The organism is Clostridium sp. JN-9, assembly GCF_004103695.1.
In the GTDB taxonomy this organism is placed as follows: Bacteria; Bacillota; Clostridia; order Clostridiales; family Clostridiaceae; genus JN-9.
In genome coordinates, this window is sequence record NZ_CP035280.1 from 1 (window position 1) to 57,671 (window position 57,671).

The following is a 57,671-nucleotide window of genomic DNA, read 5'->3' on the forward strand; positions in this document are numbered from 1 at the left end:
ATGAACACCCAACTTAATGAATTGTGGGAAAAAGCACTAAACATAATAAAAGGTGAACTTACAGAAGTAAGCTTTAATACTTGGATAAAAAGTATTTCTCCATTAGATATGGATAATTCTAATATAAAGCTAGGAGTACCAAATGATTTCACAAAAGATATATTAAGCAATAATTACAAAGATTTAATAATAAACGCCATAAAATTAATTACTTCAAAAAAATATAATATAACTTTTTTTGTTTTATCAGAAGAGTCAATTGACGAATATAAGCAAAGTCCATTAAAAAAGCAAGAATCCAGAAATAACATTATAGTTAATGATGAAATGACAACAATATTAAATCCAAAATATACCTTTGATACTTTTGTAATAGGTAATAGTAACAGATTTGCACATGCAGCTTCACTTGCTGTAGCTGAATCTCCAGCAAAAGCATATAATCCTTTATTTATATACGGTGGTGTTGGACTTGGAAAAACTCACTTAATGCACGCAATTGGACATTACATTATTCAAAATAACCCCAGAGCAAAAGTTGTTTATGTTTCTTCTGAAAAATTTACAAATGAATTAATAAATTCTATTAAAGATGATAAAAATGTTGAATTTAGAAATAAATACAGAAATGTAGATGTACTTTTAATAGATGATATTCAATTTATAGCTGGAAAAGAAAGAACTCAGGAAGAGTTTTTCCATACCTTTAATGCACTGCATGAAGCAAATAAGCAGATAATTATTTCAAGTGATAGTCCTCCAAAGGAAATTCCTACATTAGAAGATAGATTGAGATCCAGGTTTGAATGGGGATTAATTGCTGATATACAGCCACCAGATTTTGAAACAAGAATGGCAATTTTGAAGAAAAAAGCAGATGAAGAACACTTAAACATACGTAATGAAGTTTTTTCTTATATAGCAACGAAAATAAAATCAAATATAAGAGAACTAGAAGGTGCATTAATAAGAATAGTTGCTTATTCTTCATTAACTAATAAGGAAATTACTGTTGATTTAGCATCTGAGGCTTTAAGAGATATTATTTCAAATAGTCAAAATAAACAAGTTACTATAGAACTGATTCAAGATGTAGTTTCAAGCTATTACAACTTAAAAATTGACGATTTTAAATCCGCAAGAAGAACGAGAAATGTAGCCTTTCCAAGACAAATAGCTATGTATTTGAGTAGAAAACTTACTGATATGTCACTGCCGAAAATAGGAGAAGAGTTCGGAGGCAGGGATCATACAACGGTAATTCATGCATATGAAAAAATTTCTGATTGTTTAAAAAACGATGAGGCTTTGCAGAAAGTTATTAATGAACTAACAAAAAGAATTAATCAAAAATAATCAACAGCTGTTGATTATTTTTATAAAGTTTTATGTTGATAACTAAATATTTACCTTACGCAGTCTGATAATGTGGATAAGATTATTCATTTCTCTTTACTTATCCACACTTATTTTGCAAAAAAAACTTAGTTATATGAATGCTTCCAAGCGTTTTGCACAAATCCACAGCACCTACTACTATTACTACTAAAATTTATTATTATCTTATCTATCTATAAAAAACCTATGTTAATAAGGAGGTACTAAAATTATGCAATTTACATGTGAAAAATCAAATTTATTAGATGGAATATCAACTGTTCAAAAAGCAGTTACTGGTAAATCAACTATGCCTGTACTTCAAGGTATTTTAATAAAAGCTGAATCTAAAGGATTAGTTATGACTGGATCTGATATAGATTTAAGTATAGAGACAAAAGTAAAAGCTGATGTTACTACTACAGGAAGTATAGTTGTGGATTCAAGATTATTTGGAGAAATTATTAGAAAACTCCCTAATGATATTATTCAAATTCAAGTTATTGAAGATAAAAGCATTGAAATAATATGTCAGAAATCAAAGTTTTCTCTAATATATATGAATCCAGATGATTTTCCTCTATTGCCAAATATTAATGAAAACATGATTTTTTCAATTCCTCAGAAACAATTAAAAAGTATGATTAGAGGAACTATTTTCGCAACAGCTCAGGATGAAACAAGACCAATACTAACTGGTGTTCTTTTTGAAGTTAAGGATAAAAAAATAAATCTTGTGGCTTTAGATGGTTATAGATTAGCCTTAAGATCTGAATATGTAGACAGTGAAAATACAATAAATGCTGTTATTCCTGCAAAGACATTAAATGAAGTTGGCAAAATACTTGGTGATAATGATGAAAATGTAAACATCACTTTTACTCCAAATCATATTTTATTTAGTATAGGTGAAACTAAAATAATTTCAAGGCTGTTAGAAGGTGAATTTATTAAATATAATTCAATAATTCCAGAAGAATACAACTTAAAAGTAACAGCTAAAAGAAATGAATTGCTTGATTCAATAGAAAGAGCTTCACTTATGGCAAAGGAAGGAAATACTAATTTAATAAAGCTTGATATACAAGAAGAAAGCATGATAATTACATCTAATTCTCAATTGGGAATGGTACGAGAAGAAACAAATATAATTTTGCAAGGACAGACGCTTCAAATTGCATTTAATTCAAAATACCTAATAGATGTATTAAAAATAATGGAAGAGGATGAGGTTGTCTTAGAATTTTCCAGCAGCGTTGCTCCATGTATAATAAAACCAAAAGAAAATGTAAATAACATTTATCTTGTACTTCCTGTAAGACTTCAAAATAATTAAAAACTTTATATAAGTAAAAGGGAGATGTGCTCATTGAAAGAGGTAAAAATAAATACAGATATAATTAAATTAGATTCTTTCTTAAAATGGAGTGGTGCAGTGTCACAAGGATCGGAAGCTAAAATATATATTTTAAATGGTGAAGTAAAAGTTAATGGTGAAACGGAAACAAGGAGATCAAAAAAATTATCCATAGGAGATATAATTGAATTTCAGGGAGAACAATACAAAATAATTTAAATTTCTTATGTAAAGTATCTTATTATGATATAATTATTTATTAAGGTGTTTAAAATGTATATTAAATATTTACAACTTAGAAATTATAGAAACTACCCTGAATTATCTGTGGAGTTTAGCAAAAATACTAATGTATTCATAGGTGATAATGCACAGGGAAAAACAAATATTTTAGAGAGCATATACTATTGCAGCATAGGTAAATCACACAGAACCAATAAAGATAAAGAGTTAATAAGCTGGAACAAAAATGAGGCTTATATTCAGTCTTATATTGCCAGAGAAAGACTGGATAAAAAAATTGAAATTAAAATTTTTAAAGAGGGAAAGAAAGGAATTAATATAAACAAAATTAAAGTAAATAAAATTTCAGAACTCCTGGGAAATTTTAATGTAGTTATGTTTTCACCGGAGGATTTAAAAATAGTTAAAGAATCTCCTTCCTACAGGAGGAAGTTTCTTGATATAGAATTATGCAAATTAAGTAAAATGTATTATTATAATCTGGTTCAGTACAATAAAGTACTTGAGGAAAAAAATATTCTGCTTAAAAGATGGAATGAAAAAAACATTGCTATATTGGAAATTTATAACGAACAGCTTTCTAAATTTGGCAGCGAAGTAATTAAACAAAGAAAAAATTATATCGATAAATTAAACAGCATAGGAAAACACATCCATAAAAAAATTTCTAATGGAACAGAACAGATTGAGTTTAAATATATTACATCTGTCAAGAATATTGATGATGCTGAAAATCAACTTTTATTAAATTTTAAGAAGAATATGAGAAGAGATATAGAAAAAAGGATTTCTTCAGAAGGACCTCACAGGGACGATTTTCAGGTTCTAATTAATAATACAGATGCAAAAAGTTTTGGATCTCAGGGACAGCAGAGAACTGCTGTGTTAACTATTAAATTTGCATCTTTAGAAATTATTAAAGAAATTATAGGAGAGTATCCAGTATTGCTATTGGATGATGTATTGTCTGAATTAGATTCCAAAAGACAGGAATACATATTAAATTCAATAAAGAATATACAAACTATTATAACCTGTACTGGTATAGAAGAAATTAATAATTTATTAAGTAATAATAGTTATGTTTTTAAAGTTACAAAAGGCATTGTAGAAAAAATAGAAAATTGAAAGGAGCCTTTTTATGTTTCTACATTTAGGTGAAAGCATAGTTGTGCCGATAAAGGATATAATTGGAATTTTCGATATGGAAACATCTATGTATAGTTCAGATACCACTCAATTTTTAAGAATGGCTGAAGAAGATGGATTTGTTCAAAGAATTACTAAAGAAAAACCTAAATCATTTATTATTGCAGAAGTAGATAAAAAAAGTAAAATATTTTTTTCGCCGATATCTTCTTCTACACTAACTAAAAGATCTCAGGCTATATATTATGAACCATAAGAGGTAGGAGGATAAACATGTCTGAAGACAAGAATCAAATATATGATGAAAGTCAGATACAAGTACTAGAGGGTTTAGAGGCTGTAAGAAAAAGACCAGGTATGTACATAGGAAGTACTAGTATAAGAGGACTTCATCACTTGGTATATGAAATAGTAGATAATAGCATCGATGAAGCTATGGGGGGATTTTGTAATCATATCGAGATAATTATTCAAAATGATAATTCAGTAATTGTAAAGGATAATGGAAGAGGTATGCCTGTAGGTATGCATCCAAAGATGCATTTACCAACAGTTGAAGTAATAATGACAGTACTTCATGCTGGAGGAAAATTCGGAGGCAGTGGATATAAAGTTTCCGGAGGACTACATGGTGTTGGAGCATCTGTAGTAAATGCTCTATCAGAAACATGTGAAGTAAGAGTAAAAAGAGAAGGACATATATGGAGACAAACATACAAAAGAGGAAAAGCAGTTACAGGTCTTGATATTATTGGAGATACTGATGAACAAGGAACATATACATACTTTAAACCTGACAATGAAATTTTTGAAGATATAAATTTTGATTATGATACATTAGCTCAAAGGCTTAGAGAATTAGCTTTTTTAAATAAAGGAGTAAAAATATCTATGTCTGATGAAAGAAACGGAAAAAAAGAAGTCTTTCATTATGAAGGAGGTATAAAATCATTTGTTGCTTACTTAAACAGAAATAAAGAAGTAATTCAGGCAGAACCAATATATGTTGAAGGCAGGAAAGAGGATTATTCTGTTGAAGTTGCATTGCAGTATAATGATGGATATGTAGAGAACATTTTTTCATTTGCAAATAATATAGATACTGTTGAAGGAGGTACACATTTAGCAGGATTAAAAAGTGCATTAACAAGAGTATTTAATGATTATGCAAGAAAATTTGGTTTTTTAAAAGAAAATGATAAGAACTTTTCAGGAGAAGATATTAGAGAAGGATTAACAGCCGTTATTTCGGTAAAACTTATAGATCCACAATTTGAAGGTCAAACAAAAACTAAATTGGGTAACAGTGAAGTTAGAGGTATTGTTGATAATATTGTTGGGGAGGGAATTAGAAACTTTTTAGAAGAAAACCCTCAGACAGGAAAAACAATAATAGAAAAATCATTAACTGCTTCAAGAGCAAGAGAAGCTGCAAGAAAAGCAAGAGAATTAACCAGAAGAAAATCAGTTTTAGAAAGTACATCTCTCCCAGGAAAGCTTTCAGACTGTTCATCCAGAGATCCAAAAGAATGTGAAATTTATCTTGTAGAAGGAGATTCTGCAGGAGGTTCAGCAAAGCAGGGAAGGGATAGAAGATTTCAGGCAATTTTACCTTTAAGAGGTAAGATTATGAATGTTGAAAAACAGAGGCTGGATAAAATATTAAACTCTGAGGAAATCAGAGCAATGATTACTGCTTTCGGAGCAGGGATTGGTGCAGATTTTGACGTTTCAAAGATAAGGTATGATAGGATAATATTAATGACTGATGCAGATGTTGATGGAGCACATATAAGAACGCTTATTTTAACTTTCTTTTACAGATACATGAAAGAATTAGTTGAAAAAGGTCATGTTTATATAGCACAGCCACCACTTTATAAAGTATCTAAGTCTAAGAAGGAATATTATGCTTATAGCGACAAGGAATTAGATAAAGTGCTTCAATTAGTAGGAGGAAAAGATAATAGTACAAATATTCAAAGATATAAAGGTCTTGGTGAAATGGATGCCACACAACTTTGGGATACAACAATGAATCCAGAAAAAAGAACATTACTTCAGGTTACAGTGGAGGATGCAATAGCAGCTGATGAAATATTCACAATACTTATGGGTGACAAGGTAGAACCAAGAAGAGAATTTATAATGGAAAATGGAAACAAGGTTATAAACTTAGATATTTAGCAATGAAGAGGTGTGATGCATGGAAAATGGAAAGATATTACCAGCGGAGATAAGTCACGAAATAAAAAAATGTTATATAGACTATGCTATGAGTGTTATAGTTGGCCGTGCGCTACCAGATGTAAGAGACGGTTTAAAACCAGTTCATAGAAGAATTTTATATTCTATGCATGAATTGGGCCTAACTCCTGAAAAAGGATATAGAAAATGCGCAAGAATAGTCGGAGATGTTTTAGGAAAATACCATCCACATGGTGATACAGCAGTTTATGAAGCATTAGTCAGAATGGCACAGGATTTTTCACAAAGATATACACTAGTAGATGGTCACGGAAACTTTGGTTCTGTTGATGGCGATAGCGCGGCTGCCATGAGATATACAGAAGCAAAAATGAGTAAAATAGCACTAGAACTTTTAAGAGATATAAATAAAAATACTGTAGATTTTGTTCCTAATTTTGACGGAGAAGAGCAGGAACCTTCTGTTCTTCCTTCCAGATTTCCCAATTTATTAGTAAATGGCTCAGCTGGTATAGCAGTTGGTATGGCAACTAATATACCACCTCATAACTTAAATGAAGTTATAAATGGAATAATAAAGTTAATGGAAAATCCAGATATAACTATACCTGAGCTGATGCTTGAAATTAAGGGACCAGATTTTCCAACAGCAGGTATAATACTTGGAACCTCTGGTATAAGAGAAGCATATGAAACTGGAAGAGGAAAAGTAATTGTCAGATCAAAAACAGAAATAGAAGAGGAAAATGGAAGGCATAGGATAATAGTTACAGAGCTTCCTTATCAGGTTAATAAGGCAAAACTCATAGAAAACATGGCTGAATTAGTTAAAGAAAAGAAAATTGAAGGAATTTCTGATATCAGAGATGAATCTGATAGAGAAGGAATGCGTATTGTTATAGAAATTAAACGTGATGGTAATGCTAATGTAATTTTAAACCAATTATTTAAGCATACAAAAATGCAGGATACATTTGGTATCATAATGCTGGCTCTTGTAAATAATGAGCCAAAAGTGTTGAATTTAAAGGAAATACTGGTTAATTATCTTGATTTCCAGAAGGAAGTTATAAGAAGGAGAACAAGATTTGATTTAGATAAGGCACTGGCAAGAGCTCATATTTTGGAAGGATTAAAGATAGCACTTGATCATATAGATGAGGTTATAAAGCTTATAAGAGCATCTAAAACTGGAGAAGAAGCAAAAAATGGATTAATGGCACAATTTAATCTTTCTGAAAAACAATCTCAAGCTATATTAGACATGAGATTACAGAGATTAACAGGTTTAGAAAGAGAAAAAATAGAAAATGAATATGACGAATTAATGAAAACAATAAATTATTTGAAGGAAGTTCTTGAAAAAGAAGAATTAGTTTTAAAAATAATAAAAGATGAACTAACTGAAATTAAGAACAAATATGGCGATGAGAGAAGAACAAGCATTGAAAGAAATAGTAATGAAATAAATATTGAGGATCTGATTCAGGAGCAAAGTGTTGTTATAACATTAACTCATTCAGGTTATATAAAAAGAGTGAGTGCAGATACTTATTCAGCTCAAAGAAGGGGCGGAAAGGGTATTCAGGCAACGGCCACAAAGGAAGATGACTTTGTGGAGAATATTTTTATTACTTCAACACACAGCAATATTTTATTCTTTACAAATATGGGAAGAGTATATCGTTTAAAGGGTTATGAAGTACCAGAAGCTGGAAGAACAGCTAAGGGAACTAATATTGTTAACTTACTTCCACTATTGACATCTGAAAAAATTCAAGCTGTTATTACACTTAAAGAATTTGAAGATAGAAATTATCTAGTGATGGGTACTAAAAAAGGTTTAATAAAGAAAACTTCTTTAAAACAATTTGCTAATATTAGAAGGAGTGGTTTAATTGCTATTACATTAAGAGAAAATGATGAATTAATAGCTGTGAGAATGACTACTGGAGAAAGTGAAGTTTTAATGTTCACACAGGATGGTTATGCAATTAGATTTAATGAAAAAGATGTTAGACCTATGGGAAGGACAGCAGCAGGTGTTAAGGCAATAACACTTAGAGATAAAGATGTTGCTTTGTCAATGGATATAGCAGCTAAAGAGAATGATGTATTAGTTGTAAGTGAAAATGGATTTGGTAAAAGAACACCAATTGATGAATATACACCTCATAGAAGAGGGGGAAAAGGTATAATCACATATAAAATCACTGAAAAGACAGGTAAAATTGTTGGTGCCAGAGTAGTAAAAGATGATGATGAGCTAATGCTTATTAATACTTCTAATGTAGCCATCAGATTAAATATATCAGGTATTTCAACAACCAGCAGAAATGCAATGGGAGTTACCCTTATGAGGACAGTGGAAGATGAAAAGGTAGTTGCTATTGCTAAAATAGACAGCAGTTATATTGAAGATAGCAAAGAAACTGAAGAAATTGAAGAAACTAAAGAAACTAAAGAAACTGAAGATACTAATGAGAATAAATAAGTTATAAGTTACATTTAAAGCCAGGATGAAATTAAATTATCCTGGCTTTTTTTATATAATAATATATATTTTATTATACATTCATATTAAGTTTAATAACAACCTGACCAAGTGTATCAATATATGTAAACTTAAGATAAAATGAGAAGTACTATGGATAGTAAGTTTAATGGCTGTAAATAAGAAAATATTGAAATACAACTGATATATATTTTGGTACAATACTCTTTGTCGCTGCAAGATAGTAAAGCAGCAGCAAATTAGTTGATTATATGCAGCACTTTAATGAGTTTATATTATTTGAAGTTATTAAGAAAAATAATATTGACAACACATCATTTAAGTGATAACATATAAAAGTATCAAAAATTCATTTTGATCTTTGAAAATTAAACAGAGAAGATAACAGGTAAAAACTTGTTAAATAAACCAGCAATTCTTTTATAGAGTATAAAGTAATGAGCAATCAAACTTTTAAATTGAGAGTTTGATCCTGGCTCAGGACGAACGCTGGCGGCGTGCTTAACACATGCAAGTCGAGCGATGAAGTCCCTTCGGGGACGGATTAGCGGCGGACGGGTGAGTAACACGTGGGCAACCTGCCTCAAAGAGGGGGATAGCCTCCCGAAAGGGAGATTAATACCGCATAACATTAGAGCATCACATGATGTTCTAATCAAAGGAGTAATCCGCTTTGAGATGGGCCCGCGGCGCATTAGCTAGTTGGTGAGGTAACGGCTCACCAAGGCAACGATGCGTAGCCGACCTGAGAGGGTGATCGGCCACATTGGAACTGAGACACGGTCCAGACTCCTACGGGAGGCAGCAGTGGGGAATATTGCACAATGGGGGAAACCCTGATGCAGCAACGCCGCGTGAGTGATGAAGGTCTTCGGATTGTAAAGCTCTGTCTTTTGGGACGATAATGACGGTACCAAAGGAGGAAGCCACGGCTAACTACGTGCCAGCAGCCGCGGTAATACGTAGGTGGCAAGCGTTGTCCGGATTTACTGGGCGTAAAGGGTGCGTAGGCGGATGTTTAAGTGAGATGTGAAATACCCGGGCTTAACTTGGGTACTGCATTTCAAACTGGATATCTAGAGTGCAGGAGAGGAGAATGGAATTCCTAGTGTAGCGGTGAAATGCGTAGAGATTAGGAAGAACACCAGTGGCGAAGGCGATTCTCTGGACTGTAACTGACGCTGAGGCACGAAAGCGTGGGTAGCAAACAGGATTAGATACCCTGGTAGTCCACGCCGTAAACGATGAATACTAGGTGTAGGAGGTATCGACCCCTTCTGTGCCGCAGTTAACACAATAAGTATTCCGCCTGGGGAGTACGATCGCAAGATTAAAACTCAAAGGAATTGACGGGGGCCCGCACAAGCAGCGGAGCATGTGGTTTAATTCGAAGCAACGCGAAGAACCTTACCTGGACTTGACATCCCCTGAATAACCTAGAGATAGGCGAAGCCCTTCGGGGCAGGGAGACAGGTGGTGCATGGTTGTCGTCAGCTCGTGTCGTGAGATGTTAGGTTAAGTCCTGCAACGAGCGCAACCCTTATCATTAGTTGCTACCATTAAGTTGAGCACTCTAGTGAGACTGCCCGGGTTAACCGGGAGGAAGGTGGGGATGACGTCAAATCATCATGCCCCTTATGTCCAGGGCAACACACGTGCTACAATGGTGGGTACAGAGAGATGCAATACCGCGAGGTTGAGCCAAACTCTAAAACCCATCCCAGTTCGGATTGTAGGCTGAAACTCGCCTACATGAAGCTGGAGTTGCTAGTAATCGCGAATCATAATGTCGCGGTGAATACGTTCCCGGGCCTTGTACACACCGCCCGTCACACCATGAGAGCTGGTAACACCCGAAGTCCGTGAGATAACCGTAAGGAGTCAGCGGCCGAAGGTGGGATTAGTAATTGGGGTGAAGTCGTAACAAGGTAGCCGTAGGAGAACCTGCGGCTGGATCACCTCCTTTCTAAGGAGTCGACATGTAAGGATAACTTACGTGAAAGCTTGGTTTATTTCTCTGTTTAATTTTGAGAGATCAAAAAACCTAAACGGTTTTTGATTAATCTCTTTTGTTCTTTGAAAATTGCACAGTATAAAAAAGTTTACATTAAAGTTAAGGTATACAAAAATACCTTTGTATTAAGATTACTTTATTTAAAGGAAAATTGATAGAAGCGAGCAATACAAGGAAGCAACTGAGCGAGGAGCGGAGTTTACTCAAGGTAAATGAGCACCGCAGTGAAGGCAGCTGACGCAGTAGTGCGAAGCTTATAGAGATTTTAAAGGTCAAGCTACAAAGGGCGCATGGTGAATGCCTTGGCACCAGTAGGCGAAGAAGGACGCGATAAGCTGCGATAAGCTTCGGGTAGGCGCAAATAGCCTGTGATCCGGAGATTTCCAAATGGGGAAACCCACATACCTAACGGTATGTACTATAAACTGAATTCATAGGTTTATAGGGCTATACCCGGGGAACTGAAACATCTAAGTACCCGGAGGAAGAGAAAGAAAAATCGATTTTCTGAGTAGCGGCGAGCGAAAGGGAAAGAGCCCAAACCAGGAACTTGTTCCTGGGGTTGTGGATAGATCATTATGTGAGACATCATTTAACTGAAGGTTCTGGAAAGGACCACCGCAGAAGGTAACAGTCCTGTAGGTGAAAAAGGAAGTCTTAAAGATCTATTCCAGAGTACCACGAGACACGTGAAACCTTGTGGGAAGCAGGGAGGACCACCTCCCAAGGCTAAATACTAACTGGTGACCGATAGTGAAGAAGTACCGTGAGGGAAAGGTGAAAAGAACCCCGGAAGGGGAGTGAAATAGAATCTGAAACCGTGTGCCTACAACCGGTCATAGCACTTTAACGTGTGATGACGTGCTTTTTGTAGAACGAGCCAGCGAGTTACGGTATGTAGCAAGGTTAAGTACTTAAGGTACGGAGCCGAAGGGAAACCGAGTCTGAATAGGGCGACTAGTTGCATGCTGTAGACCCGAAACCGGGTGACCTATCCATGGACAGGTTGAAGCGGAAGTAAAATTCCGTGGAGGACCGAACCACATTGGTGTTGAAAAATCATGGGATGAGCTGTGGATAGCGGAGAAATTCCAATCGAACTCGGAGATAGCTGGTTCTCCTCGAAATAGCTTTAGGGCTAGCGTTGAGAATGAGTAGTGGAGGTAGAGCACTGAATGGGCTAGGGGCTGACAACAGTTACTGAACCCTATCAAACTCCGAATGCCATATACTTGAATCTCAGCAGTCAGACTACGAGTGATAAGATCCGTGGTCAAAAGGGAAACAGCCCAGATCATCAGCTAAGGTCCCAAAGTGTAAGTTAAGTGGAAAAGGATGTGGGATTTCTAAGACAACTAGGATGTTGGCTTAGAAGCAGCCACTCATTTAAAGAGTGCGTAATAGCTCACTAGTCGAGAGGTCCTGCGCCGAAGATGTCCGGGGCTAAAACTTACCACCGAAGCTATGGATGTACACTACGTGTACGTGGTAGAGGAGCTTCCTGTATGGGCTGAAGTCGTACCGAAAGGAGCGGTGGACTGTACAGGAGTGAGTATGCTGGCATAAGTAGCGAGAAATAAGTGAGAATCTTATTGGTCGAAAACCTAAGGTTTCCTGAGGAAGGTTCGTCCGCTCAGGGTTAGTCGGGACCTAAGCCGAGGCCGAAAGGCGTAGGTGATGGACAATCGGTTGATATTCCGATACCGCCAACTGACGTTATTACAAATGGGATGACGCAGGAGGATAGGATGTGCGCACTATTGGATGTGCGTCTAAGCACTTAGTCAGGTCAGACAGGCAAATCCGTCTGATCAATGATGAGGTGTCATGGGGAGCGAAATTATCGTCGCGAAGTATCCGATTCCACGCTGCCGAGAAAAGTCTCTATGGAGGAAGTTGGTGCCCGTACCGCAAACCGACACAGGTAGGTGAGGAGAGAATCCTAAGACCATCGGAAGAATTGTTGTCAAGGAACTCGGCAAATTGACCCCGTAACTTCGGGAGAAGGGGTGCCTGCCTCACGGCAGGCCGCAGAGAATAGGCCCAAGCAACTGTTTAGCAAAAACACAGGTCTCTGCTAAAGCGAAAGCTGAAGTATAGGGGCTGACGCCTGCCCGGTGCTGGAAGGTTAAGGGGATCCGTTAACGTAAGTGAAGCGGTGAACTTAAGCCCCAGTAAACGGCGGCCGTAACTATAACGGTCCTAAGGTAGCGAAATTCCTTGTCGGGTAAGTTCCGACCCGCACGAATGGCGTAATGACTTGGGCACTGTCTCGACAACAAATCCGGCGAAATTGTAGTGCAAGTGAAGATGCTTGCTACCCGCGATTGGACGGAAAGACCCCGTAGAGCTTTACTGTAGCTTAGCATTGAGTTTCGGTATTGTCTGTACAGGATAGGTGGGAGACTGCGAAGCAGGGGCGTCAGCTTCTGTGGAGTCACCCTTGGGATACCACCCTGACAGTACTGAGATTCTAACCGGTGGCCATGAAACTGGTCACGGGACATTGTTAGGTGGGCAGTTTGACTGGGGCGGTCGCCTCCTAAAATGTAACGGAGGCGCCCAAAAGTTCCCTCAGTGCGGTTGGAAATCGCGCGAAGAGTGCAAAGGCAGAAGGGAGCTTGACTGCGACACATACAAGTGGAGCAGGGACGAAAGTCGGGCTTAGTGATCCGGTGGTTCCTCGTGGGAGGGCCATCGCTCAACGGATAAAAGCTACCTCGGGGATAACAGGCTGATCTCCCCCAAGAGTCCACATCGACGGGGAGGTTTGGCACCTCGATGTCGGCTCGTCGCATCCTGGGGCTGAAGTAGGTCCCAAGGGTTGGGCTGTTCGCCCATTAAAGCGGCACGCGAGCTGGGTTCAGAACGTCGTGAGACAGTTCGGTCCCTATCCGTCGCGGGCGTAGGAAATTTGAGAGGAGCTGTCCTTAGTACGAGAGGACCGGGATGGACTGACCTCTGGTGTACCAGTTGTTCCGCCAGGAGCATGGCTGGGTAGCTATGTCGGGACGGGATAAACGCTGAAAGCATCTAAGCGTGAAACCCACCTCAAGATTAGATTTCCCATAGCGTAAGCTAGTAAGACCCCTAGAAGAACACTAGGTTGATAGGTTAGAGGTGTAAGCATGGCAACATGTTCAGCTGACTAATACTAATAGGTCGAGGGCTTGACCAAATAATTATACTGTGCAATTTTGAAAGAACAAGATTTTAATTTTTGTTCTTTAATATAGATCTGGTGATAATGGCGTTAAGGTAACACCCGTTCCCATTCCGAACACGAAGGTTAAGCTTCATTGCGCCCATGGTACTGCAGGGGAGGCTCTGTGGGAGAGTAGGTAGTTGCCAGGTGAACAATTGGATCTTTAGCTCAGTTGGTTAGAGCAACCGGCTCATAACCGGTTGGTCCGGGGTTCGAGTCCCTGAAGGTCCACCATATGGGGGATTAGCTCAGCTGGGAGAGCACCTGCCTTGCACGCAGGGGGTCAAGGGTTCGAATCCCTTATTCTCCACCAAAAAAAATCATCTAATAATAGATGATTTTTTTTTATATATAAATATACGGTAAAGCTTATACTAATTCTTTATTTTTTAAATATTTATATCTAAAATAAAATGTAAATGATGATAAAATTCTTAATATGCCTACTATTAGCAAAGCAATATATATGTTAGTAATATTTTTTATCTTCATACCTATAATTGGAGCAAAAATGAGAGTAATATTAGTAAGAACAGTGTATGCAGCAATATAAATGGTTCTGTTTTCATCTGGGGCTGTTTCATATAAGTTATTAGATAACAATAATAATGTACCGGCTGTAGCCGAACCAGTTACTACGGTAAAAGCTGCAACTTGAAACATGCTTTTTGAGATAATATAAAAGAATGGGCAGCATGCCATAAAAAGAGCAGCATAAAAAATGGCTAAATTATTACCCTTTTTTTCAGAGAATTTCTGCCAAAGAACATATGCAATTGCCTGTGCTATATTCTATCTAACTTGTGTTTAGTAAATGAAAATACTTCTAATAATGAAAGAATAAAGGCTATTGCAAAGAAAATTTGATACAAATGAATTCTCTGAGTGTTATTTTTAGGTATATAAAAAAGAAGATTACCTGTGATAAAATTATACTTTATAAATAATCCAGTACCTAAAAATACGGCTAATATGCAAAACACTGCCGGATAAGAGTTTAGTAATGCAATATCAGTATCGTTTGCATTAAGTCTTTTAGCATAAAGTCCAGCAAATGGAACTACTAAATTTATACTAAAGGCTTGTAAAATTCCATTAATATTATTGACAGAAAGATTATATTCTAAATTTGTTTTAGATTTATTAAAGATAAGCATCACCTCTTTAGTAAAAATTATACATATAATTAATATATTAAACTAAAATTATTAAAAAATCAAAGAATATGCACCATAAAAAATTAAGGAATATTTAGTTTACAAAATTTTAATATACTTAATTGCATAAGTATATTAAAATTAAATAATAAAGCATAAGGTGATCATATGAAGTTATATAGATTAAAACAATTTTACTGGGCAGTTACAGCCAGAATCAATAAAAGTGATGAAAATTTTATTCAAGAGAATTTAAATGATACAGAGAAAAAGTTATTTTTAAAACTTTCCAAATCAGATCAAAAACATTGTTTAAGAGTAGCATATAAAGTAAAAGAATTATGTAAAGAAAGTAATTTAAGTGATAAAATATTAGTGAAAGCTGCATTACTTCATGATATTGGTAAAGCACAGTGTAGTTTAGGGGTTATAGATAAATCATTATTGGTAATTGCAGATAAGATATTAAATGGTAACTTGAAAAAATTCAAAAATATTAAAAAAGTAAATACATATTACAATCATGCAGAAATAGGATATGAAATATTAAAAAAATATGACTATGATGAAAAATTCCTTAATTTAATTAGAAATCATCATATGAAACAGGGCAACTTCAAAGATATAGATAAAGAATTAAGTATTTTAATTAAAAGTGATAGCGAAAATTAAAAATAATATCATAGGGGGTAAATATATTAATATGAGTTCAATTGAAAGAAGAAAGCTTATTGAAGATATGATAAAAAATAGTGAAGGCCCTTTAAAAGGTCAAAACATAGCAAAAAAACTTGGAGTTACAAGGCAGGTAATAGTTAAGGATATTGCAATATTAAGGGCAGAAGGAAAAAATATCATAGCAACTCCAGATGGGTACCTTATACCATTTCAGCAAGAGAATGGTGTTAAAAAAGTTATTGCAGTAAATCATAATGAAAAAGATATTGAAGATGAATTAAATATTATTGTGAAATTTGGCGGTGTTGTAGACGATGTCATTGTAGAGCACCCTATATATGGTGAAATTAAAGGTAATCTGATGATAAGAAATTTATATGACATACAAAAGTTTATCAGTAAATTAAGCAATAACCTTCAGCCATTACTTATTTTAACTGATGGTATACATCTGCATACTATTGAAGCTGAAGACGATAAACATCTAAATATGATATTAGATGAATTAAAAAAGGCTGGTTTTTTAATAAATAATGAGGAGTAGAATGGAGAGGAATATGGAAAAGGTAGCTTTATTAAAGTGTAATGAATATAACCTGGAATTAATTGAAAATAATTTAAGACATGGTTTTGATTTACTTGGTGGAGAAGATTTTTTAAAAAAGCTTATACCTTATAACAGCAAGGTTCTTTTAAAACCAAATATGTTAAGCGTTGAGGGACAAGGTTCCCTGGTAATAACCAATTCTGTAATGTTTGAGGCAGTTATAAGGATAATAAAAGATTATAGCAGTAATATTTCTTTTGGGGATTCTCCTGGTTTTGGGGATTCAAAAAGAGCAGCAGAAAAAAGCGGTATGATGGCAGTAGCAGAAAAATATGGAGTTAAGTTTGAAGATTTTAAAGAATCAGTTCATGTTAAATTAGACGACTCAATATTATGTAAAAGCTGGACAGTTGCCAGGGCCCCTTATGAGGCAGATGTTGTTATTACATTACCAAGATTAAAAACACATGCTATGGCTTATTATACAGGTGCCATTAAGAATCAGTTTGGGTGTATACCAGGAACTTTAAAGGCAACATGGCATACTAGGATGCCTGATGCAAATAATTTCTGCAAAATGCTGCTAGATTTAAATAAGCTGGTTAATACTAATTTTGCAATTTTGGATGGTATTATAGCAATGCAGGGAAATGGACCTAAAAACGGAAGCCCATATAAGATGAATACCATAATAATGGGAAAAAGTTTAAGTGCAGTTGATTCTACTGCTGTGAGACTTATTGGCTATGATAATCCTTTGGATACACCTGTGCTAAAAGAGGCTTATGATAGTAAGTGGGGAGCTGTTCTGCCAGAGGAAATTCAGGTTTTAGGCGAAACAATTGAAAATATGAAAGCAAAAGATTTTCAATTATGCAGGAAAGGCGGGAGTTTTTATTTTATTAATCCTAAAGCAACAAATTTTCTTAGAAATATGATAGCTCCGAGTCCAGCTTTAATTCCGGATAAATGCATATCATGCAGAAGATGTGAAGAGGTATGTCCGGAAAAACCAAGGGTAATTTCTATGATTAAAATTGACGGTAAGCTTAAACCTGCATGGAATATGAAAGAGTGTATACGATGTTTCTGCTGTCAGGAGTTATGTCCAGCAGGAGCAATCGAAACAAAGTATACGACTTTAGGAAAATTACTGGGGATGAATAAGAGGTGACAAACATGAAAAAAAGAATTACATTAATTTCAGTAATTATTGCACTGGTATTTATATTGTTATTTTTAGATAAAATAGTTTCATTTGCAATCAATGTACAATGGTTTAATGAAGTTAATTATTTAAGTACTTATTTTACAAAATTATTGGCTATAGCAAAATTAATGATACCATTGTTTTTAATAACCTTTGCAGTTATTTGGATTTATTCCAGAAGTATTAAAAATAGTGTAACAAAGTATAAACAGACTGATGCAGAATCAGGTAATAAAAGTAAACTTGGAAGAAAGTTATTTTTTATAATAGATGCTGTTATTTCATTTGGTATATCATATGCATTTTCATCAAGTTATTGGTATACAATATTACAATTTGCTAATTCTGTAAGCTTCAACACTAAGGATCCAGTATTTCATAAGGATGTTTCATTTTATGTATTTAAGCTGCCATTAATTCAGTCACTATATAATATTATAATGACACTTTTAATATTCCTGGTTATAATTACATTTATTACTTATTTTGTGTTGGTTTCAAAGGATAAAATAAAATCCGGGTTTGCAGGTTCCTTTGAAAAGATAAGTTTAACAAATAATGGTCTAACTAAATTTGCTGGGAAACAATTAGCTATAGTATCATCATTAATATTATTAAATTTATCATTAGGATATTTATTAAAATCTTATAATTTAGTATATAGTACCAGAGGGGTAGCCTATGGTGCCAGTTACACAGATATTCATGTTTCACTTTTATTTTACAGAATTATTATAGTAATTTCTTTAATTTCAGCAATAGTAATTTTTTGGAGTGTTATGCATTCAAAAGTAAAGCCAATAGTCTTTTCCATAATCTTAATATTTATTTTAATAGCCAGCGAGAATATTGTATCCACATTAGTTCAAAAGTTTGTAGTTAAGCCAAATGAAAAAATGCTTGAACAGCCATATATAAAAAATAATATTGATTATACAAAAAAAGCATTTAACCTTGATAAGGTTGAAGTTAAGGATTTTAAAGTTAATGATAATTTAACTAAAGATGATATAACCAATAATAAGGATACAATTGATAATATAAGAATAAATTCATTGAATCCATCTTTAGAATTTTATAATCAGGTTCAAATAATAAGATATTATTATGGTTTTAATGACATTGATATTGATAGATACAATATTAATGGAAAATATAATCAGGTGTTTGTTGCTGCAAGAGAATTAAATACAGATAGTCTTGAGCCAAATACATGGCAGAATAAGCATATAATATATACACATGGTTATGGCATGGTTATGAGCAAAGTTAATTCTGTAACTTCTGAAGGACAGCCAGATTTTGTTATTAAGGATATACCTCCAGAAAACTCAACAGGAATTAAATTAACTAATCCTAGAATTTATTATGGAGAAAAAACCAATGATTACGCAATTGTTGATACCAAAATGTCAGAATTTGATTATCCTAAAGGCGGGGATAATTCCAACAATAATTATAATGGTAATGGTGGAATAAAAATGAATGCAATAAATAAACTTCTTTTTTCCATCAATCAAAGAGATGTAAACTTTATGCTTTCTACGGATATTACAAATAACAGTAAAATATTAATTAATAGAAACATTGTTGAAAGAGCAAGGAAAATAGCACCTTTTTTAACTTATGACAGTGATCCATATATTGTTGTAAATGGAGGCAGGTTATATTGGATAATTGATGCATATACAACATCAAACAGATATCCTTTTTCAGAACCGCAGGATAATGTTAACTATATGAGAAATTCTGTTAAGGTAATAGTAGATGCTGTGGATGGCAGCATAAATTATTATATAGTTGATAAAACTGATCCAATAATAATGAGTTATTCTAAAATATTCCCTGATTTGTTTAAGAATATTTCTGAGTTGCCTAGCGGATTTAAGGAACATCTTAAGTATCCAGAGGATATGTTTAATACCCAGTGCAGTGTTATGGGAAAATATCACGTAGATGATCCTGGAGTATTCTTTAATGGAGAAGATTTATGGGAGGTTTCAAAGGATCAAAAGCAAATTGATGGAGAAAAAGATGTAAATGAAGCACCATATGTAATTATGAAATTACCGGGTGAAAAAAATGAAGAGATGGTAGTTTTAAAATATTTCAATATGAGAAACAAGGATAATATGGTTGGCCTTTTTGCAGCAAGGATGGATAATGGCAATTATGGGAAAATGGTATTGTATAAATTCCCTCCGCAAAAGACAGTTTACAGCCCTTATTTATTTAAACAAAAATTAAATCAGGATACTACTATTTCAAAAGAATTATCTTTATGGAATAAGGATGGTTCTAAGGTTCAGTTTGGAGACACAATTATTGTTCCAATAAGAGATTCTCTTCTATATGTTGAACCTGTATATTTGAGGGCCAGCGGGAAAAACAGTATTCCTGAAATGAAAAAAATTATAGTTTCCTATGGAGACAAAACTATATTATCAGATAGCGTGGAAGGTGCCCTTCAGCAGTTTTTTAATATGCCAGCTGATAATTCAAGTCCACAGGCTGTAGATAATAGCAAGAATAATCCTAATACTGATAAGATTAAAGCAGCAAAGGATTTATATGATAAAGCCATAGAGGCACAAAAAAATGGTGACTGGGCAAAATATGGAGAATATATAAAACAGTTAGGAGAACAATTAAGTTCTGTAAAATAGGAAAAGCTGATAAATAATAAATTTCACATTAAAATCTATTTTAGATTTTAATGTGAAATTTTTTTGATTAAAATGTTTTTGTATGTAAATAATACCAATATACCAGCATATTGGAGGAATACATATGAAAAAGAATATAATAAGAACATTTATAATTACTATAATTATACTATTTATGCCATGTATTTTAAGTAACAACTATAGTAAAAGTTATAATATTCAATCTGATAGTAATTTAGTAAATAGTAGTGAAGGCAGCAAAGGGAAAAACACTGATGATAATGAAATTACAACATTTGTTTCAAACACATGCTTTAAGAAAACATATTATATAAGCGGAGATAAGGTTAATGTTTATTCAGATAATAGCGGTGATGATAAAGTAATTTTTACTTTACATAAAGATGATATTGTAGTTGCTTATAAGGAAAGTAATGGATATCTTTACTGTGAAGAAGGAAGTGTAGGGAAAAAGGGATGGATAAAGAAAAATACAGATAATTTAAAAGGAGAGTTAAATAAAAATACAAAGTATAACATAGATGTGAATCTTACAAAACAAAATATAGTTGTTAAAGAGAATAATATAGAAATTAAAAATATTAAGTGTTCCACAGGGACTATAGGGGATCCTGATACAGAAACGCCTCTGGGTCAGTTTTTTATTCAAGACAAAGGAGAGTATTTCTATAGCAAACAATATGGGGAGGGGGCACGTTACTATATTAAATTTTTTGCAAATTATTTGATACATTCTATTCCTATTGATGAAAAAGGTAATATAATAGAAGAGGAAAGAAATAAATTAGGTTTCCCGGCTTCACATGGCTGTATCAGAGTATCCATGGAGGATGCAAAGTGGATATATGATAAAATACCAAATGGTTCAGCCATATTAATACATTATTAATAGAAATTATCTAGGATAGGATGGATTATAATGGATTACGATGTAATTATACTTGGGGGTGGCATAATAGGATGTGCTGTTGCTTATGAGCTCTCAAAATATAGTTTAAATATAGCTTTAATTGAGAAAGATTATGACATAGCCGATGATGTAGCATTAGTTAATTCCGCTGTTATATATGACGGAGCTGAATGTAAAGATACTTTGATGTCTAAATTAGAGTTAAGCGGAAATAAGCTGCTAAAAAATATAGTAAAAAAATTTAATGTTCCATTTAAGGAATGTGGTTCTCTTATTATTGCACAAAATGATGAAGAGGAAAAATCAATATATGAAATGTATAATAGAGCATTGGAAAGAGAAATAAAGGATATAGACATATTAGATAGTGATAAAGTATATCAGATGGAGCCAAATCTGAAGAGTAAAGTGAAAAAAGCATTATATTTAAAAGATACAGGGGTTATCTGCCCATATGATTTAGCCTTATCTTATGGAGAAATTGCTTTTGACAATGGTGTAAACTTTAAATTAGAGGAAGAAGTTCTGGATATACAGAAGGTAACTAAAGGATATAAAGTTATAACTAATAAAAATAAATTTACCTGTAATCTAGTAATAAATACAACTCCAGGAGAAAATTACTCTGTAGATACAAATGAAAAGCCAAGCAAAAATAGATGTAATCTAGATTATTTTTTATTAGAACATGACTTTGAATCAAATTTTAACAACATAATTACAACCATTGGAAAGGATAATAATAAAGTTTTTTCAGTTCCAACAGTTCAAGGAAATACCATTGTTTCAGTTATATCTAATAATAGGATTAGCTTTAATGAGGCAAAAAAAAGTGTGATGTATTTAGTTGGTGAGCTGAAGGATAATTTTATTAATAACTTTTATAGATGGAACTATTATAATGACAATATAATAATAGATGATAGTCTGATTCATGAAGGCTACATTAAAATACAGGGAAAGCACTATGCTGAAGTAACCATGACACCATTTATCGCAAAAATGGTTTGTGAGACTATAGTTAATAATTTGAACTGTGTTTTAAAAAAGGATTTTATTGATAAAAGAAGAGAGTTTTATAAATTTAGAGATTTAAACAATGAAGAAAGAAATCAAATAATAAAAATGAATAAAAGCTATGGGAAAATAGTCTGCTTATGCCAAAAGGTTACTGAGGGAGAAATTATTGATGCCATCAGAAGACCTTTAGGTGCAAGGACTGTAGAAGGTGTTAAAAGAAGAACCGGGGTTACCCTTGGCGGATGTCAGGGGGCTGGATGCTTAGATAAAATTGTTTCTATTCTAGCCAGAGAAACTAATAAAAATATGACTGAAATAGTTAAGGATTCAAAGAATTCCAAGATATTAAGATACAGAATTAAGGAATTTGACAGCGTATAAACTTTTTAAGGGGGAAAATTTAGAGTTGATTAAACAAATTATTTGTAAGGAATGCTATGAAAAATGCGTTTTGGACATAGATGAAGACAATGGAAAATTACTGGTAAGTGGTAATAACTGTATAAAAGGTATAGAATACGCAGAAAGGGAGAAGGACAATAACAAAGAAATATTTACTACTCTTGTTAGAATTAAGGGTGGAAAATTCAATGTTGTTCCAGTAAAAAGCACTGAACCAATTGACAAATCATTGTGGATTGAATGTTCTAAAGCACTTAGCAGATTATATGTAGGTGCACCTATAAAGGCAGGAGATATAGTATGTAAGAATCTCCTAAACACAGGAGTTGATATTGTAAGTATAAAAAATATTGATAAATTTTCATAGATATTTTTTTATATACAAAATGGGAGATCTAAAGATATGCTGGATTTAATAAGAATAAGAAATAATAAAGAGCAAGTTAAATTATCAATGAAAAACAGAGGAGAAAACTTCGATATAACGCTTATAGATGAGGTATTAAAGCTTGATGAAAAAAGAAGACAGATTTTAAGTGAAGCAGAAGCTTTAAGGCAAAAAAGAAAACAAGTATCATCACAAATATCAGGATTAAAAAAAGAAGAAGAAAATGTGCAGTCCATAAGGATAGAAATGAAAAAGCTGGCACAGGAAATTAAGCAGCATGATACAAGTTTAAATGAGCTTAATGAAAAGATTAAGTATATTATGTTAAGGATACCTAATATTCCAAATTCAGAGGTGCCTGAAGGTAAAAATGAAGAAGATAATATTGAGATTAAAAAATGGGGACAGCCTGCAAAACTTGATTTTAAAGTAAAAGCTCATTGGGATATTGGTGCAGATTTAGACATACTGGATTTTCAAAGAGCAGGGAAAATAGCCGGGCCAAGATTTGCAGTATATAAAGCAGATGGAGCAAGACTAGAAAGGGCAGTAATAAACTATTTTCTTGATACCCATGTTGATAAAAATGGATATACTGAAATATTCACACCTTATATAGTTAACAAAGAAAGCATGATTGGTACAGGTCAGCTTCCAAAGTTTGAGGAAGATACTTTTAAGATTACTAATAGTGACTATTTTTTAATACCAACTGCAGAAGTTCCAGTGACAAATTTATTTAGGGATGAAATAATAAATGGTGATGATTTACCAATAAAATATGTTGCCTACAGTGCATGCTTCAGAGCAGAAAAAAGCTCAGCAGGAAGAGATACCAGGGGATTAATCAGGCAGCATCAGTTTAACAAAGTTGAGCTGGTTAAGTTTTCAAAACCAGAACAGTCCTATAAAGAATTAGGGGAGCTTGTGGAAGATGCTGAAGGAGTTTTACAGGGTCTAAAGCTGCCTTATAGAATTGTTAAAGTATGCAAGGGAGATTTAGGCTTTACAGCAGCCTTTAAATATGACATTGAGGTCTGGATGCCCAGCTATAATAAATATGTGGAAATATCAAGCTGTAGTAATTTTGAGGATTTTCAGGCAAGACGGGCAAATATAAAATATAAAGAAAATCAAAAATCAAAACCAAGGTTTGTTCATACATTAAATGGATCAGCATTAGCCATAGGAAGAACAGTAGCTGCAATACTGGAAAATTATCAAAAGGCTGATGGAACAGTTGAAATCCCTCAAGTATTAATACCATATATGGGTGGAAAATATGATATAAAATAGCAAAAGAAGTATACGCTAATTAAAAACATTAAAAAAATTGTTGACATAATATAAGAAGGTTGATATAATAATACATGTCTTGAGGCATAAAACTTAAGATCTAAACGGAGAGATGGTCGAGTTGGTTTAAGGCACCGGTCTTGAAAACCGGCGTACGGGTGACCGTACCTAGGGTTCGAATCCCTATCTCTCCGCCATATTTTTTTATATAAAAGTAGGACACATGGAGAAATACTCAAGTGGCTGAAGAGGCGCCCCTGCTAAGGGCGTAGGTCGGGTTACCGGCGCGAGAGTTCAAATCTCTCTTTCTCCGCCAGAACATCCAATTAATTGGATGTTCTTTTTTAATTCATAAATTTAAATGAATTTTAACCATATGAATGAATAATATTTAGTAATGGATAAAATTTAGGTGAAACCATTATAAAATACTTTATATGTGCCAATTAACAGTCAATTTGAATCTTTGAAATATTTAAACATTAAATATATAATATTATTAAAACAAGCTTAAAAGAGGTGTACTTATGCTTAGAGGAAAGAAGGTACTATTAAGATCAATAGAAAAAAGGGATATAAATATTATATATGATTTTATAATTGAAGATGAATTAAAAAAACTAGATGGATTTTATGAATTACCTCCTGGGAAAGAATATATAATGGAGAATTTTAATAAAATAATTGGATCAGAAAAGAAGTATTTAAGTATAATAAATGAAAAAGGCGTTTTAATAGGATATATATCATTTAAAGAATTGAAGGATACATGTAATGTATATAAACTAGGTATTACTATAGGCAAGGGCTTTTGGAACAGGGGATACGGGCAGGATTCCATAATTACATTACTTCAGTATTTGTTTTTATTCAGGGGAGCCCAAAGAGTAGAATTAGAAGTGCTGGATTTCAATGAAAGAGCTATTAATGCTTATAAAAAGTGTGGATTTGTTGAGGAGGGAAGGAAAAGGAAGGGATTCTTCTCACAGGGGCAATATCATGATCTGGTTATCATGGGTATAATTAAAGAAGATTACTTTCAAAATAAATAAGCGAGACATTACATACATTTGATTTTTAATTTTGTATGTGTTATTATGTTTATGTTATTTGTGCGTCAGTAGCTCAGTTGGATAGAGTAGCTGGCTACGAACCAGTGGGCCGGGGGTTCGAATCCTCTCTGACGCACCAGAGAATTTATAGCTTCTCCTAAGTGGAGAAGCTTTTTTAATGTATTTACAGGAGGTAATTAATGAAAATCAAGAAATTAATAATATTTAGTATAATTGTTGTTTTAACAGCAGGTGTAATTTACTTTGTCTTAAATAATCCTGATTCCAGGGGATTCATAAATAATAATATAAATAAGTTAGAGGGTAAGACATTAAATAATAAATTTGAAACAAAAATAAAATCCGGTAATTTATCAACAGACTATAATATTGATAAAGTGGTAAGTGATATAGATAAATTTAAATTAAATACTTTAAATGTGCCTATTGTTGTAAATGTAAAGGACCTTTCCTCAAGTAATATGACTGTAGATAAATCAAGTGAGGAAAAGGCAAAGAAATTGTTTAAAAAGCTTAGAGGGAAAAAAGTAAATATTATATTGGAGCCGTATCCATGGATAGATAATGGAAGTAAATATGAAACTGCATGGAATCCCAGTGATATCAATGATTTCTTTTGGAATTGGAAAAATAATGTTTTAAAGGTTTTAATTGATGATATAGCTGTTCCCTATCATGTAGATGCTCTTAATATTGGAACAAGTTTTGTAAATATGGAATATGCTGAGGGATACTGGTGTGATACTGCTGATTATGTCAGAAAGTATTATAAAGGACTGATTACATATAGAACCAGCTGGTGGTATACAGCTGATTGGAAACCTGACACTGTTGAAGCATATAATAAAAAGTTAAACAATAAGTTTTTTTCAAAATTGGATTTTATATCTATTGCGGCATATTTTGAACTTACAAATAATAAAACAAATTCAGTTCAAAATATTACAGATGCTATAGAAAGTACACAAATTTATAATAGAAAGCAGAATGTAAAGCAGGAAGTAAAAAACTTTCATAGTAAGTGGAATAAACCTATTTTCTTTGGAGAACTTGGCTTTCCTAAAACAGATGAAGCATCAGTGCATCCATGGAATCCATATGAAAACAGTACTATAAATAATATTGAACAGGCTAATTGCTTTGAAGCATATAGAAGAGAGTTTGAAAATGAAAAATGGCTATTAGGGTTTTCAATATTTGCTATTGGAGAAGATGGCAGCGATAAGCACTATTATCCCAGTAATGAAAGTACTGCAGTTATTAAAAATTGGTATAGCAGTTCAAAATAAGGCTATGTTGAAATTAAAAGAATAAAACTTCTTTCTATGGAAAAAATAAAATTAACATAGAGAGGAGTAGATAAAATGAAACTTTCAACAGTAGATATAATAAAACATAAATTATTAGATACACAGGAAAATGCACGTGATTTTCAGGAATATACCAGGAGAATCAGTGATTCTGAAGTCAGGGATACATTTAAAGATTTTGCAGAGGAATCTGCTATGCAGGCTAGAAAGCTTCAGGAATTATTAAGTAAATATGAGAGCTTGAAATAATATGAAGGTCATGGGACCTTCTTTTTTTAGTGCTGAAAATTATTAGTTTCACCTATTTTCTGATATAATATAGTAAGAATAACATGACAAAATAAGTAAATAAAACTCGAAATTTAAAAGGAGGTATTGTGTTAGATTAAAATTAATCTAATATAAAATAATATGGTTAATAAGGCAAAAATAAAAGAAGCAGTTAAAATGATAATTGAAGCCATTGGTGAGAATCCTGACAGAGAGGGATTAATTGAAACACCAGATAGGGTTGCAAGAATGTATACAGAAATTTTTTCAGGGCTGGAGGAACACCCTTCAGAATATTTGAAGAAAACTTTCACTGTTAAAAATAATGATATTGTAATAGAAAAAGATATAAACTTTTACTCCATGTGTGAGCATCACCTTCTGCCTTTCTTTGGTAAAGCTTCAATTGCTTATATTCCAAATGGCAGAGTAGCTGGATTAAGTAAGCTTGCAAGAACTGTTGATGCTTTCGCAAAAAGACCTCAGATTCAGGAAAAGATGACTGCAGAAATTGCAGATGCTATTATGGAAAATTTGGATGCAAAAGGGGTTATGGTTATAATTGAGGCAGAACATTTATGTATGATAATGAGGGGCATTAAGAAACCTGGAAGTAAAACACTGACTGTTACTGCAAGAGGAATTTTTAATGAAAATACTGAATTAAAAAATGAAGTGTATAAATTAATCTAGGGAGAAAAATAAATGTATAACAATGATAGAATAAATTTAATACTTCACAATGACAAATTTAATGAGTATTTAAATAAAAATAATTATCTGGAGAAAAACAGAGAATTTTGTACTCATGACATAAATCATTTAATAGATACAGCAAGAATAGCTTACATTATTGTCTTAGAAAGAAAAATTAATTATTCAAAGGATATTGTTTATGCAGCGGCTCTGCTTCATGATATTGGAAGGTGGCAGCAATATGAGGAAGGTATACCTCATGAAGCTGCAAGTGCAAATCTTTCAAAGGATATACTAAAGCAGTCAAATTATAATAAAAGTGAAATTGATTTAATTTGTAAAGCCATTATAAATCATAGAAAGGCCAGTGATGAAAACACATTAGATTATATAATTTATAAAAGTGATAAGCTTTCAAGAAAATGCTTTAATTGTGCTTCCATTAATAAATGTAAATGGAGTGAAGATAAAAAAAATCACAACATAATATATTAAAAAGGAGGATACATATGTTTACAATAGGAAGTAAAAATTTTGTTTTGGGAAAAAGAACTTATATAATGGGAATATTAAATGTAACTCCTGATTCATTTTCTGATGGGGGAAAATTTAATAACGTTGAAAAAGCCATTGCACATGCAAAGAAAATGATAGAACAAGGTGCAGACATTATTGATGTAGGAGGAGAGTCAACAAGACCAGGCCATAAGCCTGTAGATGAAAAAGAGGAAATAAGGAGAGTTATACCAGTAATAGAAGCATTAAGAAAAGAAACAGATATTCCTATATCTATTGATACCTATAAAGGCAGCGTTGCAGAATCAGCTATCAAGGCAGGTGCAGATTTAATAAATGATGTGTGGGGATTTAAAAAGGATACATATATGGCTAAGGTTGCTGCAAAATATCAGGTTTCATGCTGTTTAATGCATAACAGGGAAAATAATAATTATGAAAATTTAATGCAGGATATGATAGATGATTTGCAGAAAAGTGTTGAAATAGCATTAGAAGCCGGAGTAAAAAAAGAAAATATTATATTGGATCCAGGAATAGGTTTTGCTAAAGATTATGAACAAAATTTAATCGTTATGAATAATCTGGAGAAATTAAATAAACTGGGATATCCAGTATTGCTTGGCACATCAAGAAAATCAATGATAGGAAATACTCTAAATGTTCCACCAGAAGAAAGAGTGGAAGGCACAATTGCAACTACAGTTATTGGTATAATGAAAGGCTGTGATTTTGTAAGGGTTCATGATGTTCTGGAAAACAAGAGAGCAGCTATGATGACTGATGCAATAGTGAGAAATAGGTAAATTAAGTTTTTTAATAAAGGGGACAATACACATGGATAAAATTTATATTAAAAACTTAGAGATATTTGCATACCATGGTGTTTTAGATGAAGAAAAAAAATTAGGCCAAAAGTTTATAATTTCATTAGAATTAGATTTAAACTTAAGACAAGCCGCATTGCATGAAAACTTAGATGAAACCGTAAATTATGCTAATTTATGCCATGAAGTAGAAAATGAGTTTAAAAAAGAAAAATATGATCTTATAGAAACTGCTGCTGAGAAAATAGCTGAATTTATATTATTGAATTATGAAATTGTTAATAGTGTTAAAGTCTTACTTAAAAAACCCTGGGCTCCAATTGGTAAGCCTTTGGAATATGCCGGGGTTGAAATAGAACGTAAAAGACATGTAGTTTATATTGGAATTGGATCCAATATGGGTGATAAAGAAAAGAACTTAAAGGATGCCATAAAATTAATTAGCTCCAATACTTATAATAAAGTTACTAAGGAGTCTAAGTTTTATGAAACTAAACCTGTTGGATATTTAGATCAGGATGATTTTATTAATTGTGTCATAGAAATAAAAACACTTTTCCAGCCAGGCGAATTAATGGACTTTCTATTAGACGTTGAAAAGCAGCTTAAGAGAGAAAGAATTATAAGATGGGGACCAAGAACCATAGATTTAGATATACTATTATATGATGATTTAATAAGTTATGATGAGCATACTATAATTCCTCATCCACGAATGGCGGAGAGGCTTTTTGTAATTAAGCCCCTCTGTGAAATAGCACCATATATGGTTCATCCAATATTGAATAAAAGAATTATAGATATTGAAGCAGAATTATCTGAAAATCAAAAGTTAAAGTAATTGTTTATGACCTATAGTTTCTCCAAAAACTACATGGGTTTCAAAGCCCATGCTGCTTTGGGAAACTATATCTTCATCTATTTTAATTTTATTTTTCTCAAAGAATAATATTGTAGTTGAGCCGCCAAATTTAAAATAACCTTTTTCACTGCCTTTAGAAACCTGTGAATTAGGCTTATATGTTTGAATAATGGAGCCTACACAAGTAGCTCCTACTTCAACATGAAGTATATCCCCAAAGTTTTTTGAATGGAAAATACTCCATTCTCTTTTATTTTTACAAAATAACCCTTGAATTTTATTAAGCGCAATAGGGTTTACTGAATAGTAGTCGCCCTTTATCCTTTTTGTTTCTTCACAGATACCATAGTCAACGAAATGAAATCTATGATAATCTGTAGGGCATAGCCTTAAAATTAAACAAGTTCCATTTGCAAATCTGTAAGCAGTTTCACCATTATCTATTAATTCTCTTAAGCTGTAAGTAATTCCTTTTACCTGAATAATATTATTTAAATCTATATTTTCATAAACTGTGAGCCTTCCATCACCAGGTGAAATTAAAATTTCATCATTATTATTAATTGGACGTGCACTGTTATTTAATTTTCTTGCAAAAAAATCGTTAAAACAATTATATGAATCTACAGATTCTTTAAAAGAGGATACATCTAAATGGAATTCATTTATAAATTGTGGTATCTTTTTTCTGCTAAACCTGGTATCACAATACCATCCATAAATTTTACTAAACAATTTCTTTTTTACAAGTGCTTCTAGTAAAGTCATACCTATTGGAGAAGAATAAGTCCAATTTAAATATTTTTCTCCTGCAATCTTTTCAATTTCATATTTTTTCGTCTTTCTGTTGTAAAATTTAATCATTTTATGCCCCTTTTACATATTTTAATTAAAATAATATCACAATTATATATTATATTTAGTAAAAAGAGTAGCCATTTAAAATAATTACAGAATATTTTGTGAAATTAAACTAATATTTTATTAAACTATTGTGTTGAAAATATATAATAGTATAATTATATTGTATAGACTGACTGGTATAAGTTTTTTTAAACTGGGGTGAAGATTTATGAATAAAACAAAAAAATCAATATTTCAATCTGCTATAAAGATATTTTCTGATAAGGGATATGATGGAGCAACTATGGATGATATAGCTGCAAATGCCGGGGTAGCAAAAGGTACATTATATTATCACTTTAAAAGTAAAGAGGAAATATTTAAATATATTATATCCGAAGGAATGAATGTAATTAGAGAACAGGTAGAGGATGCAGTAGTGGATGTAAAAAGTCCTTTAGATAAGCTGAAAATATTATGTAAAATTCAATTAAGTCTGGTATATCAAAACAGAGATTTTTTTAAAGTAATGATGAGCCAATTATGGGGCAAGGAGCTTAGACAGCTTGAACTGAGGGATTCTATACATGAGTATATAAAGAATATACAGGTATATTTGGAAGAAGCAATGGATCAGGGAATTATAAAAAAAGGAGAAGCTTCATTTATGGCTTATACTTTTTTTGGAACGTTATTCTCAGCTGCTGTTTATGAATTAATTAATGAAGGAAAAGGCGATTTGGAATATGTAATTGATACCTTAATAGGATATATCCTTGAGGGCATAGAAGCATAATACCATTTTTCCCCAAGTCACAGTTACCTAAATCAAATGGTTTAGGTATTTTTTTATGCTTATTTTTTCCAAGTAACAGCTGCCTGTAATAAATTGTTAACATTTTATATATTGACTTAGCTGCAGAAATATTATATAAATATAACTGACCAGTCAGTTTATACTGAGTAGTCAGTATAAATGTAAATTATATGCGAGGTGATAAAATGAACTTTTTAAAAGTTGCCGGAAGAGATATCAAGAGCATCTTTAAAAACAGATTTATCAGAGTTTCAGTAACAGCTATAATAATTGTACCTCTTCTATATAGTTTACTTTATCTTTATGCCTTTTGGGATCCATACAGCCGCCTGCAGGATATGCCTGTAGCAGTAGTAAATATGGACTCAGGCAGTACAAAAGACGGAGTAAAAGCGAACTACGGAAAAGACATAGTTGACAATTTAAAGGATGATAATAAAATTGGATGGAAATTTGTCGGCTATGATGAGGCAAAGAGAGGTTTAAATGGGAAGAATGGTTACTATGCCATGTTTGTGATCCCAGAAAATTTTTCTAAGGATATCTTAAGTGCCAAGGATGGTAAACCAGTACAGCCAAAGATTATTTACAGTTCAAATGATAAAAAGAACTTTATTGTATCTCAGATTGACAGTAAGGTTTCAATGGAACTGAAAGATGAAATTACAAAAAATATTACAAAGGAATACACTAAAGTAACATTTGAAAACTTATATGATGTAAAGGATGGATTAAATCAAGGTTCAGATGGAAGTAAGAAATTATACGATGGATTAGTAGATGCTAAAAACGGAACCGGTCAATTAAAAGACGGCATAGGACAAATTAAAGATAAAGTGCCGGAAATAGATCATGGTATTTCTATGTTATATGATGGTTCAAAAAAACTTAATGATGGAATAACTACTTCCGCAGTAGACGGAAGCGGTAATGCACTAGGATTAAGAAATGGAGTTTCACAATTATCATCAGGTCTGGATTCGGCTAATACAGCCTCTAATCAGATCAACAATGGTGCGTCGCAATTATATGGCGGTCTTAAACAAGTTGGGGGAGGATTACAAAGCCTAAACACTGCTATTAATGGACAATCAAGTAGCCAAGCTGGATTGGATACTGCACTTAAAATGATTAATGACGGAGTAACAAACCCTGATCCAACCAAAGGATTAGGGGCAGGAGTAGCAGCATTAAATAAAGCAGTAAATGTTGGCACTGATGCAAGCCACCCAAGCTTAAATTCAGGTGTTAGTGCATTATATGATGGAATAGCAAATACAGATCCTGCAAAGGGCTTGGGAGCAGGAGTTAACTCACTAAATAATGCAATGCCGGCCCTAGGTAAGTCTGTAAATGATTTATCAAATGCAACAGGACAGTTAAATAATTTAGTGACTGCTTATAATCAAACCACTGATCCTGCAAAAAAAAGTCAGTATTTAGCTGCAATATTAGGTGGGATTTCTAATCTGGATGCTGGTACTAAAAAGTTAAATGCTGCTGTAAACACAGGTGCACCAGGTATGCCAAGTCTTGTAGCATCAGTAGCAGGACTTAACACAGCAGTTAACGTTGGAACAGCTTCAAGGCCAAGTCTTGTAGCTGCAGTTACTTCAGTTAACAATGGAGTAACAAAACAGCTTTCACCTGCAATTGCATCATTGGATTCCTCTGTAAATGGTGTAAATGGAATAAATCCATTAACAAAACAGCCATCATTGGTAGCAGGGATTAGTACTATGTATAACTCTTCAAAGGGGGCACTTAATGCCTTATCAAGTGGAGTGTCACAATTAAATGCAGCAGTAAATGCAGGATATAATGGTCAGCCAGGTTTACTAGAGGGAATGAATTCATTAAACAATGGCACTAAACAATTAGCATCAGGTATGGGAAGTGCTTCAAATGCTTCAAAGAGCATACTTGCAGGTACAAATTCTTTAGCTGATGGATCAACACAATTAAAAAATGGTCTAGGTACTCTTAGTTCATCAATTCCTCAATTAACAGATGGGGCAAATAAACTATATGATGGCTCCTCAAGTCTGGATGATGGCTTAGGCAAATTAAAGGATGGAGAAAATGAATTTTATACTAAGATGAAAGATGGATCAGATAAGATTAATAAAAATCTTGTAAACAGCCCAAATGTTATGGGAGATTATGTGTCACAGCCAATTACATTAGATGAGAAGCCTGTAAATCCTGTTAAAAATTATGGGATAGGTTTTGCACCTTACTTTATTCCTCTTTCACTATGGGTAGGAGTAATAATGATGTTCTTTGTAATAAGCGATAAAGTTGATTCAGACTTAGATGTAAGTTCAGCATCATTAGTGGTTGGAAAGTTTTTATCCTATGGTTATATTGGTGTACTGCAGGCAGTACTTGCAAGTATAGTAGTACTTGCACTGGGTTTAAAACCAAATAACATTATAATGTTCTTCGTATTTAACATATTTATGTCATATGTATTTATAGCTGTTATTCAGTGCCTGGTATTTTTACTTGGCATGGCAGGAAGATTATTATCTATAGTATTATTAATATTTCAGTTAACAGCTTGTGCAGGCACATTCCCAATAGAAGTTGTACCAAAATTCTTTAGGGTATTGTATCCATATATGCCTTTCACATATTGTGTTTCTGCATTAAGAGAAATAATTTCAGGATCAAATAATGCCGTTATTGCTCAGGATATGTTAATTCTTGCAGGGGTATTAGCAGTATTTTTGATTATATCAATTGTATTTAAAGGTCATGCTGATAAAGTGCAGCAGATTATTGAAAGAAAAAAACAAGAAGAACAGGTTACAATTTAAAAAGAAGCCTCATATGATTTGTCAAATCATATGGGGTTTTATAATTTTCCAGATTTTAAAATTGAAATTAACAGCCAAAAGCCCATTATAGCTGCTATTAAGTATCCTGTTATTCCAATTATAGAAATGTTATATACCTTAGGGCCGATATTTGTATTTAATATTAAAGAGGATCCTATTATCATAGAAGCTATAATTAATGCAAATATCATTCTATTTGCCATTTTGTTAAGTTCTCCTATGGATTTACTTAAATTATTAATTTCAAGATTTACTTTTGCACGTCCACTAGTCATACTGTTAATAAATTCTATTATCTTTGAGGGCAGACTTAAAGAATTCCTGCCAAAATTATAAGTTTTAAGAAGCAGTTCATCAATATTTAAATCCTTAAATATGTTTTTCTTATTTTCATTTTTCACATAAGGCACTGCAATATCTAATATTTTTATTTCCGGGGAAATACTTGCAACCACTCCCTCTATTATGACAAATCCCCTAATTAATAATGTAAGATCCTTAGGAAGCCTGATGTTATTCCTTTTTGCACTTTCAAATACCTGCTGAAGCATTACTGATAACTGTATGTCTTTTAGTGATGTATTTAGATATGCAGAGAATAAGTTATCTATATCTTCATATAGTTTGTTTCTGTTTACAACGCCCTTTTTTATACCAATAGACATTATTACTGATATCATTAAATCAGGATCTTTGTTGGCTACACTGACCATTGCGTCATTGAGAGCACTTTTCAAAGAAGAAGACAGGTTACCCATAATCCCAAAGTCAATAAAGCATATCTGACCGCCTCTTATAAGCAGATTTCCAGGATGGGGATCACCATGGAAAAATCCATCTTCAAATACCTGTTTTAAATAGGAAAGAGCAAGTTTTTTACCTAAATCATCTAAATCATAGCCTCCATCCTTAAGCTTTTTCATATCAGTAATTTTAAAGCCATCTATATTTTCCATTGTAATGACTTTGGTTCCTGAAAGCTCCTGAATTACATATGGACTGTAAACAAAGGCGACATTATAGTTAAGCTTTCTAAATTTAATTAAATTGTCAGCTTCATTTGAAAAGTCCAATTCCTTTTCAGTTATCTCCATTATTTCATTTATAGCATCAATGGGGTCAATTAAGGCATCTGTAAATTTTGCCTTTGTAAACTTAAGTATTTTATATAATATACTTAAATCCATTTCCAGCTTTTCCTTAATATCAGGGCGTTGAATTTTTACAATTACTTTTCTTCCGTCTTTTAGAGTTGCCATATGTACCTGAGCAACAGATGCAGAAGCTAAAGGAACTTTATTAAAACTCTTAAAAACATCTTCAATTTTGAAATTAAATTCGGTATTAAACACATGACTTATATCTTCAAATTTTTCTGCAGGAGCATTATCCTGAAGATTAGAAAGTTCATTAATGTATGCTGCAGGAAGAATATCAGGCCTGGTGCTTAATATCTGACCTATTTTAATAAAAGTTGGTCCTAGTTCTTCAAAAGCTCGTCTAAGATTCTCAGGAGATTTTCTTTCATTATTAAGTTTGCTGTCAACTATAAATCCAAAACCATAATGAGCCAGAACCCTTACAATCTCTCTAAAACGTTGAACAGAATTTTTATACATACAAACATCTCCAAGTAATAAAAAGCCCAACTTGTTTAGTTGGGTCTCAAATCGAATTATTTAGTTTCATTTAATTTTTCTTCTAATTTCTGCAATCTTTCATTTAATTGATCTAAATCTGACTTTGAAGCAAAATTCATGCTCTTTAGCAAAGAAACCATATCCTCTTTTGTTAAAGGTTTATAATCTTCTGCTTTGTCTTTTATATCTACAGTTTTGTCTTTTATGGTCCTCTTTAATTCCTCAGATAATTCCTTGCCCTCATCAACGGTAAGCTTACCCTTCTGAACAAATTCATCAACTAATTTTGTTGCTTTATCATATGTGTAAGCAGCTGATCCTATGCCTGCCAATAAAATATTTTTTATTTCATCTACCATAAAAAATCCCTCCTACTCATATGTATATTATACCATGCGGGTAAAAATTATGTATATTAATTAATTGTTAATTGAAAAATATCAATAATACATGTAATTACTATAAATATTACTGTAAAAGTTTTGTTGTAGTTGGTATAATAAATTATATACATACAAGGAGGATAAACTATGGCAGGTAGTTTAATTAAGATTAGGGAAATTCTAAAAGAATTAAGTCCATCGGAAAAAAAGGTGGCTCAATTTATATTAAGTAAGCCTTGTGAAATTTCTAGCTTGTCTATAGGTGACCTGGCTAAAAATAGTAAATCCAGTGAAGCAACTGTAGTCAGACTTTGTAAAATGCTGGGATTTAGCGGCTACAAAGATTTTAAAATAAGCATTACAAGGGATATTGCATTAAATGATACAATGGAAACTTTACAAAACCAATATAGTGATGTAGAACCCGGAGACGATTTAAAGACTATAGTACAAAATATAAGCAATAATAATAAGGAATCTATAGATGATACATTAAAAATATTATCCTTCGATAAGCTGCAAAAGGTTATAGATGCCATTATTAAGGCAGATAGAATTGACTTTTACGGAGTAGGAGCATCCTATTTAATTGCCTATGATGCTTTTCAAAAGTTCTCTAGAATAAATAAAGTAGTAACTGCTCACTCAGATACCCATATGCAGATTGCATCTGCATCAAATTTGAAAAAAGGTGATGTTGCCTTTGCAATTTCTTACTCTGGTAATACAAAAGATACCTATGATTCCATAAGAGTGGCAAAGGAATCAAGAGCAACCACTGTGAGTATTACTAAATATGGTCAAAATCCAATAAGTGAACTGTGTGATATAAATTTATTTGTTTCAGCACCTGAAATAACAATAAGAAGCGGGGCTATGTCATCAAGGATAGCACAGCTGAATGTAATAGATATTTTATTTGCAGCAGTAGCAAGCATTCAGTTTGACCAGGTGAAAAAATATCTTGAAAATTCAAGAAGAGTAATAGCAATAAAAAAGATAAAGCCCAGCTATGAAAGGTAAAAAAATTCGCACAAATTAATCTGATTTCATGCCAATCTGCAATAAGTGTAGTAAAATAATATAAAAACTTATTCGCAGTGAGGTAAAAATGGGAAGAGAACAGGATCGTATAAATCGGAGAATAGAAAAAAATCCAGCGGCAGAATGTAATAAAATCCAAAAGAAGTATTTTCCTGAGTTGTTTCAGAAGTTTGCAGGGACGCTGGATCCTAGGCATCAAAGCTATATTGATTATTCCAATAAAGTAATGCTTGGAACTGTGTATTACAAAGGAATAGCTGGGCTTGTAAGCATGCAATCTATGACATATGAGTTTAATGATGACAAGGTGGTAAAAAACATTATGAACTTTCTTGGAGAAAGTGATAGGTCATATCTCCCACACGGAGTAACCGTAAATGAATATCTGGAGAAGTTGGCTACGTCTCAATTGCAGGAAATCCAGCAGTCCATGGTGTATAGTCTGATACGAAGAAAGACATTTGATGATGCCAGGTATCAGAAGAAATGGCTTTTGATTGTTGATGGGTCACAGTTATATTCCGGAAGTCGCCAGATCAATGAGCAATGCCTTGAAAGACATCACAATAAAGGAACAGTGGATGAAAAAGTCAGTTATCACAGCGATGTTCTAGAAGCAAAAATCGTTTTGGGAGAAAAACTGATTGTAAGTATAGCAAGTGAGTTTGTGGAGAATAATGGAGAAGACGCTCTGCGTCAAAAAAGTATGAGTGAGGAAGAGCGTAAACAGGACTGTGAAACTAAGGCGTTTCAAAGACTTGCAGCTAAGCTGAAAAAAAGATTTCCGCGCCTTCCAATAATATTGTTGGCGGATAGCCTGTATGCATCAGAAAAAGTTATGGAGATATGCAGAAAAAATCACTGGGATTTTATTATCAGGTATAAAACCGGGAGTATCCCAAGTATTGCCGCAGAATATGAAGCAATACCAGAGAAGGGAACATCAGGTCATGCGGAATATGTGAATGAAATAGATTACAAAGAAAAACCCGTAAATATGCTTAGATACTGGGAGGAAAAAGTAATAAAAGGGAAAAATGTATGGACAGAATTCCAGTGGCTGACCAGTCTTAGGATTACAGACAAAAATGCGGAAAATTTAGCGGCTGCGGGAAGAAAACGCTGGAAAATAGAAAATGAAGGCTTCAATCGTCAGAAAAACTGGCAGGGAAATATCACACATGTATGCAGCTGGAATGTCCAAGCGATGAAGAATCATTACCTGATGCTGCAGATATCTGATACAATCAAGCAACTGTATGAATGGTATTATTTGAAAGCCAATGATATAAAAAAGAAACAAAAAAATATATCCTCTGACCTGCTAGCAAGCTTTGGACAGCAACTAACAAGGGAAGATATATTTCAAGTTGATATGCATAGCATATCAACCGCCTAAAATGATTATATCAAAGGAAGTGATGTCTGCCAAGAGTAAATTTAACTTGAACAAAAAATTTATCCACAAGAAAAACAAATTGGTGTAGTGCCGGATATTTTTGTGGATAAGTATAAATCCAGAAAAAAGAATTGTGGATAACATGGCGTTTAAAGAAAATAAGTTGAATTTAGCAGACAGAAACAATTTCACCTTTCAAGGCTGGATAAAGCCATAAAATATTGACACCATATTAAATTTGTAATAAACTAATATAGTATTAAAACATTATATACGCGTTTGTAGCTCAGCTGGATAGAGCAGCGGTTTCCTAAACCGTTGGTCGGGGGTTCAAATCCCTTCAGGCGCACCAAGAAAAGCCTATAACATCAACACGTTATAGGCTTTAGTAATAAAAATTTGTTAAGTGATTTTTAAAGTGTTGGTTGTCTTTTGCTTGTCCGAGGAAATTTTCTGTTACATAATCTGGATTTATAGGCCTACCGTATATCGAATGGAAGATATATTCATCATCTTTTTTCTTATCATCTTTTTTAAAATCAACAGCATTAACTTGCTATTTTTTAAAATATCTTTTTTCTTTAGCAATTTTAAAGATGAAGTCGTATTATCGGATAAAGTTACTATTATGGAGCAATTTTTAGTTTTAGAAGTTTCTTCTATCTAATTTTCAATTTATTTTTTATGAATGTATAGGAAAATATAATTATTTACTCTAAATCGAACATATGTTAGTATAGATATAAAAAAGATGATAATAGATATAAGGTAAATTATTAAGCATAATATAACTGAAGAATTTAAATAGGTGGTTTAATATGCTGCATAAAATGAGATTAAAATCGGAAGAGTTTTATAACATCAAATATAATAATAAGATTATGGAAGTTAGACTAAATGATGAAAAAAGGAAAAAAATAAAGGTAGGCGATAAAATAATTTTTTATAGACTTCCAGAACTAGGTGAATTTATTTTTGTAACAGTTGAAGAAATATATAAGTTCATGACGTTTAAACAATTGTATAATATGTTTCCTCTACATTATTTTGGGTACAACAATCAAAATATAAATGAAATATTAAACAGAATTTATAGTATATACTCACCAGAGCAAGAAGAAAAAAATGGGGTTATTGCGATAAAGTTTAAGGTTGAAGATATAAAGGCATCCCACCAGTAGTATATATGTGGTGAAATTGTATTATATATTATAATTAAGGAGTGTTACCATGGATGTTATTCAAAGAAAAAAGTTCAGCGAAATTAACTTAGAAGATGAATTTTTTGATTCATTAAAAGAGGATTATCCCGGGTTTGATGAATGGTTTAATAAGAAGGCTCAAAAGGGTGAAAGTGCATTTGTATTGGATGATAAAGGAATTGTTGGTTTCTTATATTTGAAAGAAGAAAACGATGAAGATACTTCTATAACGCCTACTCTTAAAAAGAAAAGGAGATTAAAGGTAGGCACATTTAAGATAGATGCACATGGTACTAAGCTTGGTGAAAGATTTATAAAAATAATAATAGATAAGATTTTTATAAATGATTATGAAGAAGCATATGTTACGATATTTAAGAAACATGATACATTAATTAGGCTGTTATTAAAATATGGTTTTGAATATTATGGAATTAAAAAAAGTAAAGCTGGATTAGAGGAAGTATATATTAAGTGTTTGGATAAGGTATCTGGTGATATTTTATTAGATTACCCAAAAATTGATATTAGAAATAATAGTAAGTTTATGTTATCAATTAAACCTGAATTTCATACGAGAATGTTTCCTAACTCTCAGCTTAAAACTGAGAAAAATCACGTAGTAGAGGATACGCCTTTTACAAATAGTATTCAAAAAATATATCTTTCAGGTGCTTTAAATTTAAATATATATGGGAAAGGTGATGTAATAGTCATTTATAGAACGGCGGATAAAGGTAAAACTGCAGAATATTCTTCTGTAGCGACTTCTATATGTGTTGTTGAAAAAATAAAGCATATCAGTGAATTTAAAGATTATGATGAATTCTATAAATATTGTTCAAAGCATAGTGTTTTTAATGAAGATGAATTAAAATATTTTTGGAAAGTTAAGAAGTATAAATATGTGATAAAAATGTTATATAACTTAGCTTTGCCTAAAAGACCTATTAGGCAAGAATTAATAGAAAAAGTTGGACTTGATAGGAATGAACGTTGGGTAGCAGTACCACTAAGCGATGATGAGTTTGAAAAAATATTAGAATTGGGTGAGGTAAATGAAAGTTTTATTATCGATTAAACCGGAATATGCAGAGAGAATTTTCACGGGTGAAAAAAGATATGAGTATAGAAAAAATTTATTTAAAAGGGATGATATAAAAGTAGTTGTAGTGTATGCTACAAAACCTATAGGAAAAGTTATAGGCGAATTTGAGATTAATGGTATATTAAAGGGTGAGCCTGAGTCCATTTGGGAACAAACTAAATTATATGCTGGAATTGATGAGAGTTCTTATATTGAATATTTTTCAGAAAGAAAAACTGGATATGCTATTGGCATAAAAGAAACTAGGGTATACCAAGAGCCATTAGAATTAACAGAATTGAACCCTAAAATAAAGTACCCACCTCAATCATTTATGTATATTTAATTGGGAGGGTGAGTTTTTAAATGAATAGACCATTATGTAAGAATATAATATTTATTGGTGGTATACATGGTGTTGGAAAAACTACTCTTTGTAAAAAGATATCTGAGGAATTATCATTGAATCATTATTCAGCTAGTGAATTAATTGCTAAATTAAAATCTGAAAATGTGGCAATTGATAAAAGGGTTAATAATGTGGCAGAAAATCAAAATCTGTTGTTAGGAGCCATTAGAAGATATTTAGATGTCGAAGAGTATTATTTATTGGATGGGCATTTCTGTCTATTGAATAGTTTTGGGAAAATAACAAGAATTGGTATAGATACATTTAGAAATTTGGGGCTGAATTCTATAATGGTTTTGATGGATGAAGAAGCAGAAATATTAAAAAGGCTAAAAGCCAGAGATAATATACAATATAATCTAACTCTTTTAGAAGAATTTCAAGAAGAGGAAATATCCTATGCTAAAGAAGTTGCAAAGGATATTGGTGTTGAATATAAGATTATTAATGTAAAATCCAATGCTAATAAAATGCTAACTTTTGTTAAAAGTATTATATCGGCATAGATTTTATATATTTGTTAAGGATCATTTATATTATTAAGTTCTTATCATTAACATTTCGATTACATAGCGGATAAGATTTATTGGAGACTATTGGTATAAAATAGTCCCCAATTTTGCTATAAGAAATTATAAATTTGTCTAAAAAACGTAATCTACTGCAAATTAAAATATCCTCCAATATCAGTAAAAAATTTGATGCTATTGTTGTTTTAAATTGAAATTATTAAATATATCTATTAAGCTTTCTTTATCTTCTTTTGAAAATGGAATTAAATGAATTATATTTTTTTTATTATTATTTGTAACAAACTCAATTATTTCATCATATTTGTTTATTTTAACTTTTTGAATATCGCTAATCAAAATTATTTCTTTTTTTCTAAAAATTCCTTTAGTAAATATTAATTCAGTATTATTAATCAATATATCTGGTATTCTATTGTTTTTAGTATATATTAAAAATGTTATTTGCAGAGTTAACAGAGTAATTATAATTAATATGCTTAATAAAGTTACTATAATATGACTTAAGTTAATCAAGTGAATTAGTTCAAATATAGTATAAATTATACTAATAGTACCTATTATTTTAGTAATCCTTAAATTAATATTATCCTTCCTAAATTTATGTATAAAGATATAATCATTGTGTTTATTTGATTGCAAGTAAGTCAGTCCCTTCAATTATTATTAAGAGAATCCAGGCATGCGCATATAAGAAAAGGCATAAAATTAAAGATATTGAAGTATGAATAGTATTTACATGAAAGAATATATCTAGAAACCAAGATATCAATATAAGTTATTATAAAGATAATAATATAGACATACCGCTGTTAATAACCTATAATATCACTGATAGCATAAAACTCAGTATGTTTCTAAATATTAATTTTAGGGGGATATGATTATGAAGCAGGATGATATACGTTATCAGACATATTTGCAAATTTTAAAGGAAGAATTGGTTCCGGCTATGGGATGTACTGAACCTATTGCCATAGCATATGGATCTGCCAAGGCTAGGGAATTATTAGGCACAATTCCTGACAAAGTAGTTATTGAAGTTAGTGCTAACATTATCAAAAATGTTAAAAGTGTAGTAGTACCTAATACAAATGGATTAAAAGGTATAGAAGCAGCGGTTTCAATTGGTATTATGGCAGGTAAATCAGAAAAAATATTAGAGGTAATTTCACAGGCAAGTGAAGAAGAGAAGAAAGCTGCAAAGGAATATATGGAAAGAAAATGTATTCAGGTTAAGTTAGCCGATACCTCTTTAATATTTGATATTATAATTACTATGTACAGCAAACAGTCTTATGTAAAATTACGTATAGCTGATTATCATACAAATATAGTATATATAGAGAAAAACAGTGAAATTTTATATAATGTTGGAAAAGTAGAAGCCAAGGAAAAAGGACTCACTGACAAGGGATTGTTAAATGTAAAAGACATAGTTGATTTTGCTGATAGTGTATTAATAGATGATGTAAGAGAAATTTTAGAAAGACAGATACAGTACAATTCAGCTATAGCAAGAGCCGGTATTGAAAACGATTATGGTGCTAATATTGGAAATGTTATTTTGAAAACCTATGGTAATGATGTGAAAATCCGTGCAAAGGCAATGGCAGCAGCTGCTTCTGATGCGAGAATGAGCGGATGTGAACTACCTGTTATTATTAATTCAGGGAGCGGTAATCAAGGAATTGCAGCATCTTTACCTGTTATAGAATATGCAAAGGAATTAAAAGTTGACGAGGATAAACTGCTTAGAGCATTAGTAGTATCTAACCTTGTAACAATTCACCAAAAAACTGGAATTGGACGTTTATCAGCATTTTGCGGCGCAGTGTGTGCAGGCTGTGGCAGCGGTACAGGTATAGCATACTTACATGGCTGTGGTTATAAGGAAATTGCACATACATTGGTAAATGCAGTTGCTATTGTTTCGGGAATTATTTGTGATGGAGCTAAACCTTCCTGTGCTGCTAAAATAGCAACATCTGTGGATGCTGGTATTCTTGGCTACTATATGTATAAGGAAGGGCAGCAGTTTAGAGGCGGAGATGGGATAGTAGCTAAAGGCGTGGAAAATACCATTACAAATGTAGGTTATCTTGGAAAAGTTGGTATGAAGGAAACTGATAAAGAAATTATAAATATAATGCTGAAAAAATGCTGATGCGCTATTTTAAAATATTATGGAGATCAATATGAATACAATAAAAGTAAAGAATGTAATACTTGGCGATGGAATACCAAAAATATGTGTGCCTATAGCAGCCAGAACAAAAAAGGAAATAATTGATGAAGCCTTAAACTTTAAAAATATTAATGCAGATGTTGCAGAATGGCGTGTGGATTGGTTTGATGATGCCTTTGATATTGAAAAAGTTAAGGATGTTTTAAAGGACTTAACAGTTGCCTTAAATAATATTCCATTATTATTTACATTTCGTACATTAAAAGAGGGTGGAGAAAAGCCAATTGATATAGAGACTTATGCTGTAATTAATAAAGCAGCAGCTGCAACTGGACTGATTGATTTGTTAGATGTTGAAGCATTTATAGGTGATAAAGTTGTAAAGGATATCATTAAAACTGCTCATATTGCAGGTGTTAAGGTTGTTGCATCCAATCATGATTTTGAGAAAACACCGCCTAAAAAGGATATAATTTACCGCTTGAGAAAGATGCAGGATTTAGGGGCGGACATCCCCAAAATTGCAGTAATGCCAAAATGCAAATTAGATGTTTTGGAATTATTAGAGGCAACTGTAATTATGTCTGAAAAATATACTGACAGGCCTATTATTACAATATCCATGTCCAAGATAGGAACTATCAGCCGTTTATTAGGTGAAGAGTTTGGCTCTGCATTGACATTTGGTGCTGTAAATAAAGCTTCAGCTCCTGGGCAGATAGATGTAGAAGATCTGCATAGCATACTTCATTTATTGCATAATAGTATACATAAATCTAAAGGAGAGCTTTATGCAGAATAAATTTATGAATGAGGCTGTAAAACAGGCAAAGATTTCATTGGAGAATAATGAAGTACCTGTTGGCGCAGTTATTGTTAAGAACAATAAAATAATTGCAGCTGCCCACAATGAAAAAGAAAAAAGAGGAGTTGCTACTGCTCATGCTGAAATATTAGCTATAGAGTCAGCTTCAAAGATACTAGGAAACTGGAGATTAAATGGCTGTTCAATGTATGTCACATTAGAGCCTTGTCCAATGTGTGCAGGGGCCATACTGCAGAGCCGTATAAGTGAAGTACACATTGGTACATTTGATGATGTTGCAGGGGCCTGCGGATCAGTGATAGATATATTAGGCAGTAGGTATTTAAATTCAAAAGCCATAGTGAAGTGGCACTATTGTGATGAATGCAGTAATTTACTCAGTGACTTTTTTAAAAACAGCAGGCATAAGTAATACGCATTTTTATATAGGCACAATGTAATGCTGTTAATGCAACAGCTATGAAAGGTAAAAAAATTCGCACAAATTAATCTGATTTCATGCCAATCTGCAATAAGTGTAGTAAAATAATATAAAAACTTATTCGCAGTGAGGTAAAAATGGGAAGAGAACAGGATCGTATAAATCGGAGAATAGAAAAAAATCCAGCGGCAGAATGTAATAAAATCCAAAAGAAGTATTTTCCTGAGTTGTTTCAGAAGTTTGCAGGGACGCTGGATCCTAGGCATCAAAGCTATATTGATTATTCCAATAAAGTAATGCTTGGAACTGTGTATTACAAAGGAATAGCTGGGCTTGTAAGCATGCAATCTATGACATATGAGTTTAATGATGACAAGGTGGTAAAAAACATTATGAACTTTCTTGGAGAAAGTGATAGGTCATATCTCCCACACGGAGTAACCGTAAATGAATATCTGGAGAAGTTGGCTACGTCTCAATTGCAGGAAATCCAGCAGTCCATGGTGTATAGTCTGATACGAAGAAAGACATTTGATGATGCCAGGTATCAGAAGAAATGGCTTTTGATTGTTGATGGGTCACAGTTATATTCCGGAAGTCGCCAGATCAATGAGCAATGCCTTGAAAGACATCACAATAAAGGAACAGTGGATGAAAAAGTCAGTTATCACAGCGATGTTCTAGAAGCAAAAATCGTTTTGGGAGAAAAACTGATTGTAAGTATAGCAAGTGAGTTTGTGGAGAATAATGGAGAAGACGCTCTGCGTCAAAAAAGTATGAGTGAGGAAGAGCGTAAACAGGACTGTGAAACTAAGGCGTTTCAAAGACTTGCAGCTAAGCTGAAAAAAAGATTTCCGCGCCTTCCAATAATATTGTTGGCGGATAGCCTGTATGCATCAGAAAAAGTTATGGAGATATGCAGAAAAAATCACTGGGATTTTATTATCAGGTATAAAACCGGGAGTATCCCAAGTATTGCCGCAGAATATGAAGCAATACCAGAGAAGGGAACATCAGGTCATGCGGAATATGTGAATGAAATAGATTACAAAGAAAAACCCGTAAATATGCTTAGATACTGGGAGGAAAAAGTAATAAAAGGGAAAAATGTATGGACAGAATTCCAGTGGCTGACCAGTCTTAGGATTACAGACAAAAATGCGGAAAATTTAGCGGCTGCGGGAAGAAAACGCTGGAAAATAGAAAATGAAGGCTTCAATCGTCAGAAAAACTGGCAGGGAAATATCACACATGTATGCAGCTGGAATGTCCAAGCGATGAAGAATCATTACCTGATGCTGCAGATATCTGATACAATCAAGCAACTGTATGAATGGTATTATTTGAAAGCCAATGATATAAAAAAGAAACAAAAAAATATATCCTCTGACCTGCTAGCAAGCTTTGGACAGCAACTAACAAGGGAAGATATATTTCAAGTTGATATGCATAGCATATCAACCGCCTAAAATGATTATATCAAAGGAAGTGATGTCTGCCAAGAGTAAATTTAACTTGAACAAAAAATTTATCCACAAGAAAAACAAATTGGTGTAGTGCCGGATATTTTTGTGGATAAGTATAAATCCAGAAAAAAGAATTGTGGATAACATGGCGTTTAAAGAAAATAAGTTGAATTTAGCAGACAGAAACAATTTCACCTTTCAAGGCTGTTAATGCAATGGTGTATTTGATTTATAATAATATATTTAGTATACTGTGATAGTGGCAGTTTGGAGAGATGTCCGAGTGGTCTATGGTGATGGTCTCGAAAACCATTGTACGGGGAAACCCGTACCGAGGGTTCAAATCCCTCTCTCTCCGCCATGACAATATTTTAAGTTATTGCATGGCAATTAAATAAAAAGCTGTCAGCAGTTACATTTAAAAAGTACTTGAACATATAGTCTTTATTTGCTATAATGATTAAGCGTTGAACAAACATGGAGAGATGTCCGAGTGGTTTAAGGAGCACGCCTGGAAAGCGTGTGTAGGGGAAACTCTACCGGGGGTTCGAATCCCCCTTTCTCCGCCAGTTTAACTTTCCGTGCTAGATGGGGAGTCAGCGGTGCCCTGTAACCTGCAATCCGCTATAGCAGGATTGAATTCCTTGCTTAGGCTGCTGCTTGTGAGGCCTGACCCATATAAGTGGCGTTGATAACTGGGTCCCACGCAATGAAAACTCATGAAATCCGTCAGATCCGGAAGGAAGCAGCGGTAAGTGAATCTTTTCATGTGCCGTGGATCAACCTGGTTTGAGCTAACTGTATGGGTAACGCTTATAGGCTGATAGACGAAGCAAGGTGCACGGTTTACATAAATTTTTAGACATCAAAGGATGTCTTTTTATTTTACCTTAAATTTGTTCACTGTTAACCTTAAATGTTGTATAATAATATAGTTAAATAGCAAATAGATGATACTATTATAAGAAGGTGAAAAAATGGCTTATACCGCATTATATAGAGAATGGAGACCAAAAACCTTTGATGATGTTGTTGGCCAAAAGCATATAACAGTAACCTTGAAAAATCAAGTAATGAATAATAGAATAGCTCATGCATATCTTTTTTGCGGTACAAGGGGAACTGGTAAAACTTCTACAGCTAAGATACTGGCAAAGGCTGTAAATTGCCTGAATCCTCAAAATGGAAGCCCCTGCAACCAATGCGAAATGTGCAAAAAAATAGATGCTGGTATTGCAATAGACGTTACGGAACTGGATGCTGCTTCTAATAATAGTGTAGATAATATCAGAAATATAATTGATGATGTACAATATCCGCCAAGTGAAGCAAAATATAAAATATATATTATGGATGAAGTTCACATGCTGTCTTCTGGTGCAGTTAATGCTTTTTTAAAAACGCTTGAGGAACCACCAGCAAGGGTAATTTTTATATTAGCCACCACAGATCCTCAAAAGCTGCCTGTTACTATCCTTTCAAGATGTCAGAGATTTGATTTTAAAAGGATAAAAAAAGAAGATGCTTTTAATCTGCTTAGAAAAATTGCTAATGATGAAGGGGTTTTTGCAGATGACAAAAGTTTAAACTTAATTGCCAGAATGTCTGATGGAGCTATGAGAGATGCTCTTAGTATTTTAGACCAGGCCATTTCAATGGGAAATGGGAAGGTGGACTATGATTCCTTAATTAATATGCTTGGTTTAGTTACAAATGATAATTTAATAAAGCTTACAGATAGTATTATTGATAAAAATGTAGAACTTTCAATGAGAATTATTGATGACATTGTGCTAAGCGGCAAGGATGTACATAATTTTATAAGGGAAATGATAGAACACCTAAGAAATCTTCTTATGGTAAAAGTAAGTCAGAATCCTGATGGAATTTTAGATATGTCCACTGAAAATATTGAAAGAATTAAGCAGCAGTCATGTAGAATAAGAATAGAAGAATTAATGAGAAATATAAGAATATTACAGGAAGCAGAGGAGCAATCCAAGTGGTCCAAACAAAGCAGAATATATCTTGAATTGGCAGCTATTAAAATGTGTAAAATAGAATATGATACCTCTCCTGAAATAATACTTTCAAGATTAAATAAATTAGAGGAAGCCATGAAAAGCGGACAAATTAAAGTTAATCGTGAAACTGCTGCACCTAAATCCGAAAATGTTAAAAACAATAAAGTAAAAAAGAAGGAGCAGGTAAAAGAGGCTCAGCCAGTATATGAATTTAATAAAGATTCCAAGCTTAATATAGATATTGTGAAAAAGAGCTGGAAGGACATTTTAGAGGCATTTAAAGCAAGAAGACTTATGGTTTTATTTGCTGCATTAACCACAGGAAAACCTGTTGAATGCAAAGGTGGAATTATAAAAATTAAATATGATGAAGATTTTGCATTCCACAAGCAAAGGCTTGAAAAAGAAGAAAATAGAAAAGTTGTAGAAGATGTATTTTCAGAGGTACTAAAAGAAAGAGTCAGAATAACATATATTATAGAGGGAAAGGAAAACCTTAATAAAGCACCAGAACAGGTATTGAAGGACACATTTGGTGATGAAATAGTAAAAATAATAGATGAATAAAAATGTATATAATAAATAGGCAAAAATACCTATTTAATATAGAATTGAATATAAGGAGGATTTTATTATGGCAAAAGGCGGATTTCCTGGCATGGGCGGAGGAAATATGAACAATTTAATAAAACAAGCTCAAAAGTTTCAAAAGCAAATGGAAGATATGCAAAAGGATTTAGAAAACAAGGAATTTACTGCAACAGTAGGTGGTGGAGCTGTAACAGCCATGGCCAATGGAAAGAAACAACTTGTGGATATTAAAATCAAGCCAGAAGTAGTAGATCCAGATGATATAGAAATGCTTCAGGATTTAATAATTTCTGCATGTAATGAAGCATTAAAGAAGGCTGAAGATGAGACAGCAGGCGAAATGAAAAAATTAACTGGTGGAATAAACATACCAGGAATGTTTTAGTAGATATGAGAGTTGAAAGTTAAGTTTTTACGTTCAACTCTTAGTTTTTAATAAATATGCAAAATTTAATAAACAGGGGTGAAGAATTTGGATTTTTATCCTGTTGTAATAGAAAAACTAATAGAAGAATTTGCAAAACTACCGGGAATAGGGTATAAAACTGCTCAGAGGTTAACTATGCATGTTTTGAATTTGCCTCAGGAGGAAGTAAGAGAATTTGCAGAAGCACTGATAAAGGCAAGGGGAACAATAAGGTATTGCTCAATATGCGGCAACTACACTGATAAAGATCCATGTGCAATATGCGGAAATCCCAATAGAGATAAAAGTGTAATTTGTGTTGTTGAACAGCCAAAGGATATAATCTCAATGGAAAAGGTTAAAGAATATAATGGGGTATATCATGTGCTCCATGGAACTATATCACCAATGGCTGGCAGGGGCCCTGAGGATATAAAAATAAAAGAATTAATAAGAAGGATAAATGGAAGTGTAGATGAAGTAATTGTTGCAACAAATCCAAACATTGAGGGTGAGGCAACAGCAATGTATATTTCTAAGGTGCTTAAGCCTCTTGGAGTAAAAGTTACAAGGATTGCACATGGAATTCCAGTAGGCGGAGATTTGGAATATGCCGATGAGGTAACATTAGCGAAGGCTTTGGAAGGAAGACAGGAAATATAATTATTATTTATAAATACATGAATATAAAATCCTAATAGTGTCAAATATTATTAATAATTAATAATATTTGGAGGGATTTTATGGACAAAGCTAAAATAGTAAAAATGCTTATGAATAAAATAAATATTGATAAGTCAGATACTAATGATAATTATTCATTAATTAATGATATTGAGGAAGCTAGAAAAAACTTAGTATATGCAAGAATGTACTTTGATTTAGTGAAAGAACCAAGGCTTGTTGATTATGCTATTTATACAGAGGAAGCAGCAAAAGCCAAATATGTCTATCTTATTTTAAAGGCAAGGGAAAAGAAAGTTAAACTTGAAGATAATTTTATGTTAAATACATAGTTGAATTATTATTGAAAAATAATTATAATTTAGGCACAATGATTTATCATTGTGCATTTTTTATTATGATGAGAATATAAATAAAGTATAAAATATTATATAAGGAGGCAAATGGCTTATGTCACAGTATATTGGATATTTTTTACTTGCCATTATAGCACTTTTTTTATTTGGAAAATTATTTGCATTATCCATAAAGTTTATTATAAAGCTTATATTAAATGGCGTTTTAGGTGTAGTTTTACTGTTTGTTGTTAATTTCATTGGAGCATATTTTAGTTTTAGTATTGGCATCAATGTTTGGACAGCCTTAATTGCAGGATTTTTTGGAATACCAGGAGTGATTTTTTTAATTATTTTTAAATTGTTTTTATAAATGCTATATTATATTGTTATATTTGATACATAATTAATGAATTTTAGCGGAATGTGGATAATTATTGTGGATAAGTGCATAACTATTACGTGAGGTTGTTGATATGATAATAAATAAGAATATTTTAAATGCAAAATTTATAAGAAGACCTAATAGATTTCAGGCATATGTAGATATTAATAATAAAGAGGAATTTGTTCATGTACCTAACACAGGAAGATGCAGAGAAATTCTAACTCCCGGTGCCAGGGTAGTATTAAGAGAGGAAGATAATCCTAATAGGAAGACTAAGTATGACTTAATTGCCGTTTATAAGAAAAATATGATTATAAACATTGACTCTCAAATTCCAAATAAAGTGGTAGAGGAAGCATTAATTAATAAAAAGATAGATAGTTTAAAAAACTTCAATATTATACAAAGAGAAAAAACCTTTGGAAACAGCAGATTTGACTTTAAATTATCTAATTCAGATAATGAATATTATCTTGAGGTAAAGGGTGTTACTTTAGAGGATAATGGAATTACTAAATTTCCTGATGCACCAACTGAAAGGGGAAAAAAGCATTTACTAGAGTTAATAGAAGCTAAAAAAAGCGGCAGGGGTGCAGGCATTCTATTTTTAATCCAGTTAGAGAATGTAAAATATTTTACTCCTAATGACGATATGGACAAGGACTTTGGAAAAGCACTGAGAATGGCAAAATCCAATGGGGTTGATGTAATGGCTTATAACTGCAGGGTTGGGGAAAACTTCATTACTTTATCAAATGAAATAAAGATTAAATTATAAGTATTATTTGATTTACTACTTAAAATTAACATATAATTGTATTATATACTTTAAGGGGGGTGTACATTTTTATGATATTTAAATATTGCCCTAAATGTGGAAGAAAGTTAGTTGAAAAGTATAGCTGGGATGAAGGCGGTGTACCCTATTGCGAATATGATGACACGATGTATTTTGATACTCCTAAACCATGTATTATTGTAGCAATAGTAAAAGATGATAAGATATTACTGCTTAAACAAAGTTATATATTCAAAAATTCTAAGGTACTTTTGTCAGGATATGTAACTACAGGAGAAACTGTAGAGAATACTGTTCACAGAGAAGTAAAAGAAGAGACAGACTTAGAAATTAAGGACATTAAATATTTAGGCAGTGAATATCTGGCATCAAAAGAAATAATAATGCTTACATTTATGGCTGCTTATGCAGGAGGCGAAATAAAAAAATCCGATGAGGTTGAATGGGTAGAATGGAGCCATATTGAGGATGCTCTTTGCGAAATGTCAGAGGATGAGATAGGTAAAACAGTGGTGAGAAAAGTACTTAAGGAAATAGGCTATTCAGGTGATAAGGCATATAGGTGTGATAATGATAAATGTGACTTATAATTTTAATTTATTCACAATTATTTAACAAAAACTGGATGATTTTTTAATACTTCAGTGATATTATTAATACATAAAATATAAGGAGGGGGAAGTATGGCAAAATTTGTACCTGAAATTAAAGGAACACTTAGAAATCATATGATCGAGCTGCCTACTATAATAAGAGAGGCCAGTGGAATAAGAGTATTTGGAAAAAGAATAAAATCATTTGTGTTTAGTACAGATGTGGCGGTTATAAAAAATACTAATGCAGATGCAGTTATTGCTGTATATCCTTTTACTCCTCAGCCACTTATAACAGAATCCCTTGTTATGGCTGCGGATGTACCAGTTTTTTGTGGAGTTGGAGGAGGCATTACCACGGGCAAAAGAGTTATAAACTTAGCACTGGATGCAGAATTTAAAGGAGCTATGGGAGTTGTGGTAAACAATCCAACGCCAAATGACACAATAAAGCAGATGAGAGAAACTATAGACATTCCAATAATTGTTACAGTAGTATCAGAATATGAAGATATTAAGGGAAGAATAGATGCTGGAGCCACAGTTATAAATGTTTCAGGAGCTAAAAGAACAGCATATATAGTAAGTAAGATAAGAAGTGAGTTCCCCACATTTCCAATTATAGCAACAGGCGGGCCTAATGATACTACAATAAGAAATACTATTGAAGCAGGAGCCAATGCCATTACATTTACTCCACCACCTGCTTCTGACATATTAAATGAAATAATGAATTCCTATAGGGAAAAATATGAATCTGAAAGAAAAGAATTTTAGATTCTTATGGTAACTGAAAATACTGATTAGTGGTGATTAAATGACAATAACTATAAATTGTAAACACTGTCCTGAATTTATTAAAAAAAAGTGTGATGGACAGGTAAACGACTGTATGTGTAAAAACTGTCCAAGAAATATAGAAAAATGTATGATAACAAGATACTGTACTGAAACAGAGTCTGTTTTAGACGTTTTGGAAAGCTGATAAGACCTGTTTTTATGATTTTTAGAATTATTAATACTGTAATGGTAATAATAATAAAATAAAAATCATAAAGGAGTGATTTTATGGCTAGTGTAGAGCAGTTGATGTCTGTAGGAGAAAATTGCAGAGGATATGATCCTGCTTCAGAGTATTTTCAATCAAGTGTTGGAGAGCCTATTCCTAGAAGTTGTTCTAACTGTAATCATTTTACAGAAGGCAGATGCAACATTGATTTGTTCGATACTGTATTAACAAGTTTAGATCAAGGCTAATATTTTAATGTGTGAAAAAAGATAGCATTTATGTTATCTTTTTTTATTTTTATGCTATTTTTTTTATGAAAAAACCATAATTAGTATAACGTTATGTGTAAATTCATATAAATAGAAAAATACAAACATTTGTGAATATTGAGAATTGAATATTAAAGTGATAAAATAAGATTGCTCAGTAAGTTTCTGTAAAATAAAAGAATGAATAAAAAATGGCAATAGCCGATTTTAGGAGGTAAAAGATGCATAAGAAACTATTTATTCCAGGTCCAGTAGAAGTTAAACAGGATGTACTTGAAAAAATGGCAACTCCAATGATAGGACATAGAAGTAAAGAAGCTTCTGCACTTCAAAGGAGAATAAGTGATAAACTTAGGAAAGTTTTCTACACTAAGGAAGAGATTTTGTTATCTACTAGTTCCGGCAGCGGATTAATGGAAGGAGCAGTTCGTTCATGCACTGCTAAAAGAGCAGCTATTTTCTCAGTAGGGGCATTTGGAAACAGATGGTACGAAATGGCAACCCATAATAATGTACCTGCTGATTTATTTGAATCTGAGTGGGGTAAAGAAACTACTCCTAAGATGGTAGATGATGCTTTAGCAACTGGAAAATATGATTTAATAACTATTACTCATAATGAAACATCAACAGGAGTAATGAATCCAGTTGAAGAAATATCAGAAGTTATCAGGAAATATCCAGAGGTAGTATGGTGCTTAGACACTGTTAGCTCAATGGCAGGAACTAAAATTGAAGTAGATAAGCTTGGAGTAGATATATGCATTACTTCAACACAAAAGGCAATAGGTCTTCCCCCAGGAATGGCTATATGCTCAATGTCACAAAAGGCTGTAGAAAGAGCTAAAAAGGTTCCATATCGAGGAATGTATTTAGATCTTCTTGCATTATATAATTATATTCAGAAAAAGGATTATCAGTATCCATCAACTCCTTCATTATCACATATGTTTGCTTTAGATTATCAATTGGATAAGATACTGGAGGAAGGATTAGAGAATAGATATAACAGACACATTGAAATGGCTAATTATGTAAGAGAATGGGCAAGAGAGCATTTTGAGATTTTTGCAGATGAGAGATTCCTCTCTAATACATTAACAACTATTAAAAATGTAAACAATATCAGTGTAGCAGATTTAAATAAAGAATTGGGCAGCAGAGGATTCCAGATTTCTAATGGATATGGAAAACTTAAGGAAAAGACTTTCAGAATAGCTCATATGGCAGACTGCACCTTGGACGAAATAAAGGAATTGTTAAATAACATGGATGATATTTTAGGATATAAATAGGAGGGTTTACTATGATCAGGGTACTTCTTTCAGATGGACTTGATAAATCAGCAATTGAAAAACTAAAAAGCCTGAATTTTGAAGTGGTAGATGAACACTACGAAGGCGAGGAGCTGGGTGAAAAACTAAAAGAATTTGATGCTTTGGTTGTAAGATCAGCTACTAAGGTAAGGGTCCCATCTATCGAAAAAGCAGCTGAAGGAAAAAGGTTAAAACTTATTATCCGCGGCGGTGTAGGAGTAGACAATATAGATGTTGCAGCTGCAAGGGAAAAGTCAATTGAAGTTAGGAATACACCTAATGCAAGCAGTATTTCTGTAGCAGAGCTTACACTTGCTCACATGTTTGCAGTAACAAGGTTTGTAAATATTTCAAATGTAACCATGAGGCAGGGACTCTGGGAGAAAAAGAAATATAAGGGTACAGAGCTGTATGGTAAAACACTTGGACTCATGGGCTTTGGAAGAATAGCAAAAGAAGTGGCAGTTAGGGCTAGAGCACTTGGAATGCAGGTTTTATATACAAATAGAAAAGGTAAGATTGAAGGTTTTGACCAATATAAATACTGCACTTTTGATGAATTGTTAAAATGCTCTGACATAATATCACTTCATGTGCCATATGATAAGACTAAAGGTACACTTATTGGAAAAGAACAGTTTGAAATGATGAAAGATGGTGTATATTTAATTAATTGCTCAAGAGGTAAAGTTGTCAGCGAAGAAGCTTTACTTGAAGCATTAAATAACGGAAAAGTAGCCGGTGCCGGTATAGATGTATTTGAAGAAGAACCAACTAAGAATAAGGAATTAATAAATCATCCAAGAGTCAGCGTAACACCGCATATTGGTGCTTCCACTTCAGAAGCTCAGAAGAGGATTGGACTAGAAGTAGTTAAAATATTGGAAGAATATTTCATAAAAAAATAAGTTTATTTTATACAGTGTATAGAATTAGGAGGAATACCAATGGCAATATTAAGGGCTTTTAAGGCTGTACGTCCAACTAAGCAGCTGGCTAAAAATGTAGCTGCTCTTCCATACGATGTTATGAACAGTGATGAAGCTAGAGAAATGGTAAAAGATAATCCTTATTCATTTTTACATGTAGATAAAGCGGAAATAGATTTAGATAGAAATATAGATATATATGATAATCTTGTATATGAAAAGGCAAGAGAAAATCTAAACAATATGATTAAAGACGGCATTTTAATAGAGGATAAAAAACCTTATTTGTATATATATAGACTGATTATGAATGGAAGATGCCAGACAGGAATTGTAGGATGCACATCCATAGATGACTATATTAATAATGTTATTAAAAAGCATGAACATACAAGAGAGGAAAAAGAACAGGATAGAATAAGACACGTAGATTATTGTAATTCTAATACCGGTCCAATATTTTTAACATATAGAAACAGCAGTAACATAGATAACATTATTAATGAGTGGACAAAAAAAGATCCAGAGTATAATTTCAAAGCAGAGGATGGAGTACAGCATATAGTATGGGTTATTAATGACAATAAAATAATTGATGAATTAGTTGAAGGTTTCAGGCAGATTAATGCTTTATATATTGCAGATGGTCATCATAGGGCAGCTTCAGCTGTAAAGGTTGGATTAAAAAGAAGGAAAGAGAATCCAGCTTATAAAGGCAGCGAAGAATTTAATTTCTTTTTATCAGTTATATTCCCTGAGGGGGATTTAAGTATTATGGACTATAACAGGGTTGTTAAGGATTTAAATGGACTTACTTCTGAGGAATTTATGCTTAAGGTTTCGGAAAAGTTTGAAATAAGCTTATTTGAAGGAAGCAAACCATATAAGCCATCAAGTAAGCATACTTACGGCATGTATTTAGATGGGAAATGGTATGTTCTTACTGCAAAGGACGGTACTTATGATTCTTTAGACCCTGTTCATAGATTAGATGTTTCAATACTTCAGGAAAATTTGTTAATGCCTATACTAGGTATTAATGATCCAAGGACAGACAAAAGAATTGACTTTATAGGCGGCATAAGAGGTTTAGAAGAGCTTGAGCGAAGAGTGAAAAGTGGAATGAGGGCTGCTTTCTCCATGTATCCTACTACAATCGATGATTTAATGGATATTGCGGATGCGGGAAAAGTAATGCCTCCTAAATCTACCTGGTTTGAGCCAAAATTGAGGAGCGGGTTGTTTATCCACAAATTAAGCTAGGTATCCAAAAATATTACCTTAAACCTAATTGTATGTATTTTCATAATGAA

The 57,671-nt window shown here is 32.8% G+C and carries 52 protein-coding genes, 8 tRNA genes, 3 rRNA genes and 1 other RNA gene; 58 read left to right on the forward strand and 6 right to left on the reverse strand.

Features of this window, described 5'->3' with window-relative positions; all coding sequences use genetic code 11:
• The 12 genes from dnaA to EQM05_RS00060 all read left to right on the forward strand — a co-directional run bounded on the left by dnaA (position 1) and on the right by EQM05_RS00060 (position 14,381).
• On the forward strand, positions 1–1,356 hold the full coding sequence (dnaA, locus tag EQM05_RS00005; RefSeq protein WP_128747844.1) for a chromosomal replication initiator protein DnaA: 1,356 nt from the start codon (positions 1–3) through the stop codon (positions 1,354–1,356).
• A 253-nt stretch (positions 1,357–1,609) separates the two neighbouring features.
• Complete coding sequence (dnaN, locus tag EQM05_RS00010; protein ID WP_128747845.1) at positions 1,610–2,713, forward strand: DNA polymerase III subunit beta; 1,104 nt, start codon at positions 1,610–1,612, stop codon at positions 2,711–2,713.
• A 33-nt stretch (positions 2,714–2,746) separates the two neighbouring features.
• Positions 2,747–2,953, forward strand: coding sequence for a S4 domain-containing protein YaaA (gene yaaA / locus EQM05_RS00015; RefSeq protein ID WP_128747846.1), 207 nt, complete (start codon positions 2,747–2,749; stop codon positions 2,951–2,953).
• A gap of 54 nt (positions 2,954–3,007) precedes the next feature.
• Positions 3,008–4,105: a DNA replication/repair protein RecF gene (gene recF / locus EQM05_RS00020; protein WP_128747847.1), complete on the forward strand. Its 1,098-nt coding sequence runs from the start codon at positions 3,008–3,010 to the stop codon at positions 4,103–4,105.
• A 13-nt stretch (positions 4,106–4,118) separates the two neighbouring features.
• Positions 4,119–4,382 (forward strand): extracellular matrix/biofilm biosynthesis regulator RemA family protein, encoded by a 264-nt coding sequence (locus EQM05_RS00025; protein WP_128747848.1) that lies wholly within the window; start codon positions 4,119–4,121, stop codon positions 4,380–4,382.
• A 17-nt stretch (positions 4,383–4,399) separates the two neighbouring features.
• Positions 4,400–6,313, forward strand: a complete 1,914-nt coding sequence (gene gyrB / locus EQM05_RS00030) for a DNA topoisomerase (ATP-hydrolyzing) subunit B (protein WP_128747849.1) — start codon at positions 4,400–4,402, stop codon at positions 6,311–6,313.
• A 19-nt stretch (positions 6,314–6,332) separates the two neighbouring features.
• Positions 6,333–8,828 carry a DNA gyrase subunit A gene (gene gyrA / locus EQM05_RS00035; RefSeq protein ID WP_128747850.1) on the forward strand — a complete coding sequence of 832 codons (2,496 nt, stop codon included), beginning with the start codon at positions 6,333–6,335 and terminating at the stop codon, positions 8,826–8,828.
• A gap of 475 nt (positions 8,829–9,303) precedes the next feature.
• Positions 9,304–10,815, forward strand: a 16S ribosomal RNA gene (locus tag EQM05_RS00040).
• 318 nt (positions 10,816–11,133) lie between these two features.
• Positions 11,134–14,041, forward strand: a 23S ribosomal RNA gene (locus EQM05_RS00045).
• A gap of 59 nt (positions 14,042–14,100) precedes the next feature.
• Positions 14,101–14,217 (forward strand): 5S ribosomal RNA (gene rrf / locus EQM05_RS00050).
• Together the 16S, 23S and 5S rRNA genes with 2 tRNA genes alongside form the textbook arrangement of a ribosomal RNA operon.
• Positions 14,218–14,225: 8 nt before the next feature.
• Positions 14,226–14,302, forward strand: a tRNA-Ile gene (locus EQM05_RS00055).
• 3 nt (positions 14,303–14,305) lie between these two features.
• Positions 14,306–14,381, forward strand: a tRNA-Ala gene (locus EQM05_RS00060).
• A gap of 56 nt (positions 14,382–14,437) precedes the next feature.
• Here EQM05_RS00060 and EQM05_RS00065 read toward each other — a convergent pair.
• Positions 14,438–14,857, reverse strand: a complete 420-nt coding sequence (locus EQM05_RS00065) for an MFS transporter (protein WP_128747851.1) — start codon at positions 14,855–14,857, stop codon at positions 14,438–14,440.
• Positions 14,854–15,225, reverse strand: coding sequence for a hypothetical protein (locus EQM05_RS00070; RefSeq protein WP_128747852.1), 372 nt, complete (start codon positions 15,223–15,225; stop codon positions 14,854–14,856). Before EQM05_RS00070 ends, EQM05_RS00065 begins: the two co-directional genes overlap by 4 nt.
• Before the next feature lie 168 nt (positions 15,226–15,393).
• Between EQM05_RS00070 and EQM05_RS00075 the strand changes: the two genes are divergently transcribed.
• From EQM05_RS00075 to folK, 18 genes are all read left to right on the forward strand, one after another.
• On the forward strand, positions 15,394–15,897 hold the full coding sequence (locus EQM05_RS00075; RefSeq protein ID WP_128747853.1) for an HDIG domain-containing metalloprotein: 504 nt from the start codon (positions 15,394–15,396) through the stop codon (positions 15,895–15,897).
• 31 nt (positions 15,898–15,928) lie between these two features.
• Positions 15,929–16,447 (forward strand): transcription repressor NadR, encoded by a 519-nt coding sequence (locus EQM05_RS00080; protein WP_128747854.1) that lies wholly within the window; start codon positions 15,929–15,931, stop codon positions 16,445–16,447.
• Between the two features lie 13 nt (positions 16,448–16,460).
• The gene (locus EQM05_RS00085; RefSeq protein WP_128747855.1) at positions 16,461–17,624 is read left to right on the forward strand and encodes a DUF362 domain-containing protein; all 1,164 of its coding nucleotides are present in this window, start codon (positions 16,461–16,463) and stop codon (positions 17,622–17,624) included.
• 5 nt (positions 17,625–17,629) lie between these two features.
• Positions 17,630–20,326, forward strand: coding sequence for a UPF0182 family protein (locus tag EQM05_RS00090; protein ID WP_128747856.1), 2,697 nt, complete (start codon positions 17,630–17,632; stop codon positions 20,324–20,326).
• A 124-nt stretch (positions 20,327–20,450) separates the two neighbouring features.
• Positions 20,451–21,236 (forward strand): L,D-transpeptidase family protein, encoded by a 786-nt coding sequence (locus EQM05_RS00095; RefSeq protein ID WP_128747857.1) that lies wholly within the window; start codon positions 20,451–20,453, stop codon positions 21,234–21,236.
• A 30-nt stretch (positions 21,237–21,266) separates the two neighbouring features.
• The gene (locus tag EQM05_RS00100; protein WP_128747858.1) at positions 21,267–22,658 is read left to right on the forward strand and encodes an FAD-dependent oxidoreductase; all 1,392 of its coding nucleotides are present in this window, start codon (positions 21,267–21,269) and stop codon (positions 22,656–22,658) included.
• Positions 22,659–22,683: 25 nt separating this feature from the next.
• Positions 22,684–23,046 carry a DUF1667 domain-containing protein gene (locus EQM05_RS00105; protein WP_128747859.1) on the forward strand — a complete coding sequence of 121 codons (363 nt, stop codon included), beginning with the start codon at positions 22,684–22,686 and terminating at the stop codon, positions 23,044–23,046.
• Between the two features lie 36 nt (positions 23,047–23,082).
• Positions 23,083–24,363: a serine--tRNA ligase gene (gene serS, locus EQM05_RS00110; protein ID WP_128747860.1), complete on the forward strand. Its 1,281-nt coding sequence runs from the start codon at positions 23,083–23,085 to the stop codon at positions 24,361–24,363.
• Between the two features lie 106 nt (positions 24,364–24,469).
• Positions 24,470–24,560, forward strand: a tRNA-Ser gene (locus tag EQM05_RS00115).
• 28 nt (positions 24,561–24,588) lie between these two features.
• Positions 24,589–24,679 (forward strand) — tRNA-Ser (locus tag EQM05_RS00120).
• Between the two features lie 211 nt (positions 24,680–24,890).
• Complete coding sequence (locus EQM05_RS00125; protein ID WP_128747861.1) at positions 24,891–25,415, forward strand: GNAT family protein; 525 nt, start codon at positions 24,891–24,893, stop codon at positions 25,413–25,415.
• A gap of 62 nt (positions 25,416–25,477) precedes the next feature.
• Positions 25,478–25,554 (forward strand) — tRNA-Arg (locus EQM05_RS00130).
• 61 nt (positions 25,555–25,615) lie between these two features.
• Complete coding sequence (locus tag EQM05_RS00135) at positions 25,616–26,725, forward strand: hydrolase (protein ID WP_128747862.1); 1,110 nt, start codon at positions 25,616–25,618, stop codon at positions 26,723–26,725.
• A 75-nt stretch (positions 26,726–26,800) separates the two neighbouring features.
• A complete protein-coding gene (locus EQM05_RS00140) occupies positions 26,801–26,995 on the forward strand; it encodes a hypothetical protein (RefSeq protein WP_128747863.1) in 195 nt (64 codons plus the stop codon).
• Between the two features lie 162 nt (positions 26,996–27,157).
• The gene (gene folE / locus EQM05_RS00145) at positions 27,158–27,709 is read left to right on the forward strand and encodes a GTP cyclohydrolase I FolE (RefSeq protein WP_128747864.1); all 552 of its coding nucleotides are present in this window, start codon (positions 27,158–27,160) and stop codon (positions 27,707–27,709) included.
• A 12-nt stretch (positions 27,710–27,721) separates the two neighbouring features.
• Positions 27,722–28,207: an HD domain-containing protein gene (locus EQM05_RS00150; protein ID WP_128747865.1), complete on the forward strand. Its 486-nt coding sequence runs from the start codon at positions 27,722–27,724 to the stop codon at positions 28,205–28,207.
• A 14-nt stretch (positions 28,208–28,221) separates the two neighbouring features.
• A complete protein-coding gene (folP, locus tag EQM05_RS00155) occupies positions 28,222–29,034 on the forward strand; it encodes a dihydropteroate synthase (RefSeq protein WP_128747866.1) in 813 nt (270 codons plus the stop codon).
• A gap of 31 nt (positions 29,035–29,065) precedes the next feature.
• Positions 29,066–29,896, forward strand: a complete 831-nt coding sequence (gene folK, locus EQM05_RS00160) for a 2-amino-4-hydroxy-6-hydroxymethyldihydropteridine diphosphokinase (protein ID WP_128747867.1) — start codon at positions 29,066–29,068, stop codon at positions 29,894–29,896.
• Here folK and EQM05_RS00165 read toward each other — a convergent pair.
• A complete protein-coding gene (locus EQM05_RS00165) occupies positions 29,888–30,781 on the reverse strand; it encodes a phosphatidylserine decarboxylase (protein WP_128747868.1) in 894 nt (297 codons plus the stop codon). The genes folK and EQM05_RS00165 overlap by 9 nt on opposite strands.
• A 208-nt stretch (positions 30,782–30,989) precedes the next feature.
• Here EQM05_RS00165 and EQM05_RS00170 point away from each other — a divergent pair, with 208 nt between their 5' ends.
• Entirely contained in the window at positions 30,990–31,556 is a 567-nt protein-coding gene (locus EQM05_RS00170; RefSeq protein ID WP_128747869.1) for a TetR/AcrR family transcriptional regulator, read from the forward strand.
• A 206-nt stretch (positions 31,557–31,762) separates the two neighbouring features.
• Entirely contained in the window at positions 31,763–34,399 is a 2,637-nt protein-coding gene (locus tag EQM05_RS00175; protein ID WP_164917144.1) for a YhgE/Pip domain-containing protein, read from the forward strand.
• 38 nt (positions 34,400–34,437) lie between these two features.
• Here the strand turns inward: EQM05_RS00175 and EQM05_RS00180 are convergent, their stop codons facing one another.
• Both EQM05_RS00180 and EQM05_RS00185 read right to left on the reverse strand, forming a co-directional pair.
• On the reverse strand, positions 34,438–36,039 hold the full coding sequence (locus tag EQM05_RS00180) for an AarF/ABC1/UbiB kinase family protein (protein ID WP_128747871.1): 1,602 nt from the start codon (positions 36,037–36,039) through the stop codon (positions 34,438–34,440).
• 56 nt (positions 36,040–36,095) lie between these two features.
• Positions 36,096–36,419, reverse strand: coding sequence for a phasin family protein (locus tag EQM05_RS00185; protein ID WP_128747872.1), 324 nt, complete (start codon positions 36,417–36,419; stop codon positions 36,096–36,098).
• Between the two features lie 171 nt (positions 36,420–36,590).
• Between EQM05_RS00185 and EQM05_RS00190 the strand changes: the two genes are divergently transcribed.
• From EQM05_RS00190 to EQM05_RS00220, 7 genes are all read left to right on the forward strand, one after another.
• The gene (locus EQM05_RS00190) at positions 36,591–37,466 is read left to right on the forward strand and encodes a MurR/RpiR family transcriptional regulator (protein WP_128747873.1); all 876 of its coding nucleotides are present in this window, start codon (positions 36,591–36,593) and stop codon (positions 37,464–37,466) included.
• 88 nt (positions 37,467–37,554) lie between these two features.
• Positions 37,555–38,886 (forward strand): transposase, encoded by a 1,332-nt coding sequence (locus tag EQM05_RS00195; protein WP_128747874.1) that lies wholly within the window; start codon positions 37,555–37,557, stop codon positions 38,884–38,886.
• 275 nt (positions 38,887–39,161) lie between these two features.
• A tRNA-Arg gene (locus EQM05_RS00200) sits at positions 39,162–39,238 on the forward strand.
• A gap of 466 nt (positions 39,239–39,704) precedes the next feature.
• Positions 39,705–40,067 carry an ASCH domain-containing protein gene (locus tag EQM05_RS00205; protein ID WP_128747875.1) on the forward strand — a complete coding sequence of 121 codons (363 nt, stop codon included), beginning with the start codon at positions 39,705–39,707 and terminating at the stop codon, positions 40,065–40,067.
• Between the two features lie 49 nt (positions 40,068–40,116).
• Positions 40,117–41,169 (forward strand): hypothetical protein, encoded by a 1,053-nt coding sequence (locus EQM05_RS00210; protein WP_128747876.1) that lies wholly within the window; start codon positions 40,117–40,119, stop codon positions 41,167–41,169.
• Positions 41,147–41,521, forward strand: coding sequence for an ASCH domain-containing protein (locus EQM05_RS00215; protein WP_128747877.1), 375 nt, complete (start codon positions 41,147–41,149; stop codon positions 41,519–41,521). Before EQM05_RS00210 ends, EQM05_RS00215 begins: the two co-directional genes overlap by 23 nt.
• Before the next feature lie 20 nt (positions 41,522–41,541).
• Positions 41,542–42,090, forward strand: a complete 549-nt coding sequence (locus tag EQM05_RS00220; protein ID WP_128747878.1) for an ATP-binding protein — start codon at positions 41,542–41,544, stop codon at positions 42,088–42,090.
• Positions 42,091–42,288: 198 nt separating this feature from the next.
• Here EQM05_RS00220 and EQM05_RS00225 read toward each other — a convergent pair whose 3' ends face one another.
• A complete protein-coding gene (locus EQM05_RS00225) occupies positions 42,289–42,756 on the reverse strand; it encodes a hypothetical protein (RefSeq protein WP_128747879.1) in 468 nt (155 codons plus the stop codon).
• A gap of 238 nt (positions 42,757–42,994) precedes the next feature.
• Here EQM05_RS00225 and EQM05_RS00230 point away from each other — a divergent pair, with 238 nt between their 5' ends.
• From EQM05_RS00230 to EQM05_RS00320, 19 genes are all read left to right on the forward strand, one after another.
• Complete coding sequence (locus EQM05_RS00230; RefSeq protein ID WP_205694150.1) at positions 42,995–44,281, forward strand: L-serine ammonia-lyase, iron-sulfur-dependent, subunit alpha; 1,287 nt, start codon at positions 42,995–42,997, stop codon at positions 44,279–44,281.
• A 31-nt stretch (positions 44,282–44,312) separates the two neighbouring features.
• Positions 44,313–45,104 carry a type I 3-dehydroquinate dehydratase gene (gene aroD / locus EQM05_RS00235; RefSeq protein ID WP_128747881.1) on the forward strand — a complete coding sequence of 264 codons (792 nt, stop codon included), beginning with the start codon at positions 44,313–44,315 and terminating at the stop codon, positions 45,102–45,104.
• Positions 45,094–45,540: a nucleoside deaminase gene (locus EQM05_RS00240; RefSeq protein WP_128747882.1), complete on the forward strand. Its 447-nt coding sequence runs from the start codon at positions 45,094–45,096 to the stop codon at positions 45,538–45,540. Before aroD ends, EQM05_RS00240 begins: the two co-directional genes overlap by 11 nt.
• 146 nt (positions 45,541–45,686) lie before the next feature.
• Positions 45,687–47,018, forward strand: coding sequence for a transposase (locus EQM05_RS00245; RefSeq protein WP_128747874.1), 1,332 nt, complete (start codon positions 45,687–45,689; stop codon positions 47,016–47,018).
• 266 nt (positions 47,019–47,284) lie between these two features.
• Positions 47,285–47,376, forward strand: a tRNA-Ser gene (locus tag EQM05_RS00250).
• A 118-nt stretch (positions 47,377–47,494) separates the two neighbouring features.
• Positions 47,495–47,584 (forward strand) — tRNA-Ser (locus EQM05_RS00255).
• Positions 47,585–47,594: 10 nt separating this feature from the next.
• Positions 47,595–47,860: signal recognition particle sRNA large type (gene ffs / locus EQM05_RS00260), an RNA gene on the forward strand.
• Positions 47,861–47,992: 132 nt separating this feature from the next.
• Positions 47,993–49,606, forward strand: a complete 1,614-nt coding sequence (dnaX, locus tag EQM05_RS00265; RefSeq protein ID WP_128747883.1) for a DNA polymerase III subunit gamma/tau — start codon at positions 47,993–47,995, stop codon at positions 49,604–49,606.
• A 67-nt stretch (positions 49,607–49,673) separates the two neighbouring features.
• Positions 49,674–50,015: a YbaB/EbfC family nucleoid-associated protein gene (locus EQM05_RS00270; protein ID WP_128747884.1), complete on the forward strand. Its 342-nt coding sequence runs from the start codon at positions 49,674–49,676 to the stop codon at positions 50,013–50,015.
• Positions 50,016–50,102: 87 nt separating this feature from the next.
• Positions 50,103–50,699, forward strand: a complete 597-nt coding sequence (gene recR, locus EQM05_RS00275; protein WP_128747885.1) for a recombination mediator RecR — start codon at positions 50,103–50,105, stop codon at positions 50,697–50,699.
• 80 nt (positions 50,700–50,779) lie between these two features.
• Complete coding sequence (locus EQM05_RS00280; protein ID WP_128747886.1) at positions 50,780–51,052, forward strand: DUF2508 family protein; 273 nt, start codon at positions 50,780–50,782, stop codon at positions 51,050–51,052.
• Positions 51,053–51,170: 118 nt separating this feature from the next.
• Positions 51,171–51,428: a pro-sigmaK processing inhibitor BofA family protein gene (locus tag EQM05_RS00285; RefSeq protein ID WP_128747887.1), complete on the forward strand. Its 258-nt coding sequence runs from the start codon at positions 51,171–51,173 to the stop codon at positions 51,426–51,428.
• Positions 51,429–51,531: 103 nt separating this feature from the next.
• Positions 51,532–52,221 carry a DNA/RNA nuclease SfsA gene (sfsA, locus tag EQM05_RS00290; protein WP_128747888.1) on the forward strand — a complete coding sequence of 230 codons (690 nt, stop codon included), beginning with the start codon at positions 51,532–51,534 and terminating at the stop codon, positions 52,219–52,221.
• A 71-nt stretch (positions 52,222–52,292) separates the two neighbouring features.
• A complete protein-coding gene (locus EQM05_RS00295) occupies positions 52,293–52,832 on the forward strand; it encodes an NUDIX domain-containing protein (protein WP_128747889.1) in 540 nt (179 codons plus the stop codon).
• 93 nt (positions 52,833–52,925) lie between these two features.
• Positions 52,926–53,612: a hydrolase gene (locus EQM05_RS00300; protein ID WP_128747890.1), complete on the forward strand. Its 687-nt coding sequence runs from the start codon at positions 52,926–52,928 to the stop codon at positions 53,610–53,612.
• A gap of 291 nt (positions 53,613–53,903) precedes the next feature.
• The gene (locus tag EQM05_RS00305) at positions 53,904–54,092 is read left to right on the forward strand and encodes a hypothetical protein (RefSeq protein ID WP_128747891.1); all 189 of its coding nucleotides are present in this window, start codon (positions 53,904–53,906) and stop codon (positions 54,090–54,092) included.
• 242 nt (positions 54,093–54,334) lie between these two features.
• On the forward strand, positions 54,335–55,408 hold the full coding sequence (locus EQM05_RS00310; protein ID WP_128747892.1) for an alanine--glyoxylate aminotransferase family protein: 1,074 nt from the start codon (positions 54,335–54,337) through the stop codon (positions 55,406–55,408).
• A gap of 11 nt (positions 55,409–55,419) precedes the next feature.
• Positions 55,420–56,337, forward strand: coding sequence for a D-2-hydroxyacid dehydrogenase (locus tag EQM05_RS00315; RefSeq protein WP_128747893.1), 918 nt, complete (start codon positions 55,420–55,422; stop codon positions 56,335–56,337).
• A 39-nt stretch (positions 56,338–56,376) separates the two neighbouring features.
• Positions 56,377–57,621: a DUF1015 family protein gene (locus EQM05_RS00320; protein WP_128747894.1), complete on the forward strand. Its 1,245-nt coding sequence runs from the start codon at positions 56,377–56,379 to the stop codon at positions 57,619–57,621.
• Positions 57,622–57,671: the final 50 nt, after the last annotated feature.

Bases quoted from the DNA above. Each gene is read 5' to 3' on its own strand.
- dnaA (WP_128747844.1), top strand. From the start codon at position 1: ATGAACACCCAACTTAATGAATTGTGGGAAAAAGCACTAAACATAATA.
- dnaN (WP_128747845.1), top strand. From the start codon at position 1,610: ATGCAATTTACATGTGAAAAATCAAATTTATTAGATGGAATATCAACT.
- recF (WP_128747847.1), top strand. From the start codon at position 3,008: ATGTATATTAAATATTTACAACTTAGAAATTATAGAAACTACCCTGAA.
- EQM05_RS00025 (WP_128747848.1), top strand. From the start codon at position 4,119: ATGTTTCTACATTTAGGTGAAAGCATAGTTGTGCCGATAAAGGATATA.
- gyrB (WP_128747849.1), top strand. From the start codon at position 4,400: ATGTCTGAAGACAAGAATCAAATATATGATGAAAGTCAGATACAAGTA.
- gyrA (WP_128747850.1), top strand. From the start codon at position 6,333: ATGGAAAATGGAAAGATATTACCAGCGGAGATAAGTCACGAAATAAAA.
- EQM05_RS00070 (WP_128747852.1), bottom strand. From the start codon at position 15,225: ATGCTTATCTTTAATAAATCTAAAACAAATTTAGAATATAATCTTTCT.
- EQM05_RS00075 (WP_128747853.1), top strand. From the start codon at position 15,394: ATGAAGTTATATAGATTAAAACAATTTTACTGGGCAGTTACAGCCAGA.
- EQM05_RS00080 (WP_128747854.1), top strand. From the start codon at position 15,929: ATGAGTTCAATTGAAAGAAGAAAGCTTATTGAAGATATGATAAAAAAT.
- EQM05_RS00085 (WP_128747855.1), top strand. From the start codon at position 16,461: ATGGAAAAGGTAGCTTTATTAAAGTGTAATGAATATAACCTGGAATTA.
- EQM05_RS00090 (WP_128747856.1), top strand. From the start codon at position 17,630: ATGAAAAAAAGAATTACATTAATTTCAGTAATTATTGCACTGGTATTT.
- EQM05_RS00095 (WP_128747857.1), top strand. From the start codon at position 20,451: ATGAAAAAGAATATAATAAGAACATTTATAATTACTATAATTATACTA.
- EQM05_RS00100 (WP_128747858.1), top strand. From the start codon at position 21,267: ATGGATTACGATGTAATTATACTTGGGGGTGGCATAATAGGATGTGCT.
- serS (WP_128747860.1), top strand. From the start codon at position 23,083: ATGCTGGATTTAATAAGAATAAGAAATAATAAAGAGCAAGTTAAATTA.
- EQM05_RS00125 (WP_128747861.1), top strand. From the start codon at position 24,891: ATGCTTAGAGGAAAGAAGGTACTATTAAGATCAATAGAAAAAAGGGAT.
- EQM05_RS00135 (WP_128747862.1), top strand. From the start codon at position 25,616: ATGAAAATCAAGAAATTAATAATATTTAGTATAATTGTTGTTTTAACA.
- EQM05_RS00140 (WP_128747863.1), top strand. From the start codon at position 26,801: ATGAAACTTTCAACAGTAGATATAATAAAACATAAATTATTAGATACA.
- folE (WP_128747864.1), top strand. From the start codon at position 27,158: ATGGTTAATAAGGCAAAAATAAAAGAAGCAGTTAAAATGATAATTGAA.
- EQM05_RS00150 (WP_128747865.1), top strand. From the start codon at position 27,722: ATGTATAACAATGATAGAATAAATTTAATACTTCACAATGACAAATTT.
- folP (WP_128747866.1), top strand. From the start codon at position 28,222: ATGTTTACAATAGGAAGTAAAAATTTTGTTTTGGGAAAAAGAACTTAT.
- folK (WP_128747867.1), top strand. From the start codon at position 29,066: ATGGATAAAATTTATATTAAAAACTTAGAGATATTTGCATACCATGGT.
- EQM05_RS00165 (WP_128747868.1), bottom strand. From the start codon at position 30,781: ATGATTAAATTTTACAACAGAAAGACGAAAAAATATGAAATTGAAAAG.
- EQM05_RS00170 (WP_128747869.1), top strand. From the start codon at position 30,990: ATGAATAAAACAAAAAAATCAATATTTCAATCTGCTATAAAGATATTT.
- EQM05_RS00175 (WP_164917144.1), top strand. From the start codon at position 31,763: ATGAACTTTTTAAAAGTTGCCGGAAGAGATATCAAGAGCATCTTTAAA.
- EQM05_RS00180 (WP_128747871.1), bottom strand. From the start codon at position 36,039: ATGTATAAAAATTCTGTTCAACGTTTTAGAGAGATTGTAAGGGTTCTG.
- EQM05_RS00185 (WP_128747872.1), bottom strand. From the start codon at position 36,419: ATGGTAGATGAAATAAAAAATATTTTATTGGCAGGCATAGGATCAGCT.
- EQM05_RS00190 (WP_128747873.1), top strand. From the start codon at position 36,591: ATGGCAGGTAGTTTAATTAAGATTAGGGAAATTCTAAAAGAATTAAGT.
- EQM05_RS00195 (WP_128747874.1), top strand. From the start codon at position 37,555: ATGGGAAGAGAACAGGATCGTATAAATCGGAGAATAGAAAAAAATCCA.
- EQM05_RS00205 (WP_128747875.1), top strand. From the start codon at position 39,705: ATGCTGCATAAAATGAGATTAAAATCGGAAGAGTTTTATAACATCAAA.
- EQM05_RS00210 (WP_128747876.1), top strand. From the start codon at position 40,117: ATGGATGTTATTCAAAGAAAAAAGTTCAGCGAAATTAACTTAGAAGAT.
- EQM05_RS00215 (WP_128747877.1), top strand. From the start codon at position 41,147: ATGAAAGTTTTATTATCGATTAAACCGGAATATGCAGAGAGAATTTTC.
- EQM05_RS00220 (WP_128747878.1), top strand. From the start codon at position 41,542: ATGAATAGACCATTATGTAAGAATATAATATTTATTGGTGGTATACAT.
- EQM05_RS00230 (WP_205694150.1), top strand. From the start codon at position 42,995: ATGATTATGAAGCAGGATGATATACGTTATCAGACATATTTGCAAATT.
- aroD (WP_128747881.1), top strand. From the start codon at position 44,313: ATGAATACAATAAAAGTAAAGAATGTAATACTTGGCGATGGAATACCA.
- EQM05_RS00240 (WP_128747882.1), top strand. From the start codon at position 45,094: ATGCAGAATAAATTTATGAATGAGGCTGTAAAACAGGCAAAGATTTCA.
- EQM05_RS00245 (WP_128747874.1), top strand. From the start codon at position 45,687: ATGGGAAGAGAACAGGATCGTATAAATCGGAGAATAGAAAAAAATCCA.
- dnaX (WP_128747883.1), top strand. From the start codon at position 47,993: ATGGCTTATACCGCATTATATAGAGAATGGAGACCAAAAACCTTTGAT.
- EQM05_RS00270 (WP_128747884.1), top strand. From the start codon at position 49,674: ATGGCAAAAGGCGGATTTCCTGGCATGGGCGGAGGAAATATGAACAAT.
- EQM05_RS00280 (WP_128747886.1), top strand. From the start codon at position 50,780: ATGGACAAAGCTAAAATAGTAAAAATGCTTATGAATAAAATAAATATT.
- EQM05_RS00285 (WP_128747887.1), top strand. From the start codon at position 51,171: ATGTCACAGTATATTGGATATTTTTTACTTGCCATTATAGCACTTTTT.
- sfsA (WP_128747888.1), top strand. From the start codon at position 51,532: ATGATAATAAATAAGAATATTTTAAATGCAAAATTTATAAGAAGACCT.
- EQM05_RS00295 (WP_128747889.1), top strand. From the start codon at position 52,293: ATGATATTTAAATATTGCCCTAAATGTGGAAGAAAGTTAGTTGAAAAG.
- EQM05_RS00300 (WP_128747890.1), top strand. From the start codon at position 52,926: ATGGCAAAATTTGTACCTGAAATTAAAGGAACACTTAGAAATCATATG.
- EQM05_RS00305 (WP_128747891.1), top strand. From the start codon at position 53,904: ATGGCTAGTGTAGAGCAGTTGATGTCTGTAGGAGAAAATTGCAGAGGA.
- EQM05_RS00310 (WP_128747892.1), top strand. From the start codon at position 54,335: ATGCATAAGAAACTATTTATTCCAGGTCCAGTAGAAGTTAAACAGGAT.
- EQM05_RS00315 (WP_128747893.1), top strand. From the start codon at position 55,420: ATGATCAGGGTACTTCTTTCAGATGGACTTGATAAATCAGCAATTGAA.
- EQM05_RS00320 (WP_128747894.1), top strand. From the start codon at position 56,377: ATGGCAATATTAAGGGCTTTTAAGGCTGTACGTCCAACTAAGCAGCTG.